The sequence below is a fragment of the Achromobacter sp. Marseille-Q4954 genome, assembly GCF_943737025.1.
GTDB lineage: Bacteria > Pseudomonadota > Gammaproteobacteria > Burkholderiales > Burkholderiaceae_B > Achromobacter > Achromobacter bronchisepticus_A.
Genome location: NZ_CALSFQ010000005.1, coordinates 1 through 55,821 on the forward strand (window position 1 = coordinate 1; position 55,821 = coordinate 55,821).

52 protein-coding genes (1 of these 52 only partly in view) are annotated in these 55,821 nt (G+C 67.1%); 19 read left to right on the forward strand and 33 right to left on the reverse strand.

The features are described 5' to 3' along the window. Positions 1-149: 149 nt before the first annotated feature. The 7 genes from NGK62_RS30960 to NGK62_RS30990 form a co-directional block, all read right to left on the reverse strand. On the reverse strand, positions 150-1,343 hold the full coding sequence (locus NGK62_RS30960; protein ID WP_059371947.1) for a ribosomal protein uL16 3-hydroxylase: 1,194 nt from the start codon (positions 1,341-1,343) through the stop codon (positions 150-152). Then, positions 1,340-4,009: a DNA mismatch repair protein MutS gene (mutS, locus tag NGK62_RS30965; protein WP_353506933.1), complete on the reverse strand. Its 2,670-nt coding sequence runs from the start codon at positions 4,007-4,009 to the stop codon at positions 1,340-1,342. The genes NGK62_RS30960 and mutS overlap by 4 nt, the downstream gene beginning before the upstream one ends. Positions 4,010-4,171: 162 nt before the next feature. Continuing rightward, complete coding sequence (locus tag NGK62_RS30970; RefSeq protein ID WP_353506936.1) at positions 4,172-5,086, reverse strand: autotransporter family protein; 915 nt, start codon at positions 5,084-5,086, stop codon at positions 4,172-4,174. After that, complete coding sequence (locus NGK62_RS32410) at positions 4,969-8,106, reverse strand: autotransporter outer membrane beta-barrel domain-containing protein (RefSeq protein WP_353506934.1); 3,138 nt, start codon at positions 8,104-8,106, stop codon at positions 4,969-4,971. Before NGK62_RS32410 ends, NGK62_RS30970 begins: the two co-directional genes overlap by 118 nt. Before the next feature lie 214 nt (positions 8,107-8,320). Beyond that, the gene (locus tag NGK62_RS30980; protein ID WP_251881940.1) at positions 8,321-9,280 is read right to left on the reverse strand and encodes a Bug family tripartite tricarboxylate transporter substrate binding protein; all 960 of its coding nucleotides are present in this window, start codon (positions 9,278-9,280) and stop codon (positions 8,321-8,323) included. A gap of 71 nt (positions 9,281-9,351) precedes the next feature. Further along, positions 9,352-10,662, reverse strand: a complete 1,311-nt coding sequence (fahA, locus tag NGK62_RS30985) for a fumarylacetoacetase (protein ID WP_251881942.1) — start codon at positions 10,660-10,662, stop codon at positions 9,352-9,354. Between the two features lie 84 nt (positions 10,663-10,746). Beyond that, positions 10,747-11,535: a 3-hydroxybutyrate dehydrogenase gene (locus NGK62_RS30990; protein WP_118934123.1), complete on the reverse strand. Its 789-nt coding sequence runs from the start codon at positions 11,533-11,535 to the stop codon at positions 10,747-10,749. A 130-nt stretch (positions 11,536-11,665) separates the two neighbouring features. On the opposite strand from NGK62_RS30990, the gene NGK62_RS30995 reads away from it, so the two are divergent. The 3 genes from NGK62_RS30995 (at position 11,666) to NGK62_RS31005 (ending at position 13,984) form a co-directional block, all read left to right on the forward strand. Next, positions 11,666-12,556: a LysR family transcriptional regulator gene (locus tag NGK62_RS30995; protein WP_059371955.1), complete on the forward strand. Its 891-nt coding sequence runs from the start codon at positions 11,666-11,668 to the stop codon at positions 12,554-12,556. Between the two features lie 87 nt (positions 12,557-12,643). Next, positions 12,644-13,552, forward strand: a complete 909-nt coding sequence (locus NGK62_RS31000; RefSeq protein ID WP_251881944.1) for an aldose epimerase family protein — start codon at positions 12,644-12,646, stop codon at positions 13,550-13,552. 75 nt (positions 13,553-13,627) lie between these two features. Beyond that, a complete protein-coding gene (locus tag NGK62_RS31005; RefSeq protein WP_054453246.1) occupies positions 13,628-13,984 on the forward strand; it encodes a hypothetical protein in 357 nt (118 codons plus the stop codon). Between the two features lie 60 nt (positions 13,985-14,044). Here NGK62_RS31005 and NGK62_RS31010 read toward each other — a convergent pair whose 3' ends face one another. From NGK62_RS31010 to NGK62_RS31020, 3 genes are all read right to left on the reverse strand, one after another. Continuing rightward, a complete protein-coding gene (locus tag NGK62_RS31010) occupies positions 14,045-14,290 on the reverse strand; it encodes a hypothetical protein (protein WP_502803550.1) in 246 nt (81 codons plus the stop codon). A gap of 152 nt (positions 14,291-14,442) precedes the next feature. After that, positions 14,443-15,456 carry a zinc-binding alcohol dehydrogenase family protein gene (locus tag NGK62_RS31015; protein WP_251881946.1) on the reverse strand — a complete coding sequence of 338 codons (1,014 nt, stop codon included), beginning with the start codon at positions 15,454-15,456 and terminating at the stop codon, positions 14,443-14,445. A gap of 15 nt (positions 15,457-15,471) precedes the next feature. Further along, positions 15,472-16,266, reverse strand: coding sequence for an SDR family NAD(P)-dependent oxidoreductase (locus NGK62_RS31020; protein WP_059371964.1), 795 nt, complete (start codon positions 16,264-16,266; stop codon positions 15,472-15,474). Positions 16,267-16,378: 112 nt separating this feature from the next. Between NGK62_RS31020 and NGK62_RS31025 the strand changes: the two genes are divergently transcribed. Further along, the gene (locus tag NGK62_RS31025) at positions 16,379-17,281 is read left to right on the forward strand and encodes a LysR family transcriptional regulator (RefSeq protein ID WP_251881948.1); all 903 of its coding nucleotides are present in this window, start codon (positions 16,379-16,381) and stop codon (positions 17,279-17,281) included. Positions 17,282-17,297: 16 nt separating this feature from the next. Here NGK62_RS31025 and NGK62_RS31030 read toward each other — a convergent pair whose 3' ends face one another. After that, a complete protein-coding gene (locus NGK62_RS31030) occupies positions 17,298-17,804 on the reverse strand; it encodes a DUF6496 domain-containing protein (RefSeq protein ID WP_059371970.1) in 507 nt (168 codons plus the stop codon). A 188-nt stretch (positions 17,805-17,992) separates the two neighbouring features. On the opposite strand from NGK62_RS31030, the gene NGK62_RS31035 reads away from it, so the two are divergent. After that, a complete protein-coding gene (locus NGK62_RS31035; protein ID WP_042794506.1) occupies positions 17,993-18,208 on the forward strand; it encodes a dodecin in 216 nt (71 codons plus the stop codon). An 858-nt stretch (positions 18,209-19,066) separates the two neighbouring features. Here the strand turns inward: NGK62_RS31035 and NGK62_RS31040 are convergent. Both NGK62_RS31040 and hpxZ read right to left on the reverse strand, forming a co-directional pair. After that, positions 19,067-19,621 (reverse strand): NADPH-dependent FMN reductase, encoded by a 555-nt coding sequence (locus tag NGK62_RS31040; RefSeq protein WP_059371972.1) that lies wholly within the window; start codon positions 19,619-19,621, stop codon positions 19,067-19,069. Between the two features lie 129 nt (positions 19,622-19,750). Then, the gene (gene hpxZ / locus NGK62_RS31045; RefSeq protein ID WP_059371974.1) at positions 19,751-20,125 is read right to left on the reverse strand and encodes an oxalurate catabolism protein HpxZ; all 375 of its coding nucleotides are present in this window, start codon (positions 20,123-20,125) and stop codon (positions 19,751-19,753) included. A 213-nt stretch (positions 20,126-20,338) separates the two neighbouring features. Between hpxZ and NGK62_RS31050 the strand changes: the two genes are divergently transcribed. Next, the gene (locus tag NGK62_RS31050; protein WP_251881949.1) at positions 20,339-20,878 is read left to right on the forward strand and encodes an antibiotic biosynthesis monooxygenase; all 540 of its coding nucleotides are present in this window, start codon (positions 20,339-20,341) and stop codon (positions 20,876-20,878) included. Positions 20,879-20,898: 20 nt separating this feature from the next. On the opposite strand, the gene NGK62_RS31055 is transcribed toward NGK62_RS31050, so the two are convergent. Genes NGK62_RS31055 through NGK62_RS31080 form a run of 6 tightly spaced genes read right to left on the reverse strand, consistent with a single transcriptional unit; the run spans position 20,899 to position 25,868 of the window. Then, positions 20,899-21,606: a GntR family transcriptional regulator gene (locus NGK62_RS31055; protein ID WP_118934130.1), complete on the reverse strand. Its 708-nt coding sequence runs from the start codon at positions 21,604-21,606 to the stop codon at positions 20,899-20,901. 22 nt (positions 21,607-21,628) lie between these two features. After that, complete coding sequence (locus NGK62_RS31060; RefSeq protein WP_251881951.1) at positions 21,629-23,017, reverse strand: AtzE family amidohydrolase; 1,389 nt, start codon at positions 23,015-23,017, stop codon at positions 21,629-21,631. Beyond that, a complete protein-coding gene (locus NGK62_RS31065; protein WP_059371982.1) occupies positions 23,014-23,196 on the reverse strand; it encodes a DUF4089 domain-containing protein in 183 nt (60 codons plus the stop codon). The genes NGK62_RS31060 and NGK62_RS31065 overlap by 4 nt, the downstream gene beginning before the upstream one ends. Before the next feature lie 24 nt (positions 23,197-23,220). Then, positions 23,221-24,042, reverse strand: coding sequence for an ABC transporter ATP-binding protein (locus NGK62_RS31070; RefSeq protein WP_059371984.1), 822 nt, complete (start codon positions 24,040-24,042; stop codon positions 23,221-23,223). Next, the gene (locus NGK62_RS31075; RefSeq protein ID WP_059371988.1) at positions 24,042-24,857 is read right to left on the reverse strand and encodes an ABC transporter permease; all 816 of its coding nucleotides are present in this window, start codon (positions 24,855-24,857) and stop codon (positions 24,042-24,044) included. Before NGK62_RS31075 ends, NGK62_RS31070 begins: the two co-directional genes overlap by 1 nt. A gap of 3 nt (positions 24,858-24,860) precedes the next feature. Continuing rightward, the gene (locus tag NGK62_RS31080) at positions 24,861-25,868 is read right to left on the reverse strand and encodes an ABC transporter substrate-binding protein (RefSeq protein ID WP_059371990.1); all 1,008 of its coding nucleotides are present in this window, start codon (positions 25,866-25,868) and stop codon (positions 24,861-24,863) included. Between the two features lie 293 nt (positions 25,869-26,161). Between NGK62_RS31080 and NGK62_RS31085 the strand changes: the two genes are divergently transcribed. The 3 genes from NGK62_RS31085 to NGK62_RS31095 all read left to right on the forward strand — a co-directional run bounded on the left by NGK62_RS31085 (position 26,162) and on the right by NGK62_RS31095 (position 29,236). Further along, the gene (locus tag NGK62_RS31085) at positions 26,162-27,073 is read left to right on the forward strand and encodes a LysR family transcriptional regulator (protein ID WP_059372806.1); all 912 of its coding nucleotides are present in this window, start codon (positions 26,162-26,164) and stop codon (positions 27,071-27,073) included. Between the two features lie 126 nt (positions 27,074-27,199). Then, positions 27,200-27,871, forward strand: a complete 672-nt coding sequence (locus NGK62_RS31090; RefSeq protein ID WP_251881953.1) for a DUF4286 family protein — start codon at positions 27,200-27,202, stop codon at positions 27,869-27,871. A gap of 45 nt (positions 27,872-27,916) precedes the next feature. After that, positions 27,917-29,236 carry an MFS transporter gene (locus NGK62_RS31095; protein ID WP_118934136.1) on the forward strand — a complete coding sequence of 440 codons (1,320 nt, stop codon included), beginning with the start codon at positions 27,917-27,919 and terminating at the stop codon, positions 29,234-29,236. A 55-nt stretch (positions 29,237-29,291) separates the two neighbouring features. Here NGK62_RS31095 and NGK62_RS31100 read toward each other — a convergent pair whose 3' ends face one another. The 4 genes from NGK62_RS31100 to NGK62_RS31115 all read right to left on the reverse strand — a co-directional run bounded on the left by NGK62_RS31100 (position 29,292) and on the right by NGK62_RS31115 (position 33,173). Continuing rightward, positions 29,292-30,287 (reverse strand): NAD(P)-dependent oxidoreductase, encoded by a 996-nt coding sequence (locus NGK62_RS31100; protein ID WP_251881955.1) that lies wholly within the window; start codon positions 30,285-30,287, stop codon positions 29,292-29,294. Positions 30,288-30,297: 10 nt separating this feature from the next. Further along, a complete protein-coding gene (locus NGK62_RS31105) occupies positions 30,298-31,257 on the reverse strand; it encodes a Bug family tripartite tricarboxylate transporter substrate binding protein (protein ID WP_059371999.1) in 960 nt (319 codons plus the stop codon). Between the two features lie 81 nt (positions 31,258-31,338). Next, entirely contained in the window at positions 31,339-32,139 is an 801-nt protein-coding gene (locus tag NGK62_RS31110) for a class II aldolase/adducin family protein (protein ID WP_223283329.1), read from the reverse strand. A gap of 107 nt (positions 32,140-32,246) precedes the next feature. Further along, positions 32,247-33,173 (reverse strand): LysR family transcriptional regulator, encoded by a 927-nt coding sequence (locus NGK62_RS31115; RefSeq protein WP_118934140.1) that lies wholly within the window; start codon positions 33,171-33,173, stop codon positions 32,247-32,249. A 219-nt stretch (positions 33,174-33,392) separates the two neighbouring features. Here NGK62_RS31115 and NGK62_RS31120 point away from each other — a divergent pair, with 219 nt between their 5' ends. From NGK62_RS31120 to NGK62_RS31140, 5 genes are all read left to right on the forward strand, one after another. Next, positions 33,393-34,691, forward strand: a complete 1,299-nt coding sequence (locus tag NGK62_RS31120) for an imelysin family protein (protein WP_059372005.1) — start codon at positions 33,393-33,395, stop codon at positions 34,689-34,691. Then, entirely contained in the window at positions 34,688-36,196 is a 1,509-nt protein-coding gene (locus tag NGK62_RS31125; RefSeq protein ID WP_251881957.1) for a di-heme oxidoreductase family protein, read from the forward strand. The genes NGK62_RS31120 and NGK62_RS31125 overlap by 4 nt, the downstream gene beginning before the upstream one ends. Next, the gene (locus NGK62_RS31130; RefSeq protein ID WP_251881959.1) at positions 36,196-37,284 is read left to right on the forward strand and encodes an imelysin family protein; all 1,089 of its coding nucleotides are present in this window, start codon (positions 36,196-36,198) and stop codon (positions 37,282-37,284) included. The genes NGK62_RS31125 and NGK62_RS31130 overlap by 1 nt, the downstream gene beginning before the upstream one ends. Continuing rightward, positions 37,274-38,389 carry a DUF1513 domain-containing protein gene (locus NGK62_RS31135; RefSeq protein ID WP_251882087.1) on the forward strand — a complete coding sequence of 372 codons (1,116 nt, stop codon included), beginning with the start codon at positions 37,274-37,276 and terminating at the stop codon, positions 38,387-38,389. Before NGK62_RS31130 ends, NGK62_RS31135 begins: the two co-directional genes overlap by 11 nt. Before the next feature lie 151 nt (positions 38,390-38,540). After that, positions 38,541-39,374, forward strand: a complete 834-nt coding sequence (locus NGK62_RS31140; RefSeq protein ID WP_054453202.1) for a mechanosensitive ion channel family protein — start codon at positions 38,541-38,543, stop codon at positions 39,372-39,374. A gap of 73 nt (positions 39,375-39,447) precedes the next feature. Here the strand turns inward: NGK62_RS31140 and NGK62_RS31145 are convergent, their stop codons facing one another. Further along, positions 39,448-40,209: an IclR family transcriptional regulator gene (locus NGK62_RS31145; protein WP_059372016.1), complete on the reverse strand. Its 762-nt coding sequence runs from the start codon at positions 40,207-40,209 to the stop codon at positions 39,448-39,450. Positions 40,210-40,368: 159 nt separating this feature from the next. On the opposite strand from NGK62_RS31145, the gene NGK62_RS31150 reads away from it, so the two are divergent. Next, positions 40,369-41,358 (forward strand): Bug family tripartite tricarboxylate transporter substrate binding protein, encoded by a 990-nt coding sequence (locus tag NGK62_RS31150; RefSeq protein WP_013395179.1) that lies wholly within the window; start codon positions 40,369-40,371, stop codon positions 41,356-41,358. 66 nt (positions 41,359-41,424) lie between these two features. Here the strand turns inward: NGK62_RS31150 and NGK62_RS31155 are convergent, their stop codons facing one another. Beyond that, positions 41,425-42,216 (reverse strand): RNA methyltransferase, encoded by a 792-nt coding sequence (locus tag NGK62_RS31155; protein ID WP_118934149.1) that lies wholly within the window; start codon positions 42,214-42,216, stop codon positions 41,425-41,427. 130 nt (positions 42,217-42,346) lie between these two features. Here NGK62_RS31155 and NGK62_RS31160 point away from each other — a divergent pair, with 130 nt between their 5' ends. Beyond that, complete coding sequence (locus NGK62_RS31160; protein WP_059372021.1) at positions 42,347-43,132, forward strand: inositol monophosphatase family protein; 786 nt, start codon at positions 42,347-42,349, stop codon at positions 43,130-43,132. A 67-nt stretch (positions 43,133-43,199) separates the two neighbouring features. On the opposite strand, the gene NGK62_RS31165 is transcribed toward NGK62_RS31160, so the two are convergent. Genes NGK62_RS31165 through NGK62_RS31195 form a run of 7 tightly spaced genes read right to left on the reverse strand, consistent with a single transcriptional unit; the run spans position 43,200 to position 51,929 of the window. Beyond that, positions 43,200-44,198 carry an FAD:protein FMN transferase gene (locus tag NGK62_RS31165; protein WP_251881964.1) on the reverse strand — a complete coding sequence of 333 codons (999 nt, stop codon included), beginning with the start codon at positions 44,196-44,198 and terminating at the stop codon, positions 43,200-43,202. A 25-nt stretch (positions 44,199-44,223) separates the two neighbouring features. Continuing rightward, positions 44,224-44,724, reverse strand: a complete 501-nt coding sequence (locus NGK62_RS31170; protein WP_251881966.1) for a nitrous oxide reductase accessory protein NosL — start codon at positions 44,722-44,724, stop codon at positions 44,224-44,226. Next, positions 44,721-45,551: an ABC transporter permease gene (locus tag NGK62_RS31175; protein ID WP_059372027.1), complete on the reverse strand. Its 831-nt coding sequence runs from the start codon at positions 45,549-45,551 to the stop codon at positions 44,721-44,723. Before NGK62_RS31175 ends, NGK62_RS31170 begins: the two co-directional genes overlap by 4 nt. Continuing rightward, entirely contained in the window at positions 45,548-46,450 is a 903-nt protein-coding gene (locus NGK62_RS31180; RefSeq protein WP_251881969.1) for an ABC transporter ATP-binding protein, read from the reverse strand. Before NGK62_RS31180 ends, NGK62_RS31175 begins: the two co-directional genes overlap by 4 nt. Continuing rightward, positions 46,447-47,718 carry a nitrous oxide reductase family maturation protein NosD gene (locus NGK62_RS31185; RefSeq protein ID WP_251881971.1) on the reverse strand — a complete coding sequence of 424 codons (1,272 nt, stop codon included), beginning with the start codon at positions 47,716-47,718 and terminating at the stop codon, positions 46,447-46,449. Before NGK62_RS31185 ends, NGK62_RS31180 begins: the two co-directional genes overlap by 4 nt. 29 nt (positions 47,719-47,747) lie before the next feature. Continuing rightward, positions 47,748-49,664 carry a TAT-dependent nitrous-oxide reductase gene (gene nosZ, locus NGK62_RS31190; protein ID WP_059372033.1) on the reverse strand — a complete coding sequence of 639 codons (1,917 nt, stop codon included), beginning with the start codon at positions 49,662-49,664 and terminating at the stop codon, positions 47,748-47,750. Positions 49,665-49,718: 54 nt separating this feature from the next. Continuing rightward, positions 49,719-51,929: a NosR/NirI family protein gene (locus tag NGK62_RS31195; protein ID WP_251881973.1), complete on the reverse strand. Its 2,211-nt coding sequence runs from the start codon at positions 51,927-51,929 to the stop codon at positions 49,719-49,721. A gap of 333 nt (positions 51,930-52,262) precedes the next feature. Here NGK62_RS31195 and azu point away from each other — a divergent pair, with 333 nt between their 5' ends. The 3 genes from azu to NGK62_RS31210 all read left to right on the forward strand — a co-directional run bounded on the left by azu (position 52,263) and on the right by NGK62_RS31210 (position 55,373). Further along, a complete protein-coding gene (azu, locus tag NGK62_RS31200; RefSeq protein ID WP_059372035.1) occupies positions 52,263-52,712 on the forward strand; it encodes an azurin in 450 nt (149 codons plus the stop codon). Positions 52,713-52,907: 195 nt separating this feature from the next. Next, complete coding sequence (locus NGK62_RS31205; RefSeq protein WP_059372036.1) at positions 52,908-54,491, forward strand: TerC family protein; 1,584 nt, start codon at positions 52,908-52,910, stop codon at positions 54,489-54,491. Between the two features lie 18 nt (positions 54,492-54,509). Further along, complete coding sequence (locus NGK62_RS31210; protein WP_059372038.1) at positions 54,510-55,373, forward strand: undecaprenyl-diphosphate phosphatase; 864 nt, start codon at positions 54,510-54,512, stop codon at positions 55,371-55,373. An 87-nt stretch (positions 55,374-55,460) separates the two neighbouring features. Here NGK62_RS31210 and NGK62_RS31215 read toward each other — a convergent pair whose 3' ends face one another. Next, positions 55,461-55,821: the 3' end of a UDP-2,3-diacylglucosamine diphosphatase gene (locus NGK62_RS31215; protein ID WP_059372039.1), read on the reverse strand. 413 nt of this gene lie beyond the right edge of the window; 361 of the gene's 774 nt are visible here — the last part of the coding sequence; the start codon falls outside the window, past its right edge; the stop codon is at positions 55,461-55,463.

The following is a 55,821-nucleotide window of genomic DNA, read 5'->3' on the forward strand; positions in this document are numbered from 1 at the left end:
CACGCGGGCGCAACGCGTATGAAATTTAAAAAGGTCGCATCCCAACGGCAACAAACCTTTCAGCTTCGTGTTATCTCTTTCTTGATGTGTCCCGCGTATCAGACCTGATTTCCTTCTGTACAGGACTGATACGGGGCCGTGTCGGGATGCTACGCCGCGACGTAGCGGATCCAGCCGGAATCCAGCCAATCCGCCAGGCAGGAGCGTGCTTCGTCGGTCAGGCGGGCGCAGGACGGATCCGAACAATCCAGGCTGCGCGCGTCCGCCAGCGTGCGCAGGGCGGCGTCCGCGGGCACCATGGCAGTCTCGCCATTGATGAAGAGCTGCTTGCCGCGATAGAGCATGCGGCTGCGCCGGTCCAGCACCAGCCGGCCCGCGGCAGGCCAGTCTTCTTCCAGGTCCACGTCCATGCCTTCGGGAGCGTCGAACACGCTGAGATTGCTGGGCTCGGTCAGCCAGCAGCCCAGGAAGCGCGAGGCGAGCGCGTCGTCGAAGCGCAGCTTTTCCACGGTTTCCAGCGTGGCGGCCACCAGCGCGTCCGGCAGCGCGGCGGGTGTGTCGACCGCGGGCTGGCCGGGGTCGCGATAGACCGCCGACAGTTTCGGACCGGGCAGGGCGGGCTCGCCATAGGGGCCGCCCAGGAGGCCGACGCGAGCCATGACCTGGTCCGCGGCCGCTTCGAGCAGCCCGCGCGCCAGCGTTGCCTGCGTGGGCGCGCGAAAACCGATGGAGATGGTCATGCAGCCGTCGCCTACCGCGACGCCGTCGTGGGCCGCCTGCGGGGGCAGGTAGAGCATGTCGCCGGGCGCCAGCACGGCCGTTTCTTCGGGCTCGAAACGGCTCAGGATCTTCAGCGGCAGGCCCGGCTCCAGCGACAGGTCCTTCTGGCGGCCATAGCGCCATTCGCGCTCGCCGGCGGCCTGCAGCAGGAACACGTCGTAGCTGTCGAAGTGCGGACCCACGCCGCCGCCATGGCTGGCGATGCTGATCATCACGTCGTCCAGACGCGCGTCGGGGATGAAGCGGAACAGCTGCATCAGTTCGGATGCGGCGTCGCTGTGCAGGTCCACGCTTTGCACCAGCAAGGTCCAATCGCCTTCGTTGTCCTTGGGCAGGCGCGCGAAGGGGCCGTTCTCCATCTGCCATTCGCCGTTCTCGCGCCAGATCAGGCGCGACTCCACGTCGTCGCGGCGCGCCAGTTTCTTGATGGCGGCGATCGTGACCGGCGGCTTGAAGCCGGGGATGGCCTGGCGGATCAAGAGGGGCTTGCGCTGCCAGTAGCGGCGCATGAAGTCGTTAGGGCTCTGGTTGCCCAGCAGGGCCAAGGGATGGTCGAGGTTCATTGCAGGTGCTTCTTCAGGCGGTAGAGGGCGTCCAGCGCTTCGCGCGGGGTCAGGCTGTCGGGGTCGATGGCGGCGAGTTCCTCGCGCAGGGCGTCCAGGGCGTCGAGGTCGTCGGAACGGTCGGCTTCGGCATAGGCCTGGGCGTCGGCGTCAGCCGCGGCCGCGAACAGGCCAAGCTGCGGCGTGGGTGCGCCTTGGGCCTCCAGGCGCTCCAGCTCGCGCGAGGCCTGGCGGATCACGGCGGCGGGCACGCCCGCGCGCTGCGCCACCTGGATCCCGTAGCTGCGGCTGGCCGGGCCTTCGCGCACTTCGTGCAGGAACACGATGCCGCCGGCCGATTCGGCCGCGGCCAGATGCACGTTGGCCGAGGCCGGCTGTTCCGCCGGCAGGCGGGTCAGCTCGAAATAGTGGGTGGCGAACAGCGTCAGCGCACGGTTGTGGGCCAGCAGGCGGCAGGCGATGGCCCAGGCCAGCGCCAGGCCGTCATAGGTGGACGTGCCGCGGCCGATTTCGTCCATCAGCACCAGGCTGTTGGGCGTGCTGGCCGACAGAATGGCGGCCGCCTCGGTCATTTCCATCATGAAGGTCGAGCGGCCGCCCGCCAGGTCGTCGGCCGCGCCGATGCGGGTGAAGATGCGGTCGATCTTGCCGATGCGGGCGCGCGACGCGGGCACGAAGCTGCCGATGCGCGCCAGCAGCACGATCAGCGCCACCTGCCGCATGTAGGTCGATTTACCGCCCATGTTCGGGCCGGTGATCAGCAGCATGCGGCGCGCCGGCTCCAGACGGCAGCCGTTGGGGGTAAAGCGCTCGATGGCGTGTTCCACCACCGGGTGGCGGCCGGCATCGATGTCGATGTCGGCCTGTTCGGACAGTTCGGGCGCGATCCAGTCGTGGCGGCGCGCGTGATCGGCCAGGGCGGCCAGCGCGTCCAGTTCGGCCAAGGCGGCCGCGCAATCCGACAGCGGCCGCACGTGCTCGGCCAGCACGTCCAGCAATTGCTCGAACAGCCATTTCTCGCGGGCCAGCGAACGGTCCTGGGCGGACAGCACTTTGTCTTCCCAGGTTTTGAGTTCAGGGGTGATGTAGCGTTCGGCGTTCTTCAGCGTCTGGCGGCGGCGGTAGTCCTCCGGCACCTTGGCGGTCTGGCCCTTGGTGACTTCGATGTAGAAGCCATGCACGCGGTTGAACTCCACGCGCAGGTTGCTGATGCCGGTGCGTTCGCGCTCGCGGGCTTCCAGCTGCACCAGGAAGTCGCCGCCGTCGGCCGCGAGGCCGCGCAGCTCGTCCAGTTCGGCGTCGAAGCCCGCCGCCAGCACGCCGCCGTCGCGGATGGCGATAGCAGGTTCGGCGGCAATGGCGCGCACCAGCAGGGCGGCCAGGGCCGGGTCCACCGACAGGTGCGAGACCAGTTCGCCCAGCCGCGGCGAATCCGCCATCGGCTCGACCTGGTCGCGCAGCGCCGGCAGGGCTTGCAGCGCGTCGCGCAGGCTGGCCAGCTCGCGCGGGCGCACCGAACGCAGCGCCAGGCGGGCGGCGATGCGCTCGATGTCCGGGAAGGCGTTCAATGCGCTGCGCAAGGACTCCAGCAGGCCGGCCGAACCAAAGCCGGCCGCGCCAAAGGTTTGCTCCATGTCCATGCGGCCCGCCAGCAGCGCCGAGATGGCTTGCTGGCGCGCCAGCGCCTGTTCGTTCTCGCGCAGCGGATGGTGCAGCCAGCGGCGCAGCAGCCGGCTGCCCATGGGCGTGCGGCAGCCGTCCAGCAACGAGAACAGCGTCGGCGAATCTTCGCCCGACAGCGTCTGCGTCAGTTCCAGGTTGCGGCGCGTGACCGGGTCCAGCAGCACGTACTGGCCGGGGCGTTCCGCCGACAGGCTCTGCACGTGGGCCAGGGCCTGCGACTGGGTGCGGGCGGCGTAGCGCAGCAGCGCGCCCGCGGCGCAGATGCCGGCCGGCATGTCTTCGATGTCGAAGCCCGCCAGCGTATCGGTCTTGAAATGCGCCAGCAGGTGCGCGCGCGCGCTGTCCGCTTCGAAGTGCCAATCGGGCACGCGGGCCCGCGCGCCTTCGAACGGGAAATCGAATTCGGCGCTGTCGGCGCAGACGATCTCGGCCGGCGCGATGCGGTGCAGCTCGGATTCCAGCTGCGCCGGCGCACATTCGGTCACGCGGAATTCGCCACTGGCCAGGTTCAGCCAGGCCAGCCCCGCGCGGGGCGCGCGCGCGGTGCCGCCCACGAACACGGCGGCCAGCGCGCGGTCCGCCTTGGCCGGCAGCAGCGCATCGTCCGTCAGCGTGCCGGGTGTGACGATGCGCACGATGCGGCGCTCGACCGGACCCTTGGACGTCGCCGGGTCGCCGATCTGCTCGCAGATGGCGATGGACTCGCCCATGGCGACCAGCCGCGCCAGGTATTGCTCCATGGCATGCACCGGCAGCCCGGCCATCGGGATCGGCGTGCCGTTGGACGAACCGCGCTTGGTCAGCGTCAGGTTCAGCAGACGCGCGCCGCGCTCCGCGTCTTCGTAGAACATTTCATAGAAGTCCCCCATGCGGTAGAACAGCAGCAAGGGACCAGCCTCCGCTTTCAGGCGGAGGTATTGCTGCATCATGGGGGTGTGGCCCGGGTGGGCGTCGGCGGCGGTGTTTTGCGTTGCGGAATTCATGCCCGTGATTGTATCGGGCGGGCACCAGGTGGGGGATGGGTGCGATCAAATTGTCCGTACTGCCGCGTTCGGCCGGTCCGTTTCCTCTACGATTGTGCGACATGCCGCGGCATGTCCGCCTAGCTGTTCCGCAAGGTTGGAAAAATCTGGGGCCGGGCCGCATCACCATGTGTATTTGACCCCGACCCTGGCGGCATATTGGCGGTAATCCTGGGCGCCCCAGGAAGCCGCAACGTTTGTCCACCCCGTCCATCCCTTGGTGAAATCCGCGTGCACGCCGAGCTTCAGCTCATACCGATCACGGGGATACAGGCTGCTGACGGGCAATTGATTGAATGACACCGAACTGTCCGTGTCCGTATGCCACCAGTTCAACGTAACGAAGGGCTGGATCTTCCGGCCATTCTTCATTTCGTAGGTGCGGTGGGCGCGCACTCCCAAACGGCCGATCGTACCGTTGGAGTCGGCCCTGCCGACGCTGGTGCCGTTGGATTCGGCAACGTTGTCCTGGTCGTAGCGTACGTAGATCAACTGCGCTTGCGGTTCCAGAACCCAGTCGTTGCGCAGTTTGAAGGCGTAGCCGACCTCTCCCGACACCGCCCAGCCTCGGGAGTCGTACTTCACGTCTGGCAAACTATCCCCTTCGACCTTGTTCTTGAACCAGCCGTACTGGAACCAGGTGTCGACGTAGGTTCCCAATTTGGTCTCGTTGTTTTCAAACCAGGTTCCATAAAGCCCGACGCTGTAACCTTCGACACTGCCTCGGGCTTTGTAGGGGTTGCCGTCAGCCCGGGCGGTGCTGCGGCTGTTGCCGAATCCGGCCATCGCGCCCAGGTGCAGGCGGTCCGTTTCCGAACCGAGCTTCCATTGGGCGAGATCGCCGCCGCCTTGCAGGAGAAACATGTCGCTGCTGACATCGAATTCCCCGTTCTTGCTATGCGTCCGGTCCCACTTTCCGGTCATGCGCAGCCACAGCGCTCGCCGTTTGTCATCTTCGTCGTCGAACTGCTGGGTTTCGATGTACTGCGGTTCGCCCAGCCGGTCGTGCATGCTGTGCACGAACATCTGCGCGGCCAGCCGTTGGTTGGCGAGATACGCCGCCACTTCCGGACGGTACAAAGGCTTTGGGGGGGCTGGCGGTTCGGGGGGGGCCGGGGTACAGGACCCGGAGGACCAGGGTCGGGAGGAACTGGGGGAGGAGGCTCGGGATCTTTTTCAGAGCGCAGATACCAGTTATTGGCCTCTCCCGCCGTCACGCCACCGCGGAAGAGCCGGTACTCATAGGGACCCGCGACGGCCCGGCCGGCAAGCGTGAATGCGGAGGGTGCCGTAGTCCCACCGCCCACCGCGTCGACCACCTTGATGCCGCTGGCCTGGGTAACGGCGCCCGAGCCTCCCGTGTTGCTGATGCGCAGGGCGCTCTGTCCGGTTGCCGTGCCTGAAATGACGATCAGGTCGGATGGCGCGCCGTCGCCCGCAAGAAAGGTATTCAGCGCGACGACGCTGCCCGCGCCGCCCACGTAGTTCGATACCGTCAGCGTCTTGTAGACGTTGGCGGTCGGAGGTGAGTAGACGATCTGGCTTGCCGTGTTGGTCAGGTTGGTAATGTTGGAATTGCCAGTCATCGTCCATAGTGTGTTCGACTGAAGCTCCACGTTCGATACGCTGCCCGCAGCGGTGGTTGCGGCCCCGGTCAGGGTTGAACCCACGACAGTGATGTTTGCCTGACCCGGGGTTGAGGCGGCCGGAATTGGCGGCGGTGCCGCAACCGGATTGCCCAGCAGCGTGTCTGGGTCGGGTATTCCGCCCAATGGCGCGTCCGGGCCCGCCAGCAAGGGAAAATCGTCGATGGTGGCGACGCGCAGCCAGTTGCCGTTGCCGGATACCACCGTATCGGTAAGCATGATATTGGCCAGACCGGCAACGCCTATCGCCGGCCCGGCGGCGCTGGCGACGCTGGACCGCGTCAGTTCGATTTCCGCTGCCGGCCCCGGATCTCCCAGTGCGAACAGGCCCATGCCAGCGGCGCCGCTCACGCGAATCACCGCGCCGTCGCCGACGATCCGGCCGCCGTTCTGCGCAACGGCCCCATGAGCCTCTGGCCCCGTTGCCGTCACGGGGGTTTGCCCAAGCGTGATGAGGCTACCGGTGTCACGGGCAAGAGCGCCGTGCGCGGCAGCGCCTGTTGTGGCGACGCTACTGGCGCTGGAGGTTATGACCCCGCCGCTGATCGCGCGCAGGCCAACGGCGCCTGCGCCCTCAGTGGCGACGGTGGTGTTGAGCAGGCTGATCGTTGCCGGCGCTTCCAGGAAACTGCGCTGAGCCATCGCGCCGTAGGCGTTCGCGCCCAAGGTCTTGATAGCGGAGCCTTGCGCGGAAATGGCGGCGGGAAACTGAGCGCCGGCCTGTTCAACGACAGCATAGGCGCCGAGCGCCAGCGGGCCGGCGGTAGTGACCGACACATTTTCCAGGCTGACCGAACCGCCGTCGTCGGCGACGACTCCCATGGCCTCGTCACCCGAGGTCTGCGCCGAGCTGTCTCGCACCGTGAGCTGTGCGCCCGGATTGCGCGCTGCCAGCGCGTGCGGGCGTCGGTCGCCGGCTGAGACGGTTCCTTGCGTGGTGATGGATGAGTTCGTTACGGTTATGGCGCTGCCCAGGTCGGCCAGGACGCCCATCGCATTGCCGTCGCCCGTAGTAAGCACCCCGGTGTTATTTACGGCGACCGTCGAGTTTGCTCCGAAGATCCCGTTGGCATTTATCCCATGGCTCGTGACCGACCCTTGCGACAGATTGACCGTGGCGCCCGCGCTGGCGCGTAGGGCGTGCGCCGTTGCGTTCGATGCGGATATCGTTGTGTTCGTCGCATTCAGCGTGGAGCCCGCCCCGTCGACCTGCGCGCCAATCGAAGCGCCGCTACCGGCCGCGATGCTGGCGGAATCCACGGTCACCGTGCCGCCAGCCGTGACATCCAGCGCAACGGACCGTGTGCCATTGACCTGGAACGAGCCGCCGTTGACGATCGCCGTGGATCCGGCGCCTTGCACCGACAGGCCATGTCCGAATTGTCCCGCCGCGGTGATGACGTTGTTTCCTTGCATGCGCACGCTGCTGCCCGACATGACAAGAACGCCGGCAGCCGGATTGATGGTGGTGCCGGAGCCGCGCGTGCTGATCGACACGTCGGTCAACGACACGGCCGCGCCATTTTCGATGCGGACCCCTGCGGCACTGGTGCCGCTGGCAGTGCCGACGGCGGGATCGCCGGTGACGATGGAGACGCCAGTCGCGTCTATACGGCTCGGCACGACCGTGCCGCCGTTGACGGCCGTGCCGCTTGCCCACAGCCCATGGCTGCCGATGGCTGAGCCGCCGGAGGTGATGGTGCCGGTGGTTGTGATCGATGTGCCAGGCCCGATCGTTACGCTGGCACCCGCGTCGGCGCGGACCCCGAATGAGCCGCGTCCCGCGGTGCTGACGGTTCCGCCCGTAAACGAAATCGAGCTTCCCAGGCCGGAGGCATAGAGCGCATGGTTGCCCGCGCCGCCCGCACCTTGCGTAGCTACGCTGGACGCGATCATCTGCACCGTGCCTCCACCTGTCGCAAGCACGGCAATGTTGTCGTTGACCGTGGTGGCCAGGCCCAACGTGATGCTTGAACCCGTGGCTGTGGCGATGCTGCCGCTACCCGACGCGACCAGGCCTTGCTGCCCCGTCGCCGCTTGCACCGTGACGATGTTGCCGCCGTCGAAAATGATGCGGCCGCCATTGCCTGCGATGGCGCCGACATAGTTGCGAGGCGTGGTTGACCCTGTGCCGCCGAGATTCAGGCGTACGCCGCTGGCCGTAATCGCGCCACCGGGATTCTCGGCATCCAGGCCGGGCTGGGTTGCGCTAAGCACATTGATCGTGCTACCCGGCGTCACCGTGCATGCGCTTCCTGAGCGGGTGACGGGGCCCGCTGGACATGTCGTTTGCGCCGCGACATCCGCGCCCAGTGACAGCGACCCCAGCAGCAGCCAGCGAGCCGTCATCCATGTTGCCGCAGGGTACGGCGCCGCGCCGCTACTGCGCTCTTCCATCTGCCTGTTACGCATTGACGCCTCCATCGGAGTACTTGCGGAACAACTGGGTAGGAATCAGGCAACCGACATCGGAGATTCGATGCACGAATCTCCCGTGTAATGCTGCGGCTCAACGTAGCATGGGGGGACTCATGGGGAAAGCAACTATTTGAAACTCTGTTGCTTATCGTGGACAAACATTGCGGGCAGGCAGGCAGCAGGCGGACGGGCGGGCGCGGCTGGCACCTCACTTGTTCATGATATTCCCCAACTTCTTGATCACCTCACGCTCGGTTTCCGCGCTGGCGTGGGCGGCCTTGGTGTAGCTCGCCGTATCCATGTACTGCGGCGATACGCCGGACTGGCGCAGCAGGGCCAGGAAGGCTTCGTCCTTGAGCGTGTCGCGGAAGGCGCCGTCGAGCTTGGCGATGACGGCCGGGTCCATGTCCTTGGGACCGGCGATGCCGAAGGGCGAGGTGTGCACCACGGGATAGCCGGCTTCCTTCAGGGTGGGGACGTCCGGCAGGTCGGGGGAACGCTTGTCGCCCAGCGACGCGAGGATGCGGACCTTGCCCGAGGCGACGTAGGGCAGGATCGTGCTGGCGCCGACCAGCACCTGGATGTGGCCGCCCAGCATGGCGGTCAGCGCGTCGGCGTCGCCCTTGTAGGGCACGTGGGTCCATTTGGCCTGGGCGGCTTCGCCCAGCTGCACCATGGCGATGTGCTGGCTGCTGTAGGCGCCCGGCGTGCCGTAGGAAATCGTGTCGGGCTTGGACTTGGCGTAGGCGACCAGGTCGTCCAGCGTCTTCCAGGGCGAGTCCGAGGCGACGGCGACGTAGTAGTTGTAGCCGGCGATCATCGAGATGTAGGTCAGGTCCTTGACCGGGTCGTAGCGCGTGCCGGTGATGTGCGGCATGCGGAAGATGCCGATGGGCACCATGGTGACGGTATAGCCGTCGGGCGCGGTGTTGAGCATCTGGGTCGCGCCCAGCGTGCCGTTGGCGCCAGTCTTGTTCTCGACCACCACGGTCTGGCCGAGGCGCTTGCCGGACTGCTCGGCCAGGGCGCGGCCGACCACGTCGGTGACGCCGCCGGCGGAGTACGGGATGATCAGGCGGATCGGATGGTTGGGAAAGTCCTGCGCCACCGCGGGGGCGCTGCCTGCGCTTGCCAGGACCATCATGCTTGCTGCCAGGATCTTCTTCATGTCATTCCTCCTTTGTGTGCCGCCGGCTTGCCGGCCGTCTCCAGGTCTAGCGGGATGCCTGGTATTGAACGTCAATCGATGATGCGCGCGCGGCTTGCGCCGAAGCCGATGCGCTGGAAACCCTCGCGGCTGCAATGGGCCGTCAGGGTGACTTCGTCTCCGGCCTCCAGGAACAGCCGGGTTTCGCCCGAGGGCAGGGTAATGGGTTGCGTGCCGCCGTGCGTCAGTTCGAGCAGGCTGCCGTGGCCGCTGTCGTCGGGCGTGGAGATGGTGCCCGAGCCCAGCAGGTCGCCGGGGCGCAGGTTGCAGCCGCCCAGCGTGTGCTGCGCCACCATCTGCGCGGGCGTCCAGTACAGGTGGCGGGCGTCGGATGCCGACAGCTGGCGTGGCGCCTGCGCGCGTTCGCGCATGAGCGGCGTGGATAGCCACGCCTGCAGCGCGATCTCCAGTCCGCCGCTGGCGGCATCCCTGGCGTCGCGCAGGTAGGGCAGCAGTTCGGGATCGGCGTCGCCGCGCGCCATCGCGGCGCGGCGGAACGGGGCCAGCGCCTCGCTGGTCACGATCCAGGGCGAAACCGTGGACGCGAAGTTCTTGCCCTGGAAGGGCCCCAGCGGCTGGTATTCCCAGGCCTGGATGTCGCGTGCGGACCAGTCGTTCAGCAGGCCGTAGCCGGCGATGTGGCCGGCGGCGAGCTCCAGCGGCACCGGCTCCCCGAGGGCATTGCCGGGGCCGATCCAGATGGCCAGTTCCAGTTCGAAGTCCAATTGCGCCGAGGGCCGGAAGGCCGGCGTATCGACGCCGGCCGCGATCCTGACCTGGCCGCGGGGCCGCCGCACGGGCGTGTCGGACGAGCAGATGGAGGACGCGCGGCCATGGTAGGCAATGGGCACGTGCTTGTAGTTCGGCATCAGCGGGTTGTTGGGGCGGAACAGCTTGCCCACGTGGTTTGCGTGATGGATGCCCGCATAGAAATCGGTGTAGTCGCCCACGTCCGCGGGCAGCAGCAGTTCGCACTGCGCTTGCGGGTGCAGCAGGCGCGCGGCATGGGCCTCATGCCGCGCGCGGCCGGGGTGTGCGGCGTCCAGCAGGGCGAACAGCGCGTGCCGCACAGCCTTGCGGGTGGGGCCGGGCAAAGCCATCCAGTCGTTGAGCCTGCGCGCCGACAGCGCTTGGCGTGCGACCGGGTCCAGTCCGTCCAGCAGGCCCAGTTCCACGGCGGCCTGGACATCCAGCACCTGTTCGCCGATGGCGACGCCGATTCGTGGTGCGCCGCCATCGTGGCGGAACACGCCCATCGGCAGGTTCTGCACCGGGAAATCCGGATGGCCGTCGGCGCCGTTGACCCAGCTCTGGGCAGTGGGCGCGTGGGTGTGGTCCAGCATCGTGTACTCCTCGCGGGCATTATCGGTATGGCTGCGCGCCGCTGCCCGGCCTGCGCGCATGTTCGTGAGGTCGTCGTCGCCGCTTCAGGCCGCGGTCGTGCCGCCGTCCATGGCCCAGGCCACGCCGCGGACTTCGTCGGCGTCGGGCGAGCAGAAGAACTCGCACAGCCCGGCGATTTGCTCCAGGGTGACGAACTTGCCCGAGGGCTGGCGCAGGCCCAACAGTTTGTTGGTGGCTGCGGCATTGTCCAGGCCGTCACGTTCGGCCAGTGCGTCGATCTGCTTCTGCACCAGCGGCGTGTGTACCCAGCCGGGGCAGATGGCGTTGCAGGTGATGGCGGTCTGCGCGGTTTCCAGCGCCACCGATTTGGTGAGGCCGATCAAGCCGTGCTTGGTGGCGTTGTAGCCGGTCTTGCCGGCGCGGCCGCGCAAGCCGCTGATGGATGCCATGTTGACGATGCGGCCCCAGTTGCGTGCGCGCATGGCAGGCAGTGCGGTGCGTATGGTGTGGAAGCTGGCGGACAGGTTGACCGCGATCATGTCGTCCCACTTGTCGACCGGAAAGGCTTCGATCTGGCTGACGTGCTGGATGCCGGCGTTGTTGACCAGGATGTCCAGCGCGCCGTAGGCCTGGTTCAACTCGGCCATCATGGCCTCGATCTCGGCCGGCTTGCGCAGGTCGCAGGGCTGGAAACGGACCGGCACGCCATAGGTATCGCGGAATTCGGCGCAGAGCGCGTCGGCCGCCGAAGCGTCGGCCAGGCCGTTGAGCACCAGGGTCGCGCCGGAGCGCGCCAGGCGCCGCGCTACCGCCAGGCCGATGCCGCTGGTCGAACCGGTTACCAGGGCCACCCGCCCCGAAAGATCAGCCATGCTTGTCTCCACGCTGTGTCGTTATGGAATGCGTGGCAGGTTAGGGCGTGGGGATTGAGTCGTCCAATTTATTATCGATGCATGATTTATATTCATAGAATATTAATAACCGGCACCCTCAGAACCGCTCATGGAATTGCGCCATCTGCAGAGCTTCATGGTCCTCGCCACGGAGCTGAACTTCACACGGGCCGCCTTGCGCCTGCACATCGCCCAACCGCCCTTGAGCCAGCGCATCCGCGAACTCGAAGACGAGCTGGGCGTGAAGCTGTTCGACCGCAGCACGCGCAAGGTGACGCTGACGGTGGCGGGCCGCGTGTTCCTGGACAGCATCCAGCCCATGTTCCGGCAGCTCGACGGCGCCGTGGAGGCTTGCCGCAAGGCTGGCCGGGGCGAGACCGGCAGCCTGCGGCTGGGCTATACCGGACGCGCCAGCCATGTGCGCCTGCCGGGGCTGGTGCGCGATTGCCGGCGCCATTACAGCGATATCGCGCTGGACATCCAGGGGCCGCTGCCTACGGGCGAGTTGCGCCTGAAGCTGCTGGACGGCACGCTGGATGCTGCGCTGTGTTTTCTGCCCCTGGAGGGCAAGCACATCGCGTCGCACGAGTTCATGCTCAGCGAGTTTTCCATTGCGCTGGCAGACGCGCATCCATTGGCCGCCAAGGCCGAATTGCGTGTCGCGGATCTGGCGCAAGAACCGTTCATCGCCTATCCCTCGGGCAAGGGCTTCCACTTGCGCGACGCCATGGATGCGATCTGCCTGGAGGCGGGTTTCCTGCCGCGCGTGCTGCGTGAAACGGAGGCGTCCCAAACCCTGCTGTGCCTGGTCGCGGCTGGCACCGGCGTGGCCATCATTCCGCGCGACATCGAATCCTTCAACATGGAGGGCGTGATGTTCCGCCCGTTGCCGGCGGACGCCCCTAAGCTGCAGCACGGTATTGCTTGGCTGGAGACCAACCAGAATCCGGCGTTGGGGCGTCTGTTGGCGTTGTGCGGCGTCGGGGGCGTGGCGGGATAGGGGGCCTGTCCGCGCTTGCTCCCGGCCGTCCGCAAACGGCACAATCGCAGCGCGCGGCCCTGTTTCCGCCGCCGGAGTCTCTTATCCATGCAGGTTCTATCCGTCCCGGCCACGCTGGAGGCCAGCGAGCGCATCACCATCACCAGCGGTCCGCACCAGGCCGAATTCGCGCCGGGCGGCGGCGGCCGCCTGACCCGGTTGTCCACCGGCGCGCATGACTGGATCGTGCCCCTGACCGACACGCAGTGGCCCGCCGGACGCTGGCCGCGGGCGGGCTCCTATCCGCTGGCGCCTTACTCCAACCGCATCCGCGACGGCGTGTTCACCTTCAACGGCGCCAGGCACGCATTGCAGTCCGCACCCGGCCGGCCCCATGCGATCCATGGCGCAGGACTGTATCAGCCGTGGCGCGTGCGCAGCCACAGTCCGGACAGCGTCGACCTGGTGCTGGAGCAGCCCGCCGGCGTGCTGGGCTGGCCCTGGCCCTTCGAATGCGTGCAGCGCTATCAGCTGGACGCGCGCGGCCTGAGCGTGGCGCTTGCCATCGTCAATCTCGGCGACACGCCCATGCCTTGCGGCCTGGGCCTGCATCCCTATTTCACGGCCGAGCGGGTCACGCTGCATGCGCGCCGCGAGTGGGCGGCGGACGCCGACGGCCTGCCCACCGGCAGCAAGGCCGTTCATGTGCGCGAACTGCGGCGTTCGGCCAGCGGCTGCGATACCTATCTGTCGCAGTGGGAAGGGCGAGCCACCCTGCATTGGCCCGATGGGCATCAGCTGTCGCTGCACGCCGACCCGGCGTTTGCGCATCTGGTGGTCTACACGGCGGGCGGTTCGGATTTTCTGTGCGTCGAGCCGGTCACCAACGTAGCCGATGCGTTCAACCTTGCGGCGGCCGGCGAAGCCCGTACCGGCATGCGGGCGCTCGAGCCCGGCGCGCGCTTTGCCGCGACCGCGCTGTTCGGCCTGGAGCCGCCTCGGGCTGCGCGTTCCTGATGCTTGCAAGCGGCGCTTTGAAAGCGCCGCCGCCTGCGGCGATAATCCGGGCAAACCAAGTCCAGGAGTCCTTCGATGAAAAAGCTCAGCACCGAACAATTGCAGGCTGCGGCCGAGACGCTGCGCCGCGTGCAGGCGAGGCTGGCGCGCGCCGGCAACTTGCCGCTTGAGCCCACCCTCTATGCCTGCGCGCAAGGATTCCGCCGCAACGTGCCCGACTATCTGTGGTCGTGGCTGTCAGGCCTGCTGGCGCCGCACAAAAGCCTGGGCGCGTGGATGGATGCGCACCAGCCTGGCTGGCGCACGGGCAAGACGCCCGCCGCGGTGGTCTACGCGCGCAGCGAAAACGGCTGGCTGGAATGGCTGATCGCCGAGCTGGAAGCCGAGATCAATGATCCCCACGCCCGCGCCAAGCGGGAAGGGCGCGCCTAGAACGGACGCATAGCCGGCGCATCATGTGTCGCAGTTCGGACCGGATGCCGGCCCCACGCCTCAGGCCCGCTCGGCTCGCGAGCGGCGCACCAGAAGGAATAGCGCTTCCAAGACGGCGGCCGCCAGCAGGGCGGCCAGCACCGAACCCAGTACCTGCAAGTCCCATAGGCGCGGCGGACCCACGCGGAACTGCACGGTGTCGAAGACCAGTCCGGCCGTGATGCCGGCGACGATGGCGGCCTTCCATCCTTGCAAGGGAGCCAGCCGCAGCATCAGCAGGGTGAAGGCCATCATCCCCCAGAGCACGGGTTCAAGCGCCTGATTGAGAATGTGGTCGAGCAGAAGAGACTCCCGATGGTGTCGCGCATGCGTTTGCGCGCAGTCGAGTTTGTACTGCTTTCTGCCTGCAATTGCGAGACGCCCCGCCGCCGCGAGCGGCGAGGCATGGCCTACGCGCCTTAGAACCCTTCCAGCACGATCTTGCCCTGCGCCTTGCCGCTTTCAATGAAGGCGTGCGCCCGGCGCAGGTTTTCGGCGTTGATCTTGCCGTAGTGCGCGCCCAGGGTGGTGCGCAGCGCGCCTTCGTCGATCAGGCGGGCGGCCTGGTTCAGCAGTTCATGCTGCGCGATCATGTCGGGCGTGCCGTGCAGCGGACGCGCGAACATGAACTCCCAATGCAGCGAGGCCGACTTGGACTTGAGCAGGCGCACGTCGATGGCTGCGGGATCGTCGATCAGGGCGATCTTGCCTTGCGGCGCAATCGCTTCGGCCATCTGCGCGAAATGCTGGTCGGTCTGTGTTAGGCCGGCGATGTGGCTGACGTGTCCGAAGCCGATGCGCTTGAGTTCGGCGGCCAGCGGCTGGCTGTGGTCGATCACGTGATGCGCGCCCAGTTCCCGCACCCAGGCCTGGGTTTGCGGGCGCGAGGCGGTGCCGATCACCGTGAGTCCGGTCAACTGGCGCGCCAACTGCACCAGAATGGATCCCACGCCGCCCGCGGCGCCGATGACCAGCAGGCTGCCTTGGCTGGGGGCGGCGTTGTCCAGCACGCGCAGGCGGTCGAACAGCAGCTCCCAGGCGGTGATGGTGGTCAGCGGCAGCGCCGCGGCCTGGGCGTAGTCCAGGCTGGCCGGCATGGGGCCGACGATGCGCTCGTCCACCACGTGCAGCTCGCTGTTGGCGCCAGGGCGGTTCAGCGCGCCCGCATACCAGACGCGGTCGCCCGGCTTGAACAGGCTGGTCTTTGCACCCGCTGCGCGCACCACGCCGGCGGCGTCCCAGCCTATGACTTCGGGCTGGCCGTCCTTGGGCTTGCGATTGGCGCGGATCTTCACATCCACCGGGTTGACCGAAATGGCGCGGACCTCGACCAGCAGGTCGTGGTCGCCGGGCACCGGGTCGGCGACGTCGATGTCCTGCAGCGCCTCCGGGTGATCGGCGGGCAGGTTCTTGAAATAGGCGATGGCTTTCATGGTTGCTTGCCGGGATCAGATGATGGAACGCACCACGCCGCCGTCCACGCGCAGCGCCGCGCCGTTGGTGGCGGCGGCTTGCGTCGAGCTCGCGTAGACGACCATGTTGGCCACTTCTTCCACGGTGGCCAGGCGGCGCAGCAGCGAAGTGGGACGGTGCTGGGCGATGAAGTCGCGCTCCATCTGGTCCTGCGTGACGCCTTGTTCCTTGGCCATTTCGGCAAAGAAGTCCGACACGCCTTCCGAGCGCGTGGGGCCGGGCAGCACCGCGTTGACGGTGACGCCGGTGCCGGCGGTCAGCTCGGCCAATCCGCGCGACACGCCCAGCAGGGCCGTCTTGCTGACGCCGTAGTGGATCATCTCCGCGGGGATCTGGACCCCGGATTCGCTGGATATGAATACGATGCGGCCCCAGCCGGCGGCCAGCATGCGCGGCAGGTAGTAGCGCGACAGGCGCACGCCGCTCATGACGTTGATGTCCAGCATGTACTGCCAGTCGTCGTCCGTGATTTCAGTGAAGGACTTGGGGGCGAAGTAGCCGGCGTTGTTGATCAGGATGTCGACGTCGGGATGGGCGGCCGAGATCGACGCCGCGCCGTCGGCGGTGGCGAGATCGGCCTGCACGGTGCTCACGCGCGCGGCGGGAAACTGCTGGGCAAGCGACGCGGCCGCCTGCGCCAGCTTGTCGGCGTTGCGGCCGTGCAGCACGACTTCGGCGCCGGCCTCGGCCAGGCCCGCGGCTATGGCCAGGCCGATGCCGCCGGACGATCCGGTGACCAGGGCCTTCTTGCCGTTCAGTTCGATTTTCATGGGGAGACTCCTTGCGTGTCGGGGAATGGAGCCATGATTACCTAGTCCAAACCAGCGAAAAAGCGGCTAGCATCGCAGTCAGTTTCAATAATTTTTTGAAAATGAGGCCGGCATGGTGCGGTTCGAGGATCTGAGGATATTCATGGCGGCGGCGGACCAGGGCAGCTTTTCCGCCGCCGCGCGCGAGCTGGACCTGACGCCAGCGGCCGCCAGCGCCGCGCTCAAGCGGCTCGAGCAGGTCCTGGACGCGCGCCTCTTCGTGCGCACGACGCGCAGCCTCAGGCTGACGAGCGACGGCGCACGCTATCTGGAACATGCCCGCGCTGCGCTGTCGGCGCTGGACGCGGGCAGGAACGCCGTGGCGCGCAACAAGACGGAGATCTCCGGCACGCTGTCCTTGTCGATCCCGTCCGACCTGGGCCGCCACGTGCTGCTGCCATGGCTGGATGAGTTCCAGGAACGGCATCCACGCGTCAACTTCCAGGTGCGCATCAGCGACCGCCTGGCCGACCTGTACCGGCAGCCGGTGGATCTTGCGGTGCGTTATGGCACTCCGAACGACTCTGGACTGGTGGCCCTGCCGCTATCCGAGCACAACCGCCGCGTGGTGTGCGCCTCGCCCGCATACCTTGCGCGCCATGGCGTGCCGCAGGTGCCCGATGACCTGCGCCGCCACAACTGCCTGTCCTTCGTGCTGGGCGAAACCCTGCACGACCGCTGGGCCTTCCGGCACGAAGGCGCCGCGCTCACCATACCGGTCAAGGGCGACCGCGTCGGCGATGACGGCGAACTCGTGCGCCGTTGGGCCCTGGCTGGCCATGGCCTGGCCTACAAGTCGCGCTTTGACGTCCTGGCCGACCTGCGGGCGGGCAGGCTCATCGAAGTCCTGGCCGACTACACCAGCGAACCGTCGCCGCTATACCTGCTGTGCGTGCACCGCATGCTGCTGTCGCCGGCGGTAAAGCGGCTGCGCGAGTTCCTGCACGAACGCTTCAAGGCGTTCGAGGCGGGCTAGCCGGCCTTTGTGCGCTTCAATGCGCGTGGCTGGCCCGTTGGTTTGCCGCGCGCGTGCGGGCGGCTTTCTTCGCGGCTGCGGAACGGCCTGCGGCGCCCTTGGTGGCGGCAGCCTTCTTGGCCGCGGCCGAGCGGGCGGCGGCGCTGCGCTTGGAGGCCGATGCGCTGGCCTGCCGCGACAACGCGGTGCGTGTAGCGGGCTTGGCGCTTTCCTTCTTCAGGGCGGTGGTGGTGGCCTTGGCGCGTGTGGCGGACTTGGCATGCCCATCATGGGCTGCGTCGCTGTCCTGCTTTGCGCGGCGCTTGGTCGCCGCGCTGGCCTTCTTCGGCGCGGGCAGGGCCACGCCGGCGCGGCGCGCCTTGGACAGTCCGATCGCGATGGCCTGCTTGGTGGATCGCACGCCATGCTTGCCTTCGCGCACGTGTTCGATTTCCTCGCGCACGAATTCTCCGGCCTGCGTGGATGCGGATTTTCCTTGCCGTTTGTCGCGCGCCGCTCGTTCCAGGGTTTTTCGTTCAGGCATGACGACACCTCCTTGCTTGCGTTGCGAAAACGCGCTCCGCCGCGCCGAGGCCGGTGCGACGGAACTCGTAACACCACTCTAGCGCCGTGGGCGTATGCTGTGTGTTCGAATGGATTGCCGGTCGTAAGCGCCGGAACACCGCCGCCAGACCGACGATGCACGACTCACCCCCTTAGCGGAGACGAGCTATGTCGAATCATGTCTACAAGCAAATCGAACTGGTGGGTTCATCCACCAAGTCCACCGACGACGCCATCAGCCAGGCCATCGCGCGCGCTTCCGAGACGCTGCGCAACCTCGATTGGTTCGAAGTGACCGAAGTGCGCGGCCACATCAAGGACGGCAAGGTGGCGTACTGGCAGGTCGGCTTGAAGATAGGCATGCGGCTGGAAGGGAACGAGTGAGTCCGCTTGCTGCTTCTTTATTGAGCACCCCTTCCAAGTGATTGTCGGATAAGGATTTTTCCCGCTTGTTATCCGACTGTTCAGAGGCTTGTCCACATTCGGTGGGGACAAGCTTGCTTGCCTTGCGCCTGCCGTCATCGCGATCCGCGGAGGCATCGTGAACCCGCCGGCATTGAGCGTTTCTTGAGCGGCAGCTTCAAGTGCTTGGTGCATAAGGCTTTTTGCATGCTGCCCTCATACTGTCCTCAGGCTTATCCACATTTGGCGGGGACAACCTGGGCGCTTCGATACGGCATTTGAGCCATTCTTGACCACCCCTTGCAGGCGATTGATATGCAAGGGAATTTTCGACCTGCCCTCATACTGTCCTCATGCTTCTCCACAGAACGCGGGGACAAATCCACATTTCGGCGCAGCCGCCGCGCAAGTCCGCGCGGTCATCCTGGTTTCAGTGGATAAGTGCGTCAAAAATCATCCAAAAGGATGATTGCGCAATTTTTGACCGGCCCTCGCAAGTGCTTGGCGGGACAGGGGAATTTCACTATGCCCCAAGGCTGTCCTCAACCTTCTCCACAGTTGGCGGGGATAAGTGAATGCCCCCACGCCGCGCACGCTGCGCGTGCTTGCCGGCCCCCGAGGGGGCTGGCCCGCCTTGGGGCGGCCCGGCGGCGGGCCGCCGCTCGAGCTGCGCTGGCTGCGCACAATGGCCGCCGCATTCTCCGGTCGAGGAAGGATGCGGGATTCATGGGAGGTCGCACGCAAAAAAAAGCCCCCCGACGTATCGGGGGGCTGGATCGCCCGGAGGTAGACGGGCGATCTCTGCCGGCCGGGAGGAGCCCGCGCCGGCAGCGGCGGCGATCAGGGGTTGAACTTCTTGATCCAGTCCACGTAGCGGTCCACCCAGCCTTGCAGGAACTTGCGGGTGCCTTCGTTGGTGATGTTGTACTGGTCGTCGACCAGGCCTTCGGTGTATTGCAGGAAGACTTCCGGCGTGGTCAGGGCGTTGGCGCCCTCGGCGGCCAGGATGTTGCGCAGGTGCTGCTGCATCAACGCGGTGCCGGCGGCGCTGGGCGAAGTGCCGACGATGCCGACGGCCTTGCCGGTCCAGGAGTTCTGGCCCCAGGGACGCGAACCCCAGTCGATGGCGTTCTTGATGGCGGCGGGCACGGAGCGGTTGTGCTCGGGCGACACGAACAGGATGCCCTGGGCGTCGGCGATCTGCTGCTTGAGCTTGGCGGCGGGGGCGGGCAGGTTGTTCTCGTTGTCCTGGTTGTAGAGCGGCACGTCGCCCAGGCTCACGTATTCGAACTTGAAGTCCGCGGGCACCAGCTTTTCCAGCGCGCGGGCCAGCCGCAGGTTGAACGAGGCAGCGCGCAGGCTTCCGACGAAAACGGCAATCTTGTAGGTGCTCATGGGGCGCAGGCTCCAAGGGGGGACGGGATTGTCAGTGTAGACCTGTACGCAAGCCCGCTCAATCACGATCGCGGATATGTTTATTCATGATCATGACGCGCTGATGTCGGCGGCGCGCGGGTTGGCGCGTCAGCTCATCAGGCTGACATGGGCAGCGACCACGCGCCATCCTTCAGGCGTGCGCATCCAGGTTTGGCTTTGCCGGCCGATGCGGTCGCTGCCGTCGCGCTGGAATTCCAGATTGGCCGTTGCGAAATCCTGGCCATAGGTGGTGACGACCGCGCGCAACACGCGTCGGGCCAGGCCTTGCGGTGAACGCGCCGCGCGGAAGGCGCGGATGGCATCGTAGCCGTAGAGATTTTCGCCCGCGCCATAGCGCAGCGTGTGAGGGCTGTTCCAGAACAGCGCATCCAGAACCTCCACCTGGTTGTTCACCAGGGCGGTTTCGTAGCGGTCCAGGGCGGCGGTGACTTCCGCCACGACGTCGGGCAGATTGATATCCATGCGTGCTGCTCCAGTTGGCACCGTTGTGGTGCGAAATGTAGGGGTAATCACCAATATGGTGTGTCCTGCGGTGCGGCGGCTCCGTCCCGTGAGCGGCGGTTTCTCGACCTCGTCGGGAGGAGCGCGGCGTGCCGATCCTGGCATGCCGCTTGCTAGGGTAAATACTGCATAGATGCTGCATAACAAGCTGCGCGCCGTCCCAGGAGTTCCGCCATGTCCAGTTCCGCCGTTTCCGCCCCGGTCACCATGTTGGTCACCCGGCATATCACCCCCGAACGCTATGGCGATTTCCTGTCCTGGATGCGCCAGGGGGAAATCCTCGCGGCAGGTTTCCCGGGCTTTCTCGGGTCTGGCGTGCTGCAACCCGCGGAAGGCGGCGACCAGTACCAGATCGTCCTGCGTTTTGCCGACGCGGCCAGCCTCGCCCGCTGGGAAAACTCCCTGCCGCGGCGCATGTGGCTGGAACGCGGCGCGTCGCTGGTGCGCGCCAGCCACGAGCGCCGCGTCAGCGGCACGGACGACTGGTTCGCGCCCAGGACCAGCGCGCCGCCGCGCTGGAAGCAGGCCGTCAGCATCTGGCTGGCCTACTTTCCGGTGCTGCTCGTTTTCTCCGTGTTGGCTAGCGAACCGCTGAGCCTCTTGCCGGTTTTCTGGCGTGTGCTGATCACCAGCGTAGCGCTCACTCCGGTGATGGTGTTCATCTGCATGCCCCTGGTGGCGCGCATGCTGCATCGCTGGCTGCGGGTGGGCTGAAGCAGGCAGGCGCGGCCGGTTCAGGCCGCGCGCGCGCCACGGGAGGAGTACAGCCGGTGCAGCGTGATCTTGCGCACCGCGGCCTGGCTGCCCTGGATATGCGCGTGCAGCAGCGCCACCGAGCGCGCCGCATCGCCGGCCAGCGCGGCTTCGAGTATGGCCGCGTGCTCTTCGTAGGTCTTGCCGATGCGCTCGGGCAGTGTGAAGTCCAGCCGCCGCACGATGCGGATGCGTTCGGTGGCTGCGCGGTGTACGCGGGCGATCTCCGGATTGCCAGCGGCGGTCACCAGATCGATGTGAAAGCGCTCGTCCAGATTCGCCAGCCGCTCGCAGTCGCCCGAACGTTCGCTTGGGTCCACCAGCCAGATATCGGCCAGCGGGCGCAGCGCGCGCTGCCGCTCGGCGGCGCTGGCCGATGCGCACAGCGATTGCACCGCGGCCGCTTCCAGCACGCTGCGCAGCTCGTAGAAGTGGTCCAGCGTGTTGAAGTCCAGCGGCTTGACCAGCCAGCCATTGCGTTGCCGCACCTCCAGATAGCCTTCCCGCTCCAGGCGGAACAGGGCCTCGCGCACGGGCGTGCGGCTGACCTGCAGGCGGTCGGCGATCTCGGTTTCGGTGAAGCGGTCGCCCGGCGCCAGCCGGAAGTCCAGGATGTCGCGCTTCAGCGTGCCGTAGGCGGTGTCGGCGAGCGTGCGCGGTATGTCGATGACGGCGAAGGCGGTTTCCATGTGGTGGCCTCGGAGCGGTGGTTCAAAGGGGGCGCAGGCGGGCAATGCCGGCCTGCTGCAGCGCGTGCGCGGCGCGCAGGCAATCGGCTTCGCGCCATGGCGCGCCGATCAACTGCACGCCCAGCGGCAGGTGATCGTCCTGTCCGGTTTCGGGCCAGACCGGCGCGGCGCAGACGGGCAGGCCGATGCATGACACCGGCTGCGTCAGGAGCCCCATGCTGGCGCGCGCCGGCAGCCGCTGGCCGGCCAACGTCAGCCAGTCCGAACCGATGGGCGTGGCCGGCACTGGCGTGGCAGGGGCGATCAGCACGTCGTAGTGTTCGAACAGCGTCAGCGCTTCGCGATAGACGCGGTGGCGGATGCGCTGCGCCTGCTGCGCCCACGCCGCGGGCACGAGGCTGCCTGCGACCAGCCGGTCGCGCGACAGCGGTTCGTAGTAGTCGTAGTGCGTGACGAGCCTGCGGCGATGCAGGGCGCCGCCTTCCGCCGCCGTGATGACGAAGGCCGCGGCGCGAGCTTGGGCGGCTCCCGCCAGTTCGACCACGGCCGTGGCGTCCAGCGCACGCGCCGCGATCTCGACGGCGCGGCGGGCCTGCGGTCCGGCCCATTCCGAAAAGTAGCCGCCCAGCACCGCCACCCGCAGTCCGCGCATGCCCGCGTTCAGCGCCGGCAACGCGGCTTCGGCGGGACGTCCGGCGCAGGCCACGTCCTCGGCGTCCGCGCCCTGCAGCGCGTCGTAGGCGGCGGCAAGGTCGCTGGCGCTGGCCGCGAACGGTCCCAGGTGGTCGAGGCTGCCGACGAACGGAAATGAGCCGGCGCGCGACAAGCGGCCGAAGGTAGGTTTCAGGCCGAACACGCCGCACAGCGATGCCGGCACGCGGATCGAACCGTTGGTGTCCGAGCCCAGCGTCAGCGGCACCAGGCCGCCCGCGACCGCGGCGGCGCTGCCGCCGGAAGAGCCGCCCGCGATGCGGGTGGTGTCGTGCGGGTTGCGGCAGGCGCCGTAGTGGCTGTTTTCCGTGGTGAAGCCGTAGGCGTGTTCGTCCATGTTCAGTGCGCCGACCAGCACCGCGCCGGCCTCGCGCATGCGCTCGACCAGCCTGGCGTCGCGCCGCGCGGGCGGGTTGGAGGCGTTGACCCGCGCGCCGGCCAGGGTGACTTCGTCGGCGATGTCGAACAGGTTCTTGACCGCATAAGGCACGCCCGCCAGCGGCGGCAGCGGCTCGCCGCGGGCGCGGCGCGCGTCGATGGCCGCCGCTTCCTGCCGCGCCCGGCTTTCGGTGACGGCGGTAAAGCAGTTGTAGCGCGCGTCGCGTTCGCGCACGCGCGCCAGCGTGGCGTCCAGCACGGCCATGGCGCTGCGTTCGCCGGCGCGGACCTGGCGCGCGATATCCTGCGCGGGGCCGCTCACGGACGGAACACCGCGGCCGATTCCAGCTCCACGGCCAGCGGCTCGTCGACGAAGCCGGCCGCGATGTCCTGGATGCGCGCGAATTGCTGCGCGACGTCGGCCACCGTCTGCTCGCGCAAGGCATAGCCGGCCAGCGCCAGGGCGCTGCGTACGTATTGGTCGATGGTTTCCTGGGTCATGGCGGACTCTCCGGTACGGGTGATTTACTTGCGCACTTCGCGCTGGAAGATTTCCAGGCTGAGTTTCTTCATTTCGATGAAGCTGGGCTCCGATAGCGTCGCCACCGTGCGCGGACGCGCGTCGCGGTAATCCAGGATCTCGGCGACCCGGGTGGGCCGCTTGGTCAGCAGCAGCACCTGGTCGGCCAGGTACACGGCTTCCTCCAGGTCATGCGACACCAGCAGCATGGTGGTGCCGGTCTGCATGAAGACCTCCTGCAGCTTTTCGCGGATGAACAGCGTCATCTCGAAGTCCAGGGCGGAGAAGGGTTCGTCCAGGAACAGCACCTCGGGGCCAGGCGCCAGCGCGCGCATGATCGATGCGGTCTGCTGCTGTCCGCCGGACAGTTCGTAGGGGTAGCGGTTCAGGTCGAACTTGACGTCGAACGAGGCCACCAGCTCTGCGACCCGCGCATCCACCTCGGCCTTGCTGCGGCCTTCCAGGCGCAGCGGATAGGCGATGTTGTCGATGGTGCGCAGCCACGGGAACATGGCTTCGCGGTAGTTCTGGAAGACGTAGCCGATCTTGGTCTGCGCCAGCGACTTGCCGTCGAACAGGATCTCACCCGAGTCGATGGGAATCAGGCCCGCGATCATGTTGATCAGCGTGGACTTGCCGCAGCCGTTGGGGCCGAAGACCGAGACGATCTTGCCCTTGGGAATGTCCAGGTTGAAGTCCTCGTACAACGGCCAGCCGGCGAAGTACTTGGTCAGCCCGCGTATGGTGATGTGGGTGCCCAGCGGACCGGGCTCGAACGGGGCGGCGGCGGGGCCGGGGGCGATGATGGGATTGAGGACGGTGGACATCAGCGGCCGCTCCAGTGGACCACGCGCTTTTCCAGCACGAGAAAAAGTATGTTCAACACATAGCCGAGCGCGCCGGCGGCAAGAATGGCCGCGTACATGTCGCGCACGTTCAGCACCTGCTGCGCGTTGATGATGCGATTGCCCAGGCCGCTGTCCGAACCGATGAACATCTCGGCCACGATCACGATGACCAGCGCCATCGACACGCCGCTGCGCAGGCCCACGAAGGTGGGCTGCAGGCTTTCCCAGATCAGCACGTCCTTGAAGATGCGCCAGCGCGACGCGCCCATCACGCGCGCCGCCATGACCCGCTGCTTGCGGGCGTTGATGACGCCATAGGCGCTGTTGAACAGGATCACCAGCACCGCCGCGAAGGCAGCAATGGCGATCTTGTTCATGTCGGTAACGCCGAAGATCATCAGGAACAGCGGGATCAGCGCGGAAGAGGGCGTGGAGCGGAAGAAGTCGATCAGAAACTCCACGCTGCGATACGCCTTTTCGTTGCTGCCCAGCAGCACGCCCAGCGGCACGCCGATCACGCCCGCGATGAGGAAGGCCTGCAGTGTGCGGTTCAGCGACGCCAGGAAGTCCGCCAGCAGCGGGCCGCCCGCCATGCCCTTGACCAGCGCCGCAAGCGCCGCGCTGGGCGTGGGCAGCAGCACGGGGCTGACCAGTTGCAGGCGCACCACCAGGTCCCACACCACGAAGAGCGCCAGCGGGCCGATCAGCGGCAGCAGGCGGCTTGTGTCGAATTTGCGTGGGGGCCGCGCTGTCGCGGCCGGGCCGGCCGTGGTTGTTGCAGTGGTTGCGGTCATGGCTCAGCCCTTGTAGAGCATGGTCGAGACGTCGACCTTCTGGGCGAAGACGCCCTTGTCGGCGAACAGGTCGAAGAACTTCTGGAAGTGCTGGATATCGCCGGGCGTGAACTCGTTGTAGAGGGTGTAGGCGGCCAGCGGCACTTCCTCGGTCATCGGACCTTCGATGGCGGTGTAGCCCTTCAGGTAGGGACGCGCCTCTTCCGGCTTGCTGCGGATCAGTTCGATGCCGCGCGCATAGGCGGCGATGAATTTCCTGCTTTCCTCGGGATGCTTCTTCAGGAAGGCGGTGGTCAGCGATGCCGACCCGCCGAACCACGGCGCCATCGGATCGCCCAGCACGTACTTGGAGATGACGCCGGACTCCAGCACGCGGGTGGTGCCATTCAGCCTGCCTACCGTGCCCGTGGGCTCCAGCGTGTAGCAGGCGTCCAACTGGCCGGCGGCGACCGCGGCGACGTGCTGGCTTATCGCCAGCTCGACCACGGTCGCCCCGGTTGCGCCGGCGCGCTCCAGCACTGCTTTGGCCAGCGTGGCGTTCTGGATGCCGGGTCCAGATCCGACCTTTTTCCCCTTGAGGTCTGCGATGGATTTGATGGGACTGTCTTTCGCGACGATGAACTCGTCCAGCACGTGCTTGGCGTTGCTGGGATTGGACGCAAAAATCTTGAACAGGCCGGGCGAAGCGATCTCGCCGATGGCCAGATTGGCCGAGCCGGTGCCGTTGGCGCTGCCGTCCGCGCGGCCGGCCAGCATGGCTTCCATGACCTGCTGCGCGCCCGCGAATTTCAGCGGCTCGACGTTCAGCCCGGCCTCCTTGAAATAGCCTTTTTCCAGCGCCGCGTAGAACGGCAGGCCGGCCGCCACGGGCCAGAAGCCGATGCGGATCACGGGTCCCGCTTGCGCCCGAACCAGCGCCGGCGCGGCCAGCGTCGCGGCGCCCAGCGCGGCGCCCTGGATCAGCCGGCGGCGGGTGGCGTTGAAGGCATGGGGCGCGTTGCGGTAGATCATGGAGGAACTCCTGGTGTGCAAGGAAAGAGGCGCTTGTAGACAAGCTGGCATACCAGGCATCAAGCAAGAGCCGTGCCAACTTCTTCCGGGGCGGCATGCGCCCAGTGCGCCTGGCGGGCCGGCCTCGCGCTGGTGCCTCGCCTGAACCACATTGGTGCACGGCGCACCAATGAAGGGGACGTAACCGGCCCCCGTGTCGCGCTGCGCGCGATGGCGGTAGCATGTGGGCGGATCGGAGCGTGCCGCTCCGGACTTGTGAACCCTTGCGCGACGCCTGGCCGCGTCATACCGAGATGAATACGCGTTTTGTCGAAGCCTTTCTGTGGTCGGCGCGCCTGGGCAGTTTCCGGGCGGCGAGCGACCGCCTGCACATCACCCAGGCCGCCGTGGCCAATCGCATCGCCTCGCTGGAAGAGGACATAGGCGCGCGCCTGTTCGAGCGCGACGCCAAGGAGCTCAGGCTGACGGCCACCGGCACCCGGCTGCTGGACTATGGCGAACGGCTGCTGGAGATCCGCCAGCAGATCCTGTCGCTGGGCAAGGGCGGCGACGAGGTCTTTGGCCTGGTGCGTATCGGCGCCATCGAAACCGTGGTGCACACCTGGCTGATCGGCTTCCTGACCAATCTGCGCTCCACCTATCCGGGCATCGAGGTCCAGCTCACCTCCGAGACCACGCGCGCGCTGCACCGCGGCCTGCGCGAAGGCGCGCTGGACATCGCGCTGCAGACGGACCTGCTGAACGATAGCGGCATCATCAGCAACGCCTGCCTGCCCATGGAGATGGGCTGGGTCGGGCCGGCCGGCGACGAGGAGGCGCTGAGCGCGCAGCAACTGCTGAGCGAACCGGTGCTGACCATGAGCCCGGGATCGCAGCCTCACGAAGCGCTCAAGGCCCTGTACCGCGAAGTCGGCATGCCGCAAGGCAAGGTGCACTGCGTCAGCTCGATCTCCGCGCTGGCGCGGCTGGTGCGCAGCGGCTTCGGCCGGGCGCTGGTGCCGCTGCCGCCCATCTACGAATACGTGGCGCGCGGCGAGGTACAGATCATCCGCTGCGACATTCCGGTGCCGCCCCAGCTGCTGGTGGTGAGCTATCTGGAAAGCGCCGGCTCGGACGCGATCCGGCTGGTGGCCGAACTTGCCAGCCGCGCGTCGGACCAGTTCACGTCCTCGGTCGCTGCGCCGCGATTGGGTTCGGCGCAATAGTGTTATCCCTAGGGCGTCTTTCAGTAATTTTATTGCCGCGCAGAAGAATTACTCGTTTGTCCCGGGGCAACCGGCCGGCTGAAGATGGAGCCTTCCGTAATCGAAGGAATTTCCTGTCTTCCGCCCATGAGCACGCACACCGAATCCTCCCTCCCGCCGCACGGCCTGCTGTTCGTCGCCACTGACGCCGACCCCGCCCACGAAGTCGATTTCAACCGCTGGTACGACCGCGAGCACGTGGAAGAGCGCGTGCGCATTCCCGGCTTCCTGTCGGGCGCGCGCTACCTGTCGCGGGAAGGTGGCCGCAAGTATCTGGGCCTGTACCGCACCGAATCGCTGGCCGCCTTCACCACGGCGGACTATCGCAAGGCGTTCGAGCGCCAGACCGTATGGTCGGTGACCAACCTGGACCGCATGCGCGACCCGATGCGCCGCGTGTGCGCCGTGCGGGCCGTGACGGGCTTTGGCTCCGGCAGCGAGATCGCGGTCCTGCCTCTGCCGGCGACGAATGACAGCGAAGCGCTGGCGGCCCGGGCGCAGGCGCTGGGCGCTGAACTGGCGCAGGCGGACGGCTTCGTGCAGTCCTATCTGCTGGTGCCGGACGCGGGGCTCAGCACGCCGCTGCCGCGCGAGTCCGCCGACAACCGCGTGCTGGCGCCGCTGTTCGTGGTGGAAGCGAGTTCCGCGGCCGCCGCGCGCGTCCTGCGCGATCGGGCTTGCAGCGCATTCGATACCGATCCGTCACAGGCCTGGCTGCTGGAACTGGGCTGGAAACTGACGGCAGCCGACCTGCGCTGAGCCCATCGCGGCCAGTCACCAAACATCCAATTCAAGGGGAATCCCATGGCTGAAGAAACGCTATATGGCGCCGCGCCGGTGAAGACCGCGGCCGCGCCCAACAAGATGCGCAGGCTGGCCCTGGCCAGCTCGGTCGGCACCACGCTGGAGTGGTACGACTTCACCATCTACAACCTGATGGCGGCGTTGGTCTTCAATTCCATCTTCTTTCCGTCCTTCGACCCGCTGACGGGCACCATCCTGGCCTTCTCCACCTATGCCGTGGGCTATGTGTCGCGGCCGCTGGGCGGCTTCGTCTTCGGCCATCTGGGCGACCGGCTGGGGCGCAAGTTCGTCCTGGTCGCCACCCTGGTCATCATGGGCGTGTCCACCGGCCTGATGGGGCTGTTGCCGACCTACGCGTCCTGGGGGGTATGGGCGCCCGTGGCGCTGGTGGCCTTGCGCTTCGTGCAGGGCGTGGCCCTGGGCGGCGAATGGGCCGGCGCGGTGCTGCTGTCGATGGAGCACGGCAAGCCCGACCAGCGCGGGCGCAACGCCTCGTTCACGCAGATCGGTCCGTCCTGCGGCACGCTGATAGGCACGGGCTTCATCGCCGTGGTCTCGGCCTTTCTGAGTCCCGAGGACTTCCAGGCCTGGGGCTGGCGCGTGCCCTTCGTCTCCAGCGTGGCGCTGGTGCTGTTCGGCCTGTGGCTGCGCCGCGGCGTGGAGGAGACGCCCGTGTTCCTGGAAATGGAACAGAAGCGTGAAACCGCCGCCACGCCCATCAAGGAAGTGCTGGGCCAGTACTGGCGGCAGTTGCTGGTCGCGGGCGGCTCGCGCATCGGCTCCGACGTGCTCTATGCGCTGGTGGTCGTGTTCACGCTGACCTACGTCACCACGGTGCTGCACCTGTCGCGGCCCATGGCGCTCACCGCAACCATGCTGGGCGCCGCGCTGAATGCGATTGCGGTGCCGTTGTGCGGGCATCTGTCGGACAAGATCGGCCGCCGTCCGGTGTACCTGGCGGGCGCGGTGTTGGGCATGATCTGGGCCTTCGTTTTCTTCGTGCTGATGGACACCGCGCATCCCATCGCCATCTGCGCGGCCGTCGTGGTGGGCCTGCTGATCCACGCGCTGATGTACGGCCCGCAGGCCGCCTTCATCACCGAGCAGTTCCCGGGCCGCGTGCGCTATGCGGGTTCCTCGCTGGCCTACACGCTGGCCGGCATCGTCGGCGGCGGCTTCGCGCCGTTGATCATCGCCAGCCTGTTCAAGTCCTGGAATTCGACCTTCGCCATATCGCTGTACGTGGCGGCGGCGCTGGTCGTGACGGCGGTGGCGGTGCTGGCCGCCAGGGAAACGGCCAAGTCTCCGTTGCAGCGCTGAGGCGCGGCGCATGCCTGTCGCCGTCCGGCCTCGCGGCCGGGCGGCGACAGGCCATTCAGGCGATGCTGCGATTGGCCAGCGGCTCGCCGGCCAGCCAGCGGTTGAGGTTGTCGACGAACAGGGCCCGCACGCGCGCGGCATTGCCGTCCGAGAACCCGGCGCTGTGCGGCGTGACGATGACGTTGGGCAGGTCCCACAGCGCGGAATCCGGCGGTAGCGGCTCGTGCTGGAACACGTCCAGGAAGGCGCCGCCCAGGCGGCCGGCACGCAGCGCCGCGATCAGTTCGGGCTCATCGATCACGTGGCCGCGGGCCACGTTGACCACCATCGCATGCGCGGGCAGCGCGGCGAGCGCAGCGCGGCCGATCAGGTTGCGCGTGGCGGACGTGAGCGGGCAGGCCAATACCAGCCAGTCGGCCGCAGGCAGCAGGGACGGCAGTTCGCCGTAACCCACGGTGTGACGGGCCTGCGGCACGGGCGCGCCGCTATGGCGCGCGACCGATATCTTCAGGCCGAGCGCGGCCAGCAGCGCGCCAATACGCTGTCCTATCCCGCCCCATCCCACCACCACGGCATGCTGGCCGGCCAGGTCCCTGGGCGTGCGCTCGTCCAGCAGCGGCCGCCAGGCGCGGTCGCGCTGATCGGCGGCCAGCAGCGGCAGGCGGCGCGCCAGCGCCAGCACGCCGGCGACGGCGCTCTGTGCCACCACCGGGTCGCTGGCGCCTTGCGAGGTCGTGACCGCGACGCCACGCGCGTGCAGGCGCTGGTAGATCTCGCGGTCGGCGCCGGCCGAGTGCACATGCATCCAGCGCAGCGCCGGCGCGTTCCGCATGGCCTCGTAGTACAGGGCGGTCGATGGCTGGATCTCGAACTTGGTCGAATGCCCCGTGATGTCGCGCGAGACGAACGCAGTCTCGGCCATCATGGGCTGGCCCGCAACGGGGTGGACCAGCGCATAGCGGCCCGCTGCCGGGCTGCGGTCCAGCGCCAGGCGCAGCGGCGCGGCTTCGGCGGGCGAGCACAGGATGCGGATGTCGGAGCCTTGCGTCATGGCGGCGGGTTCAATGGGCTTCGGGGGCGAACTTGCGCACCAGCAGCGCCCACTTGTCATGTTCGCGCTTGATGAAGGCGCCGAATTGCGCGGGCGTGCCGCCTACCGGTTCGGCGCCTTCGCGCAGCATCTGTTCATTGAGCCCCGGCAGTGCCGCGTTGACCTCGCGGTTGACGACGTCCACCACCTGCTGCGGCGTGCCCTTGGGCGCGAAGAAGCCGAACCAGGAACCCGCGTCAAACCCGGGGTAGCCGGATTCGGCGATGGTGGGCAGCTCGGGCAGGGTGGCGGAACGCTGCGACGTGCTGACCGCCAGCGCGCGCAGCTTGCCGGAACGGATGTGCCCGATCACGGAAGGGATGGTGGCGAACATGAAGTCGATGCGCCCGGCCAGCAGGTCGTTGACCGCGTCCGCGCCCTTGTACGGCACGTGCGTGGCGTTGACGCCCAGCTCGTCCATCAGCATGTAGCTGGACAGGTGGGAGGACGTGCCGACTCCAGTGGAACTGTAGTTGAGCTGGCGCGCGGTCTTGACGTACTTCAGGAATCCCTGGATGTCCTTGGCGGGCGAAGCCGGCGGCACTACCAGCACGTTGGGCACCGTGGCGATCTGCACCATGGGCACCAGATCGGTCAGCGGGCTATAGGGCAGCTTGTTCAGCGAGGGGTTGACGGCGATGGGCCCCACGGAGTTGACGATGAGCGTGTGGCCGTCGGCCGCCGCGCGCACGACGTACTCCGTGCCGATGTTGCCGCCCGCGCCCGGTTTGTTCTCGACCACGAAAGGCTGGCCCAGCTTTTGGGTCAGGGTATTGGTGACGCTGCGGGTGAGGGTGTCGGTGGTGCCGCCGGGCGAGAACGCCACGATGACCTTCACCGGCCGGTCGGGATAGTCCGCGGCCGCGGGCGGCGCCAGCGTACAGGCGCCAGCCAGCGCTGCGGAAGCGAGCAGGGCTCGTGCAGTGTTCATGATGTCTCCTCGCGTGGGCATAGTGGTGTTTTCGATGGCGCCGTGCCGCCACGCCGGCCGGCGCCTGTTGAACCGAAAAACTCAGTCGCGGTAGCTCGGGTCCTGCCGGTCCAGCTTGCGCAGCAAGGCGGGCCACTCCATCACTCCATAGGGCCGGCGCGTGCCGGGCTGGTAGTTGTTCCAGGTTTCCTGCAAAACCGGCGCGGCCACGGCCTGCAGCGGCGATCCCGTCGCCATGGCCGCCAGCTGCGAACGGCAGGCCAGTTCCAGGCGGTGCATCCAGTTGAAGGCTTCGCCCACGCTGCGTCCCACGGTAAGGGCGCCGTGGTTGCGCAGGATGAGCGCTTCGCCCTGGCCCAGGTCGGCCAGCAGCGAGGCCTGTTCCTCGACGCCCAGCACAACGCCCTGGTAGTCGTGATAGCCGATCTTCAGGAAGCGCATGGCGGTCTGGGTCAGCGGCAGCAGCCCGCATTCCAGCGAGGACACGGCCATCGAGGCCCAGCTGTGGGTGTGGATCACGCAGTCCACTTCGTGGCGATGGGCGTGGACCGCGCTGTGGATGACATAGCCGGCCTTGTTGATGCCGTAGTCCAATTCGCCGAAGTCGGGCCGGGCCAGGATGGTGCCGTCCAGGTCCACCTTGATCAGGCTGGACGCCGTGATCTCCTCGTACATCATGCCGTAGGGGTTGATCAGGAAGGCGTTGTCTTCGCCGGGCACGCGCGCCGAGATGTGGTTGGCCATCATGTCGGCCATGCCGTAGATCTCGACCAGGCGGTAGCAGGCCGCCAGGTCGACGCGCGCTTTCCATTCCGCCTCGGTGCAATGCGGACGCATCGAGGCAATGCGCAGGCGTCCCCCGGCGTGAGTGTCAGTGGTCATCGGAATTCGTGAAGCTCCATTGCCGCCGCACCATGCCGCGGCATCCATGCCTGGCAATTTATCGGCGGGATGGGGGCGGGCCTAGCCCCGGCCCAGGCATGGGGGCATCACGAATCGAGAAGGGTTGCCCCCGGCCAGCCGCCGTTGCGCACCAGGGCGCGCATCACGTCCAGCAGCACCACCCGCGCGGCCAATGCCGCCGGCGAAAGTTCCTCGTCGTTGATGCAATACACCAGGTTGCGGCGGAACAGGAAGGGATCGTCGATGGGGTGCATGCTCAGCAGTCCGGACTCCACCCGGGCCACCGCCGCGCCGGGCTGGATGGTGGCCAGCGCGTTGGCCTGCACCAGATCCATCAGCGTGGTCAGGCCGTCGACCTCGACGCCGATCCAGGGTTCGACGCCGGCCCGTTCGAAGGCGGCCTCGACCCAGGCCCGCAGGCCGTGGGCCTTGCTGGTTACGGCTTGCGGCAGGCTGCCCAGTTGCGCCATGGTGATGGGCTCGCCGTCGGGCAGGGCGACCATGCCGCGGCGCGCCAGCAGGAACAGCCGTTCGTCCAGCACCGGGATGGCGCTGCGGCCCTGGCTGCTGTCGTTCTGGAACAGCACGGCCAGGTCGAGGCGCCGCCCCGTCAGCAGTTCGCCCAGGTTGCCCGACAAGCCCTCGACCAGATGCAGCCGCACGTTCGGATAGCGTTCGGCCATGGCCGCGTAGAAGGGCCTGGCCAGCACCGATGCGGTGGTCGGTGCGAAGCCGACGCTGACCATGCCGGCCAGCCGCGCCTCGCGCGCGGCCGTCACTGCGTTTTCCGCGTGCCGCAAGGTCAGTTGCGCCTGCCGCAGGAATGCCGTGCCCGCCGGCGTCGGCACCACGCCAGTGGGCGTGCGCACCAGCAGCCGCGTGGCCAGCTCGCTTTCCAGACGGCTGATCTGCTGGCTGAGCGCCGAGGCGACCACCTCCAGCTCGCGCGCGGCGCGGCCGATGCTGCCCAGTTCAGCGACGCGGACGAAGTAGCGGAGTTGGCGGAGTTCCATGGCGCATGACGGGAGGGGAGTAGGGGATAGTAGTCGCAGCGGCGTGCGCATGCGGCCTTGCCGCCTCCGGGAAAACGGGGCTGGCGGTTCAAAGAAATGTCAGGTATCTGACTTTATTCTGAATGACAAACGAAAATTGTTTACACTCTCATCCTCAAAATTCGAGGTTGAGCGGACCGCCGTGGGGGCGGGTGCCGTTCGAGTTACGGGAGAAAGTCGATGCGCAAGTTGCTGTTGGGAGCGGTTTTGGCCGCTGCGGTGTTCGGGGGGACGGCCCAGGCTGCGGCCGAGCCCAAGGCCGTGGTCGCCACGTATTCGGATCTGGCGCTGGCTGGCTACGAAGACTCGCTGACTTCCGCCCGGGCCCTGCGCACCGCCATCGACGCCCTGATCGCCAAGCCCAGCGCCGACACGCTGAAGGCCGCGCGCGAGGCCTGGCTGGCGGCGCGCGTGCCTTACCAGCAGACCGAGGCCTACCGCTTCGGCAACCCCATCGTCGACGACTGGGAAGGCCGCGTGAACGCCTGGCCGCTGGACGAAGGCCTGATCGACTACGTCGACGCGTCCTATGGCACGGAAAACGACGAGAACGCCTACTACGCGGTCAACGTCATCGCCAATTCCAAGATCTCGGTGGGCGGCAAGACCGTCGACGTCAGCAAGATCACGCCCCAGCTGCTGTCTGAAGTGCTGCACGAAGCCGACGGCAACGAAGCCAACGTGGCCACGGGCTACCACGCCATCGAATTCCTGCTGTGGGGCCAGGACCTGAACGGCACCGGCCCCGCGCCCGCCGACCGCAAGGGCACGCCGCAGGAACGCCACGCCGGCAACCGTCCGCACACCGATTTCGATCCCAAGCAGTGCACGGGCGGCCATTGCGAGCGCCGCGTGCAGTTCCTGAAGGCCGTGACCGACCTGCTGGTGACGGACCTGGAAGAGATGGTCGGCAACTGGAAGAAGGACGGCGCCGCGCGCAAGGCCGTCGAAGAAGATCCCAAGGCGGGCCTGATCGCCATGCTGACCGGACTGGGCAGCCTGTCCTACGGCGAGCTGGCCGGCGAACGCATGAAGCTGGGCCTGATGCTGCATGATCCCGAAGAAGAGCATGACTGCTTCTCGGACAACACGCACAACTCGCACTATTACGACCAGATCGGCATCCGCAACGTCTACCTGGGCAGCTACACCCGTATCGACGGCAAGACCGTCTCGGGCGCCAGCCTGTCGGAACTGGTGAAGGCCCGCGATCCCAAGCTGGACGCCGAAGTGCGCGCCAAGCTGGACGCCACCGTGGCCGCCATGCAGGCGATGAAGACGCGCGCCGAAACGGTCGAAACCTACGACCAGATGATTTCGGACGGCAACAAGGAAGGCAATGCCGTGGTGCAGGCCGCCATCGACCGCCTGGTCGACCAGACCCGCAGCCTGGAGCGCGTGATCGCCTTGCTGGACCTGGGCAAGGTCGCCATCGAAGGTTCCGACAGCCTGGACAAACCTGACGCCGTATTCAAGTGAAACTCGTTTTAGCCGCCGTACTGGCGGCGTCGGCCCATGCCGGCGCCGCCGCCGCTCCGACCGGGCGTGACGACCTCACGCCCGAAGACCTGAAGCGCGTGACCGCCATCACCGCGCCCACGCGCGATTTCTCGAAGGTCGAGACCTTCGAGACCATGCAGGCGGGCGCCGCCACCACCAACAAGCTCATCAACGCCGACATTTTTTCGCAGCCGTCGGCCAACATGAGCTTTGAGGGGCGCCAGGAATTCCAGGTCGGCAACGGCCTGTTCCGCAAGGACTGGGTCTCGGCGCCGGCTTCCACGCAAGCCTCGGACGGCCTGGGGCCGCTGTTCAATGCGCGTTCCTGCCAGGCCTGTCATACCAAGGACGGACGCGGCACGGTGCCGGGCTTCGATCCTTTGGAACGTACCGACGCGGTGGCGCTGTTGCTGCGCCTGGCGGTGCCGCAGGGCGCCGATCGCGGTCACCCCAAGCTCGCGCCGGGCGAGATCGCGGCCTTGCCCGAACCCGTTTACGGCGTGCAGCTGCAGAACTTCGCGGTCGCGGGCCTGCCCGCCGAAGGCCGCATGGAGATCGAGTACCAGCCGGTCCCGGTCGCGCTCAACGGCGGTGAAACCGTCACGCTGATGAAGCCCGCCTACCGCATCGAGAATCTCGGCTATGGCCCGATGCGCGCGGACACGCAGATCTCGCCGCGCCTGGCGCCACCCATGATAGGCCTGGGTCTGCTGGAATCCATCCACGAGACCGACATCCTGGCCAACGTGGGCGCGGACAAGCGCGACGGCATCGTCGGCAAGGCCAACTGGGTCACCGACGTGCGCACCGGCGCGCGCGTGCTGGGGCGCTTCAACCTGAAGGCCGGCCAACCCACGGTCGAGCAGCAGAGCGCCGCGGCGTTCTCCAACGACATGGGGCTGTCCACGCCCTTGTTTCCCCAGCATTCCGGCGACTGCACGCCCTCGCAGAAGCAGTGCCTCGACATGCCGCACGGCGCGCAGCCGCGCTTCGGCCCCGAGGAAGTGCCGGCAAAGCTGATGGACTTCGTCACCATCTATTCCACCAACCTTGCCGTGCCGCAGCGCCGAGACGCCGACGATGCGCGGGTGTTGGCCGGCAAGAAGCTGTTTTACGAAGCCAATTGCGTCGCCTGCCACGTGCCCAAGTACGTCACCAGCCGCAACGCCAAGCAGCCCGAGCACCGCTTCCAGCTGATCTGGCCCTACACCGACATGCTGGTGCACGACATGGGCGACGATCTGGCCGACGGCGTGTCGGACGGCCTGGCCAACGGCCGCGAATGGCGCACGCCGCCGCTGTGGGGCATAGGCCTGACCAAGACCGTGAACCCCAATGCCACCTGGCTGCATGACGGACGCGCGCGCACCTTGCTGGAGGCCGTGCTGTGGCATGGCGGCGAGGCCAAGCCCGCGCGCGACCGCGTGGTGGCGATGACGCCGGAAGAACGCGCCGATCTCATCCGTTTCCTGGAGTCGCTGTGATGGCTGCAATAGCCCCGCGTGTATTGAAACTGGCCGCGGCTGCGGCGCTGGGCGGCATTACGTCCTGGGCCGCGCAGGCCGCGCCGCCCGCGGATCTTGGCGAGCGTCTGGCGCGCGATTACGCGCGGCCGGCGGTAGCGAAAATGGCGGACGCGGCCTCGGCGCTGGACGGCGCCTTGGGCGGCTGGTGCGCGCAGCCCGGCGCGGCCAACGCGGCGCGCGTCAAGCAGGCGTTCGAGGACCTGGCGCTGGCCTGGTCGGGCGTCGAGTTCCTGCGCTTTGGCCCTCTGGTGCAGGCCAACCGCTACGAGCGCCTGGCCTTCTGGCCCGATACGCGCGGCGTGATGCCGAAGCAGGTGCAGGCGCTGATCGCCGCGCAGGACGGCGCCTTGCTCGTGCCCGGCGCCCTGGCGGGACGCAGCGTGGCCGTGCAGGGGCTGCCCGCGTTGGAATACGTGCTGTACGGCGAGCCGGCCTTGCTGCGGCAGGATGGCGGGCAGGTCGACGCCTACGCCTGCGATTACGCCCGGGCGGTGGCCGCCAACGTCAGGCAGATCACGCGCGATGTAGCCCAGGCCTGGAGCGCCGAGGGCGATTTCGGCCGGCAGTTCGCGCAACCCAAGGCGGGCAACGACCTGTACCGCGATCAACAGGAAATCGCGGCCGAGGCCATGAAGTCCCTATCCACCGGGCTGCAGTTTGCGCGCGACGTGAAGATCCTGCCCGTGCTGGGCGATACGCCGGAAGCAGCGCGGCCCAAGCGCGCTGCATTCTGGCGCAGCCAACTGTCCACGCGCCTGCTGGCGGCCAATCTGGACGGGCTGCAGGCTTTCTATCAGGCGGGGGCCTATGCGCTGCCCAAGGGCGACGCCTGGATGGCCGAGTCCGTGCGCGGTGAACTGGCGAGCGCGGCGCGCGTGCTGCTGGACGTGCAGCAGCCGCTGGAGCAGGCGCTGGCGCAGGAAGAAGGGCGCCAACAACTGACTTTGGCGGCGTTGACCCTCAAGAACGCCAAGGCCATCGTTGACGAGAATCTGGCGCCGGCCCTGGGCGTCACGATCGGCTTCAATGCACTCGATGGTGATTGACCGGCGCCGCTTCCTGTCGCTCGCGGCCGCGCTGGGCCTGGCCCCGGCGGCTGCGTTGGCGGCTGCGCCCAAGGACGGCGATGTCCTGTACCTGAGCGCGCGCAAGCGCGGCGGGCGCGACGAAACCGCGCTGCTGGATGAAGCGGGACACGATCGGCTGGTGGTGCCGATGCCCGCGCGCGGCCACAGCTTCGCCATCGATGCCGCGGGGGAACGCGCGGTCGTCTTCGGCCGCCAGCCGGGCTTCTTCGCGCTGGCGTTTTCGCTGCGCGGGGGCGAGCCCCAGGCCTTGCCCATGCACGAAGAGCGCCACTTCTTCGGCCATGGCGCCTACGTGGACGGCGGCCGGCTGCTGGCCGCCACCGAGAACGATTTTGTAGCGGGCCGGGGCGTGCTGGGCCTGTACGATGCCTCGCCCGGCGGCGCGTACCGCCGCATCGGCGAATTCGACAGCGGCGGCATCGGTCCGCACGAGGTCGTGCTGATGCCCGACGGCAAGACGCTATGCGTCGCCAATGGCGGCATCCTCACGCATCCCGACTACGGCAAGCTGGAACTCAACCTGGACACGATGCGGCCCTCGCTGGCCTATATCGACGCGGCCAGCGGCGAGCTGCTGGAGAGAGTGGAGCTGGAGCCCGCTTTGCATCGCCTGTCCATCCGCCACCTCGCGCTGACTGCCGACGGCTGCGTCTGGTTCGGCTGCCAGTACATGGGTCCGGCCGCGGACCGGCCGGCGCTGGTGGGTCGGCACAGGCGCGGCGCGCAACTGGAACTGTTCGAAGGGCCGGCGCCAGCCTTGCGCCAGATGCGCAACTACGTCGGCTCGGTGGCCGTGGATACCGCGGGCGGCGTGGTCGCCACGTCCAGCCCGGTAGGCGGACAGGTGATCTACTGGGACGCGGCCAGCGGCCGTTGCCTGGGCACGACCGAACTGGCCGACGGCTGCGGCGTGGCGCCGGCCGCCGGAGACGGCTTCCTGCTGAGCAGCGGCCTGGGAGCGATGCTGCGCATCGACGCGTCCGGCAAGGAGCAGCCCGTGCTGGCGCCGTCGCGCGAGGTGTCCTGGGACAATCATTTCCGCAAGATCCCGGCGCGGGTCTGATCCCGTTTGCTTACAAAGCTTGACACAACGGGGCCGCGATGCGGCCCTTATCGCAAGCGCCATCTGATAAAGTTTTCGGCTGCTTTTTTCAGGCCGCCAGGCGCCCGTTGCCGGGACGCTGCGCGGCCTCAACTTTTCCGCAGGAGTATCCATGGAAGAAGCCTTGAAAGAATTTAACGCCTGGGCTCCCAAGCTGGTCGACCTGGGCCTCAATCTGGCGGTTGCGCTGCTGATCCTCATCATCGGCTGGTGGGTGTCGTCCCTGCTGGGCAGCTGGGTGCGCCGCGCCGCGACGCGTTCCAAGAAGATCGATCCCACCATCGTGCCCATGTTCTACAGCACGGTGGTCTGGACGGTGCGCATCTTCACCGTGATTGCGGTGCTGGCGCGTTTCGGGGTGCAGACGGCCAGCCTGATCGCGGTGCTGGGCGCCGCCGGCCTGGCCGTGGGTCTGGCCTTGCAAGGCACGCTGCAGAATATCGCCGCCGGCATCATGCTGCTGATCCTGCGCCCGATACGCGCGGGCGAATACGTGGCGCTGAGCACCGGCGTGGACGGCACGGTGGAAGAGGTCGGTCTCTTCCTGACGCGCCTGATCCAGGTCGACGGCATTCATCTGACCCTGCCCAACAGCACGGTGTGGAACGCCACCATCACCAACTACAGCCGCAACAAGACGCGTCGCCTGGATATCCCGGTGCCGGTGCGCTATGGCGACAACCTGGAAGTCGTGGTGGCCAAGCTGCGCGCGATCGTCGACGCGCGTCCGGAAACGCTGAAGGATCCTGAACCGCTGGTGAAGGTGGTCGACTACAAGGAAAACGGCGTCGTCGTGAACGTGCGGGTATGGACCGAGTCTGCCAAGTACTGGGACCTGCGCTGGGGCCTGTACCAGGACATCCGCAAGTCGCTGGAAGATGCGGGCTTCCAGCCGCCGATCCCCATGCGCGAGATCCAGAACGCCAAGCCGGGCGCCGCGGCCTGAAGCAGGCCGGTCTGCACTGGAATGACAATGGGCGCCCGATGGGCGCCCATTTTTTTGCTGGCGGCAGCAGACCTCAGGCCTGCATCGACAGGCGCGCGAGTTCGTTCTTGATCCAGCCGGCGATTTCGCGCTGGCGTTGCGCAGGCATGCGGTCGATGATGGCCGTGACGCTGACCGCCAGGATCGGCGCGCCCTGGGCATCCAGCAGCGCGCAGCCTACGCCCAGCGCGCCGCGCACCGCGTGGTTGCCCACCACGGAATAGCCGCGGGCGCGGGTGTTTTCGATCAGGCGGTACATCTCTTGCGGTGTCATGCCGCCATATTCGTCCAGCCGGCCCGAGTTGCGCTCGACGATGCCGCGCGCAACGTCGTCGGGCAGGGCGGCCAGCAGGGCCATGCCGCCCGACCCCACGCCCAGCGGCTGGCGCTTGCCGGCGTAGGTGGCCAGGATCTGCACCGGATAGCTGCCGATCTCGCGATGCAGGCTGATGGAATCGTCATCTTCGCGCACGACCAGGAAGACCGCGTCGCCGGTGCGGTCGGCCAGGCGCCGCAGCACGGGCAGCAACTGGCGCACGCGCGGATCGCGCGAGCGCGTGTCCGGGTCCACCGCCAGCTGGGCGCGGTATTTCTTGGTGCCGGTCACGGCCAGCACCAGTCCGGCGTCCAGCAAGGCGGCCAGCAGACGGTAGATGGTGGGGCGCTGTATGCCCGTGAGGCGGGCGATATCGGTCACGCTCAGGCCATCGGGACCCTGGTCGCGCAGGGCGGCCAGGACGGCCAGCCCGCGCCGCAATGTGCGTGGACCCGCGGCCGCGGCGTCGCTATCTTGCATGAAAATCTCTGAAAACTCGGGTTATTACGGAATATTCAAGGGAAAACCACTGTCCGTGCTGTGGACTCTACCTTGATGCAGTGCATGTGTATAGCTCAGAATGCTGCATCGAACAATTCAAATCGTCCACTTGATGGACAGTACCTGCACGGAGACTCTATGACTACAGGTCAAAAGCCTGGACTGCGGCGTATCGCCGCCACCCTTCTGGCTACCGCCGCAAGCGCATTCGCAATGGGCTCGGCCCATGCCGCCTACCCTGACAAGCCCGTCCGCATCGTGGTCGGTTTTTCCGCCGGCGGCACTACTGACGTGATCGCCCGCATCATGGCCAAGGAACTGACCGAAAGCCTCGGCCAGTCCTTCGTGGTCGAGAACAAGCCCGGCGCCGGCAGCAACATCGCTACCGACCAGGTAAAGCGCGCAGACCCCGACGGCTACACGCTGCTGTTCGTGGCCGTGACCAGCGCCATCAACCAGACGCTGTACAAGAACGTCAATTTCGACCTGACCAAGGATTTCACGCCGGTGGCGCTGGGCGCCAAGGTGCCGAACATCCTGGTGGTGAACCCGCAAGTGCCCGTGAAGTCGGTGCAGGAGCTGGTGGACTACGCCAAGAAGAATCCCGGCAAGCTGGCGTTCGCTTCGTCCGGTAGCGGCACGTCCATCCACATGGCGGGCGAGCTTTTCAAGATGCAGACCGGCATCGACGTGCTGCACGTGCCGTACAAGGGCAGCGCGCCTGCCGTGACCGACCTCATCGGCGGCCAGGTGCAGTTCATGTTCGACAACATGCCGTCGGCCTGGCCCCACGTGCAATCGGGCAAGCTGCGCGCCCTGGCCGTGACCACCACGGAACGCTCCAAGAGCGCGCCTGACGTGCCGACCATGAAGGAATCCGGTTTCGCCAACTTCGACGTGTCGTCGTGGTTCGGCCTGATCGCGCCCGCCGGCACGCCGCCGGAAGTCGTGAACAAGCTCAACGCGGCCATGGTCAAGGCGCTGGACAAGCCCGAAGTGCAGCTCAGCTTCGAGAAGCTGGGCGCCGTGGGCGTGAAGACGACGCCGGCCGAATTCGGCCAGTTCATCAAGTCGGAAGTGGAAGGCTGGGCCCCGGTGGTCAAGGCCTCGGGCGCCAAGGTGGACTGATTTTCGATTTCCGGGCGGCAAGCCGCCCGGCAAACCTTGCTGGGGGACAGGCGTAAGCCTGCGCCCCTATTTTTTTGCCCCGCCGTTGCGGCGCGCCGTGGCCAGCATGGCGGTGCATACGCCGCGCATCATGTCCACCTCGTCGCGGCTCAGCGCAAGGCGGGAGTACAGGTGCCGCATGCGCGGCATCAGCTTCTTGGGGTGGGCCGGGTCCAGGAACTGCACGCCGACCAGCGCTTCTTCCCAGTGCGCCAGGAAGGCCTGCACCGCCTCGCTGGAAGCCGGCGCCGCGCCGCGGGGCGCCTCTTGCGCGGTGGAGGCCGGCAGCAGCGCCGCGCCCTGGTCCACCAGCAGCGCGTAGCGCAGCTCCCAGGCGGCCAACTGCAGGGCCTGGGCCACGTTCAGCGAGCTGTACTCGGGGTTGGCGGGGATATGGCAGATGCGCTGGCACAGGGCGATCTGGGCGTTGGTGAGCCCCGCGCGTTCGGTGCCAAGCACCACGGCCGCGACGCCCTCGGCCGTCTCGCCCAGGTGGGCGCGGGCCAGTTCGGCCGCCTGGCGGATGTCGCAGGGCGGGGGGCCCAGGTCGCGCACCCTGGCGGTCAGCGCGAAAGCCATGGTGACCGGCGCCAGCGCTTCTTCCAGGGATGCGTAAATGCGGGCATTTTCCAGCACGTCCAGCGCGCCGCTGGCAAGCGCCACGGCCTCCGGCTGGCTTGTTACATCTGGAAATTTAGGCTCGACCAGGACCAGTTCGGAGAAGCCCATGGTCTTGATGGCGCGGGCCGCCGAACCCACGTTTCCGGGGTGGCTGGGGTTCACCATAACGAAGCGAACACGTGAAAATGCTTGAGTCATTTAAAATGGCACGTTTGGCTTAGTGCCTTCCTGGTTTTTTGGGTCGATTTCCCCCTGTCGGGGAACGGCGGACCGGGGGGCGGCAAGCGGCCTATCATCAAGCCAACTCATCGCATTCGTACGGAATTTTATGCACCCGATGCTCAACATCGCCATCAAGGCGGCCCGGCGTGCCGGCACCATTATCAACCGTGCCAGCATGGATTTGGAACGACTCAGCGTGGCTCGCAAGGGGCCGCGGGATTATGTCACGGAAGTCGATCGCGCCGCCGAGGAGTCCATCGTCGAGACGCTGCGCGCGGCTTACCCGGACCACGCCGTGCTGGGCGAGGAATTCGGCCTGCAAGGCCCCGACCAGGCCGAATTCCAGTGGATCATCGATCCCCTGGACGGCACCACGAACTTCATCCACGGCCTGCCCAACTACGCCGTGTCCATCGCCCTGACGCAACGCGGCCAGGTCACGCAGGCGGTCATCTATGACCCGAGCCGCAACGAACTGTTCACGGCCAGCCGTGGCAGCGGCACCTTCCTGAACGACCGCCGCGTGCGCGTCTCGGGCCGTACCCGCTACCACGAAGCCCTGCTGGGCGCGCACTGGCCCAACTCCGGCGATCCGGAACAAGGCTCCGCGCGTTTCCGCCAGATGGCCGAAGGCAGCACCGGCGTGCGCCGCCTGGGTTCCACCGTGCTGGACCTGGCCTACGTCGCCTGCGGCCGCCTGGATGGCTTCTGCGGCGTGGGCCTGAAGGCCTGGGACCTGGCCGCGGGCAGCCTGATGGTGCTGGAAGCCGGCGGCCTGGTCGCCGACTTCGACGGCGAACAAGGCTGGATGGACAGCGGCAACGTGCTGGCCGCCAGCCCCAAGATCTTCACGCAGATGCTGTCCTCGCTGAATCCGCCTTCGGCGGCTTGAAGCGGAACGCTGCCGCCAGAATGAAAAAACCGGCCATTGGCCGGTTTTTTCATGTGCGGGCGTAGGCTCAGCCAGCCTGCCCCTGCAATACCAACCGCCCATCCTCCATCACAAACCACGCGCGCAGCCCCAGTTCCCGCACCACCGCCTGCGTCGCTTCCTGCGGCATGTGCGAGAAAGCCGTCGACAGGGCATCGGCCATGGTGGCGGAAGGCGCCATGACGGACACGCTCTGGTAGCGCGGGCGCGCGCGGCCGGTGCGGGGATCGAACAGATGCGTGTACCGGCCCGCCGGGTCGATGGCGGTGCCATAGCCGCCGGAAGTCGCCAGGGCCTGGTTCGTCATGCTTGCGCTTGCCAGCAGGCGCGCCGGGTCGCGCGGATCGGCGATGCCGACCTTCCACGCTTGCGGGCTAGCGCGGCTGTCCAGCCCCTGTATTTCGCCCATGTCCACCAGCGCCCGCTCCAGCCCGCCGCGCCTGAGCAGGTCGGTGACGCGGTCGGTGATGTAGCCCTGGGCAATGCCGTTGAGCGTGATGCCCATGCCGGGCCGCAGCAGTTCGATGCGGCTGCCATCCAGCATCACGTCGGCATGGGACACGCGCGACAGCGCCTGCGCGATGGCCTGGGGCGGGGGACCGTCAGCAGCAGCGTCCGGCTGCGAGAAGTGTCCGGCATATAGCTGCCACAAGGGCTGCACGGTGGGATCGAACATGCCTGAGGTCAGTTCGCTGTAGCGCCGGCTTTCGCTCAGGAGCCGCAGCAGGTCGGCCGGCGGACTGTCCAGGAAGCCCTGGCGGTTCAAGACAGAGAGGGCGCTGTCGTCGCGATACAGGCTGAAGATGGCTTCCAGTCGCCGCAGTTCCTGCAAGGACTGGGCGATCAGGCGCTGGGCCGTGCCGGTGTCGGGATGGTAGAGGCGCAGCTCGGCGTCGGCGCCCAGCGCCGTGCCTTGCCAGGTGGCGGGTGCGATCGAGGCGGCGGCGCGGCGCGCGGCGACGGGCGTCAGCGCCAGCGCGCTGGCTGCGGCGGCGATGCCGATGAAACGGCGGCGGGTAGGGTTCATGGCGATAGGCCTGTAGAGGCGCGGACTATTGGGCGAAGACATAGCTTTCCGGCACGTCGGCAAAGGTGACGACGCGGCCGCCGTGGGTATCGGCGAAAGCCTGGGCATGGTCGCGCCGGGAGAAGGGGATGGCGTCTTCGGCGCCCATGCCGCCGATATAGCGGCCTTCGATGACGTAGTAAGCCTGCCGCGCGTCGATCCAGGCGGACGGGTCCGGCGCGCCGCCCGCGCCCGCGGTGGACATGTCGTTGACGTAGATGGCGCTGATGCCCTTGGGTTCTTCGGGCAGCAGGGTGTAGGCGAAGACCTGCTTGATCGAAGAGAACCAGACCGGCGCGGCCTGTCCCTTGACGAATATCTGCCCCTTGGGGCCGTTGTGCTCGTTGAGCGCCATGCCGCAGTAATGGCCGACGGACTCCGTCGTCACGGCCTGCGGCGGGGGCGCGGTTTCTGGCGCGGCGCCGCTGCCGCAGGCCGCGGTCAGCAGCAAGGTGGAGACAGCCAGGAGGAGTCGCAGGCGTTTCATAGCGGTTTGTTCCTGAAAGCCGCGGTTGCCAGCAGGAACGGCACGGCGATCCACAGCAACAGCGCGGCGACCAGCGCGGCGAGAGGCAGGCTGGCCTGGTCGCTCACGCCCGCCATGCCGGCATACAGCGAAATATTCTCGAAGCCCGTCAGGTTGAGCAGGCGGTATACGTCGGACGGGTTGAGCAGCAGCAGCGCGTTGAGCAGGCCGGGGCTGACGTGGCGGCCCTGGTCGGCCGCCAGCACGCCCAGCAGCGCCATGTCGTAGATCACCACGAAGAACAGCCAGACGCCGACGGCAATGCCGGCCGCGGTGGCGCGCTCGCGCACCAGGGAGCTGATCAGATAGCCCATGGCGAGAAAGCTCGCGCCCAGCAGCACGCTGGCGCCGATCAATAGGGCGAACGGCTGCCATGCGCTGGCGTCCAGGCCGCCGTAGGCCCATTGCAGTGCCAGGCCTGCCGAACCGTAGCCCGCGCCCGTGGCCAGCGCCAGGATGGCCAGGTGGCCGATGAATTTGCCGATCAGCACCTGCCCGCGCGACACCGGATAGCTCAGCAGCAGCGCCATCGTGCCACGGTCGACTTCGCCGACCACGGCGTCATAGGCCAGCAGCATGGCGATGAGCGGCACCAGGAAGATGGACAGGCTGGACAGGCTGACTACCGTGACGGTCAGCGGTTCGGCCTTGACCGTGCCCGTGGGCGAGCTGCCCAAAAGACCCAGCGCCAGCGCCAGCGCGGCCAGCAGCAGGGCGGTCGCCAGTACCCAGCGATTGCGCAGGCCGTCGCGGATTTCCTTGCCGATGATGGTGCATACCGCGTTCATACGTCTTCCCGTTCAAGCAGATGTGCATAGATGTCGTCCAGGCCCGGGACCTGGATGTCGAGGTCGGCGATGGCCGGCGACAGCGCGCCGATGCCGCGGATCGCTTCGACCTTGCCGCTCTCGGGGCAGGCGAGTTCAAAGCGTCCGGCATCAAGGCGGCGCCAATCGCCGCCGGGAGGCGGCGCGCTGGCATCGGCAAAGGTCAGGCGGATGCGGATGGGCAGCCCGGTGGAACGCCGCAGCGCCGACATGGCGCCGTCGGCGATCTTTTTTCCGGCCTTCATCACGACGATGCGGTCGGCATGTCCGGCCAGCTCGGACAGGGCGTGCGTGCTCAGCAGTATCGTGGCGCCGGCCGCGCGCAGTTCGTGGACGATGTCGTAGAACATCAGGCGCGAGGCGGGGTCCAGGCCCGTGGTGGGCTCGTCGAACAGCAGCACGCGGGGTTGGCCCAGCAGCGCCTGGGCCAGCGCCAGGCGCTGCCGCATGCCCTTGGAATAGCCGCCCACGCGGCGGTGCGCGGCGCCGGCGATGCCGACCTTCTCCAGCAGCGCGGCGTTGCCCGACAGCGGCTGGCGCTTGAGCCTGGCGTAGAACGCCAGGGTTTCCTCGCCGGTCATCGACGGATGCAGCGCCACGGTCTCGGGCAGGTAGCCGATCCGGCCGCGCAGGCGCGCCGCGGCGGGGCTGTGGGCGTCCTGGCCGAAGATCGCGACGCGGCCGCGGGTGGGGCGTATCAGGCCCAGAATGAGCTTGATCATCGTGCTCTTGCCGGCGCCATTGTGTCCGGCAAGCGCGACGCATTCGCCTTCGCGCAGCTGCAGGTCCAGGCCGTCGATGGCCCGCTGCGAGCCATAGTGCTTGCTGACGCCGGTAAGCGCCACCAGGTCGGTGCTCATGGGGATTCCTTGGTGCTTGCGGTGGCCGGGGGCTGCATCAACGGGGCGCTGTCGATCACGCCGCCGGGCAGGATGGCGGGAAACTGCGATTGCGCCCAGCGCACGATGGAAATCGACGGGCTGTTGAGCAGGATGCGGGCCGCCGGCGCGCGCCACAGCAGCTGGTCGACCACGTCGTTGGGCCGGTAGGCGGTGTCGGCGATGCCGTCGCCGTCCAGGTCGAAGGCGGTGTTGTCGCTCCAGTAATTGCCGCGTCCGTCCACCGACCAGTCCAGCGTCCGGGTGCCCACGTACTTCACCTGGTTGCGGTTGTTGATGAAGGCGTTGCCCGAGATCCGGTTGCCTTCGGACCCGGCGGTGAAATGCACGCCGATGTCGCAGTTGGAGAAACGGTTGTCCAGGAAGGTATTGCGGTTGGCGTTGTAGATGAACACGCATTTCCCGGCGCGGTCCACCGTGTTGTTGGCGATGGTGGAATGGTTGGCGTAGTTCAGCATCAGGCCCTGTTCGTGGCTGTCCAGCGCGACGTTGTCGCGCACCACCAGCCGGTGCGAATACATGATGGCGTAGGCGATGTCGGTGCCGGTCGAAACGTTGCCGCTGATCTCGCTGTCGTTGGTGTACATGTAGTGCACCGCATAGCGCAGGTCGTGGAAGCGGTTGCCGCTGAACGTGTTGAGCTTGCTGGTGTTGACGAAGATGCCGTCGCGGCCGGCGGATATGTCGTTGTCCAGCACGCGTGTGCCGGGGGTGTTCCAAAGCGTCACGCCGTTGCCTCTCTCGGCCACGCGCAGCTCCTTGTTGCCCACGATGCGGTTGCCGCGGACGGTGGCGTCGGCCGGCCCCCAGACGTGCACGCCCACGAGGTTGTCCAGGACGTCGTTGCGCTCCACCAGTGCGCGGTGCGCCTCGCGGTCCAGGAAGATGCCGGCGTCCATGTCGGACAGGCTCAGGCCGGAACGCGTGACTGTCAGGTTGCGCAGCGACACGTCCGCGGCCGTGACCCAGACGGTGCGCCCCTGGCGCGTGCCGGCGATGATGGCAGAGCGGTCGGGCGGACCCTCCAGCGTCAACGGCTTGTCGATGACGATGCCGCCGGCGTAGGAGCCGGGCGCCAGCCGCAGCAGGTCGCCGGCCGCGGCGGAAGCGATCGCCGCCGCCAGGTCGGCGCCCGCGGCGATCTCCAGGGTCGCCGCGGGCGCCGCGCCCGGCAGCGCCAGCCCGGCGGCCGCCAGCAGCGCGGCGCCGACGGCCCTGCTTGCGCTCATCCCAAGGATTGCGGCGAGCTTCATATGCGCTACGCGGTCTTCTTGGGATGGACGACCATCTGGCCGGACATCTCCATGTGCAGCGCGTGGCAGAACCACTGGCAGTAGTACCAGTACACACCCGGCCGGTCCGCCGTGAAGGTGACCGAGGAGGTGGCCTGCGGCCCGATCTCCATGGCGATGCCGTGGCCTTCGAGCGTGAAGCCGTGCGTCAGGTCTTCGATCACTTCCATGTTCGTGACAACCACCGTGACCTCGTCGCCCTGGTTGACCTCGAACTTCTTGAGGCTGAACATGGGCGCGACCGCCATCATGTACACGCGCACCTTGTTGCCGTCGCGCACGACCTTGGCCGCGTCGTCCAGCGAAACGCCGTCCTTCTTGGCCATCTGGCGGGCGTCTTCCCACATCGGGTCGTCGCGCTTCCAGACGCTCACGGGATGGACCTTGGAGCGGTGCACCAGGCACATGTCGTGCGGCTCGGCGAAGCTGGGGCCGTCATGCACCAGCTTCATCTCGTCGCCGGAGATGTCGATCAACTGGTCGTTCTCGGGCTTGAGCGGGCCGACGTTCAGGAAACGATCCTTCGAGAACTTGTTCAGCGACACCAGCCATTTGCCGTCGGCTTCGCGGGTCTCGCCCATGGTCGAGTGGTTGTGGCCGGGCTGGTAGTGCACGTCCAGCTTCTGGATGATGGGATCGACCTTTTCGCCCTTGTAGGCGCGCTTGGCCTTATCGATGTTCCACTTGACCATCTGGCTGTCGATGAACAGCGTGGTGTAGGCGTTGCCACGGCCGTCGAACGCCGTGTGCAGCGGTCCCAGGCCCAGCTGGGGTTCGGCCACCACGCAGTCGCGCGGCTTGATCTTGTCGTCGAACAGATCGTCCAGCGTGCGCACGTCCAGCACCGTGACGGTGGGCGACAGTTTGCCGTTGAGCACCAGGTGGATGCCGTCGGGCGCGGCGTTGCAGCCGTGCGGCGAGTTCGGCACCGGGATGTAGCGGGTGTACTTGGAGCCATGGCGTCCGTCGACCACCGGCACGCCGCCCATCATCTTGAAGTCGCCATTCTTGACGGCTTCCTCGATGCGCTTGATGTTGAACACCACGACCCAGTCCTGCTCGTTGGCCGAGGCTTCCTCCACGGTGACGCCTTTCTCCGAGTTGTAGCAGGTGGAGAACGAGTACTTGCCCTGGTAGTCGGCGTCACCGTTGTCCAGGTTGCCGTCGACCAGCACCTGCCAGGCGACCTTCATGGTGTCGCCGTCCAGGGCGGTGTAGATGGCGAAGAAGTTCTTCTTGGGATCGTCCGTCACCTTGCCGTCGTTGGGCAGCGGGATGATGTGCTCGCCATTGGCGAAGACGTAGCCCGTGCGCGGGTAGCGCTGCGGCCGCAGGCCGTGCACGCCGGAGACGTTGGGCAGTTCGGTGATCTTGTCGGTCTTCATCACATCCAGGCGGATGCGGGCGACGCGGTTGTTGGCCTTGTCGTTGATGTACAGGTAGCGGCCATCGTAGGTGCGGTCGGTGAAGGACAGATGGGGGTGATGCGCGTCGCCGTTGATGAAGACGCCGCCCTTGTCCTTCAGGTACTCGCGGGTTTCGGGCGTGAGGCCCTCGGTCAGGATCTTGCGGCTTTCGTTGGTGCGGCCCCAGCCGGTGGCGCTGCAATGGTTGAAGACGGGGATGCGCACCAGTTCGCGCATGGAGGGCAGCCCCAGCACGCGCACCTCGCCCGACTGGCCGCTGGAGTTGAAGGCATAGTATTCGTCCAGCTCCCCGGGCGCGACGTGGCCCAGCACGCCATTGGCGCCGCCCTTCGCATCCTTGCCGTGGGCGGTGGTGATCTGTGCGCCCGCCACCAGGCCGGCGGCGCCCGTGATGGCTGCGGTGCCGAGGAAGCTGCGGCGGGTGAGGCCGGCCTTGTCGGGATTCTTGTCTGACATGGATAACTCCTTGGTAGGAACGGCGCCCCGGGCGCCGCGGTGCGGAAAGCGGGATCAGGCGCCAGGTTCGCTATTCGGATTCGGCGCGCGGTGCATGACAATGACCTGCTCGGCGGGTTCGGCCGCGGGCGTGCGGCGGCGCTCCCGCTTGGCCTTCTTCTGGATCAGGTGCGGACATTTCTGCTCGTGGTGGTAGAGCATCTGGCAGTGCAGGCACTGGATGCACTCGTTCGGATTGATCTCGCCGGTGGGGTCGATCGCCTGCACCGGACATTCAAGGTTGCAGCGTTGACAGGGATTGCCGCAGTCGCGGTAGCGGCGCAGCCAGTTGAAGATGCGCAACCGCGCAGGGATCGCCAGCGCGGCCCCCAGCGGACAGAGATAGCGGCAGAAGAAGCGCTCCACGAACAGGCCGGCCGCCAGCAGCGCCACGGCGAACGCGACGAAGGGCCAGTAGCGCATGAAGCGCAGGATGATCGCGGTCTTGAAGGGTTCGACCTCGGACAGCTGCTCGGCCAGCGCCAGGTCGTACAGCGAAAATCCGAATAGCAGCAGGAAGATCACGTACTTCAGGGTCGACAGGCGCTGGTTCACGCCATGGCTGATCTTGAGCTGGCGCACACCCAGGCGGCGGGCGATGCGGTTGCTGAGTTCCTGCAGCGCGCCGAAGGGGCATAGCCAGCCGCAGAAGGCGCCCCGGTTCCAGAACACCATGGAGATGGCCGTGGCGCACCACAGGATGAACACCAGCGGGTCCATCAGGAAGTACTCCCAGCGGAAGTCGCTGCGCATTGCCGAAAAGAAGGTCAGCACGTTGACCACGGAAAGCTGGGCCTGGCCGTACCAGCCGATCCAGAACAGCGCGAACGCCAGGAACGCCAACCGCAGGCGGTCATGCAGCAGCGGACGGCTGGCAAGCTGGTCCTGGAAGAAGAAGACGCCGACCAGCACCAGCAGCGCCACCGTCAGCACGGCGACCTGGCCGGCCTTGCCGCGCCAGATCTGTTTCCATAGCGCGGGCGCGGCGTCTTCTTCCTGAGCGGCCTGGGCCGGGGCGGCTTGAGCGGCAGCCGGCGAGGGCGCGGCGGATGCCTGCGCGCTTGGCACCGGCCGGGTATAGGCCGCCGGCAGTTCATAGCTCAGATCGAAGGTCACGAAGGCCTTGTCGCTGACGCTGAGCACGCGCTGTACCATCAGCTGCAGGCGCCAGGGCGCGACCGGATCCAGCGTGGCGTCCTCGGGCACGACGAACAGGGCTACCTCGCGGAACGCGGGCGCGCCCTGCGCGGCCACGTCGGCCAGGCGCTGGTGGTTGCGGTCGCGGAAGCGGAAGCTGCTTTCGTCCTGGATGATCTCGATGCGGTCGAAGATGCCGCCGCGCACGTAGCCCGAACCCTTGAACGAGTAGGCGCCGTTGCCGGCCACCAGCACGGCCTGCTGGCCGGGCTTGAGCCTTTCCTTCAGGCGCTGCCATTCCGTGTCGCCCAGCAGGCTGCGGCCGATGGCAGGCACGCTGACCAGCGCGGCGTACAGGTCGATGAAGCCGTCTGCGTCGGCGCTGCCTTCCGTATTGGCCGCGGCGTCGTTCCTTCCCGATGCGCGGAATGCCTGGTTCACGTCCTCCGGGCTCAGCCGCAGGTTGCGCACCGCGCCTGCATCCAGCAGATCCTGCCAGGACTGGACGGCATCGCGCGCATCGTCCACGACGCGGGCGGCAACGGGCGCGGCCTGCGGCGCCGCTGCGGCGGTCTTGTCGATGCCGTGGGCGCGGGCCACGGCGATGGCCGAGCGCGTGATGCTGTCGCCGATCACCATCAGGGTGACGGTCGCGCCGCTGATGATGTCCACCGGCGGCGGGGCGCCATGGCGGGGAGGGGAGTCGACGAAGTTCAGCCCCACATAGCCGCTGATGAAATGGTCGACCTTGGATTGCGGAATGCCGATGAGCACGATGGGCTCGTGGTGTTCCACCAGCCGGGCGCCGACGATGCGTCCATCGTTCGCCAGGCCGACCAGCACGTCGATGGGCTTGCTGGAGTAGCCGCGGGTGTTGACGACGTCGGAAGTCAGATAGACCACGCCCAGTTGGCGCGTGCCCGCATAGACCTTGGCAACCATGGGCTTGCCGGCGGGAGGATCGGCGCGGTCGGCGCCGGGGAAGATCTGTCCGATGGGGATGCCGCCCAGGAAGTCCGGCAGGCGCTGGGCCTGGGCGGCGCTGAAGACCTGCGCGCACAGCAGCAAGACTAGAAAGACTGCATGCACGAACCACTGGTACCGACTGAACCCGCGCCCCGCCGCTTTACTGCCTCGCATTTTCGTACTCTGCTGATTGTGTTTGTTTGCAGGCATCCTAAGAATGCTCGGCATCGGTCGTATTGCGGTTTGTCAATCGGCGTTCGCGCGCGGACCGCTGGCGGGCAATACCCGCATGCGGCGTAGGGGATATCCCCGTTTTGGAGGGGTTGAACGAGGCGCTATTGATGCCGGTCAATAGCGCGCTTTGCGCTGCGCCATAGACTTGTGCGTGGCGGCAGCGACGCGAGGCATGTGCCTCACGCGTGTCGGAAGAGCCGCCAACGTTTACGGAGAATCTCCATGCTGGCAAAAGCCACCCTCGCCATCGCTCTGTCCGCAGCCAGCCTGCCCGCGTTGGCCGCTCAGTGCGAAGCAACCATAGAAAGCAACGACGCCATGCAGTACAACCTGAAGGAAATGGTCGTCGACAAAAGCTGCAAGCAATTCACCGTTCACCTCAAGCACGTCGGCAAAATGCCCAAGGTCGCCATGGGCCACAACTGGGTGCTGACCAAGGAGGCCGACAAGACGGCCGTGGCCACTGACGGCATGAACGCCGGCCTGCCGCAGGACTACGTCAAGGCGGGCGACACCCGCGTCATCGCCCACACCAAGGTCATCGGCGGCGGCGAGTCGGATTCGGTTACGTTTGACGTCTCCAAGCTCACCCCGGGCGAGGCTTATGCCTACTTCTGCTCTTTCCCGGGTCACTGGGCCATGATGAAGGGCACGCTCAAGCTCAGCGACTGATCGGCTGTCCCGGATGTGAAAACCGGCTGGGAGCCGGTTTTTTTTCGTCCGTTCCGACTGCGGCGCCAGACCTCGGATGTCCTGGTTCTACCGGCCTAAACCGCCTGCGTCTCAGGCATAAGGACGGGGTTCGTCACCGGCGTGTCACGGATTTTCCATGTACGATTACCGGTCGTGTAACTTCTGGAGCTCCTGATGGAGTGGCTGCTGGACCCTACTGCGTGGGTCGGCTTGCTTACCCTGGTCATCCTTGAGATCGTCCTGGGGATCGATAACCTGATTTTCATCGCCATCCTGGCGGACAAGCTGCCCCCTGCGCAACGCGACCGCGCGCGCATCATGGGCCTGAGCCTGGCGCTCATCATGCGTCTTGGCCTTTTGTCGGTCATGTCATGGCTGGTCACGCTGACCGCCCCTCTGTTTTCCATCGGCCCGCTGTCGTTCTCGGGCCGCGACCTGATCCTGATGATCGGCGGCCTGTTCCTGCTGTTCAAAGGCACCATGGAACTGCACGAGCGCCTGGAGGGCTCCCAGCACGGCGGCTCATCGGGGCCGCGCGTGTACGCCAGCTTCTGGGTGATCGTCACGCAGATCGTGGTGCTGGACGCGGTGTTCTCGCTGGACTCGGTCATCACCGCCGTCGGCATGGTGGACCATCTGGCCATCATGATGATCGCCGTGGTCATCGCCATCGGCATCATGCTGCTGGCGTCCAAGCCGCTGACGCGCTTCGTCAACGCCCACCCCACGGTGGTGGTGCTGTGCCTGGGCTTTCTGCTCATGATCGGCTTTTCGCTGCTGGCCGAAGCCTTCGGCTTCAAGGTGCCCAAGGGCTACCTGTACGCGGCCATCGGCTTCTCGGTCGCCATCGAGGCGCTCAACCAGGTGGCGCGCCGCAACCTGCTCAAGCTGGATGCGCGCCGGCCGATGCGCGAGCGTACCGCTTCCGCCGTGCTGCGCATGTTGGGCAAGCGCCCGCCCGCCGACGAACCCGACCTGCCCAGCGCGAACGGTCCGGCCATCCCGGCTTTCGGGGTCGAGGAGCGCAATATGGTCAGCGGCGTGCTGACGCTGGCCGAGCGGTCGATCCGTTCGATCATGACGCCGCGCACGGATGTGTCGTGGATCAATATCGACGACGACCCGGAAACCATCCGCCGCCAGCTGACCGAGGCGCCGCACAGCTTTTTCCCCGTTTGCCGGGGTTCCCTGGACGAGGTGCTGGGCATCGGCCGCGCCAAGGACCTGGTGGCCGACCTGATCACCGAGGGCAGGGTGCGCCGCAACCGTCTGCGCGACCCCATCATCGTGCACGAGTCCATCGGCATCCTGCGCCTGATGGACACGCTCAAGCGTTCGCGCGGCCAGCTGGTGCTGGTGGCCGACGAGTTCGGCGCCATCGAGGGTCTGGTGACGCCGATCGACGTCTTCGAGGCGATCGCCGGCGAGTTCCCCGACGAGGACGAACTGCCCGACATCGTCGCCGACGGCGAGAACACCTGGAAAATCGACGGCGCGGCCGACCTGCACCATGTCGAGCAAGTGCTGGAAACCGAGGGCCTGGTCGATGACGCCCAGGATTTTTCAACCCTGGCGGGGTACCTGCTGTCGCGCTTCGGGCACCTGCCCAAGCCGGGCGACGTCTGCGAGTACGAAATCCACCACGAGCATTTCCGCTTTGAAGTCCTGGAAATGGACGGCCGCCGCATCGCGCTGGTGCGCGTCGAAAAGCGGCCGCAGGAAATGCTTGCGGACGACGAATCCCTAGCCAACGACTAACTGGACCGACCTGCCATCGTGACCGAAAACACCCTATACCTGATCAAAGCTTTCGTCCTGGGCATCATCGAGGGCCTGACGGAATTCATTCCCGTGTCCAGCACCGGCCACCTCATCCTGGTGGGCGACTGGATCAATTTCGAATCCAGCCAGGGCAAGGTGTTCGAGGTGGTGATCCAGCTGGGTTCCATCCTGGCGGTGATGTGGGTGTTCCGCGCCCGCCTCCTGACGCTGATCCGCGGCACCCTGACCGGCGTGCCCAGCGAGGTGGCCTTCACCCGCAACCTGATCATCGCCTTCCTGCCGGCCGCCGTCATCGGGGCGATCTTCATCAAGGCCATCAAGAGCGTCTTCTACCACCCGGCCGTGGTGGTCGTGACCCTGGTGCTGGGCGGCCTGATCATGCTGTACGTGGAGCGCAAGACGCACCATACGCCGGGCGACATGCCGGGCGCGGCCGACGATACCGCCTCGGATGAGCGCGCCACGGCCCGCACGCTGGAGCAGATCTCCTGGAAGCAGGCGCTGGGCGTGGGCGTGGCGCAATGCCTGGCGATGATTCCGGGCACCTCGCGTTCGGGCGCCACCATCATCGGCGGCATGATCGCCGGGATCCAGCGCAAGACGGCCACCGAGTTCTCGTTCTTCCTGGCGATGCCCACGATGTTGGGCGCGGCGGTCTACGACATGTACAAGAACATGGATCTGCTCACGCAGCACGATCTGGCGGGCATTGCCGTGGGCTTCGTGGCCGCGTTCCTGAGCGCGATGGTGGTGGTGCGCGCCGTGCTGCGCTTCGTCGCCAACCATACCTACCGCGTGTTCGCCTGGTACCGGATCATCTTCGGCGGCGTCGTCGCGGCCTGGATCTTCACGCGCTGATGGCACGGCCGGCATGGCGCCGGCTGCAGCAACGACAAGGGCCGCTTGCGCGGCCCTTGCTGTTTTCCGTGGCGGCGCGCCCGAGGGCTACGCTTCCGTTTCCAGGTCGTAGAACTGCAGGCCGTCCTGGTCGATGACCAGCCAGCCGCCGCGGGCGGGCGAGACATGGTCGCAGTCCCAGTCGGGCAGGACCCAGCGCTCGCGCTTCTTGCCGTCCACTTCCAGCACGTGGCGGGCGGGGCGATGGGTATGGCCATGCACCAGCACGCGCACGCCGGTTTCGCGGAAGACGGATTCAATGGCGGCGGCGTTGACGTCCATGATCTCCATGGACTTCATCTGGTTGGCAGCCTGGCTTTCGCCGCGGGCCTGCTGCGCCATCGCCAGGCGTTCGGGGATCGTCTTGGCCAGGAATTCGGCCTGCCAGCGCGGATCGCGGACCATCTTG

Bases quoted from the DNA above. Each gene is read 5' to 3' on its own strand.
- NGK62_RS30960 (WP_059371947.1), bottom strand. From the start codon at position 1,343: ATGAACCTCGACCATCCCTTGGCCCTGCTGGGCAACCAGAGCCCTAAC.
- mutS (WP_353506933.1), bottom strand. From the start codon at position 4,009: ATGAATTCCGCAACGCAAAACACCGCCGCCGACGCCCACCCGGGCCAC.
- NGK62_RS32410 (WP_353506934.1), bottom strand. From the start codon at position 8,106: ATGCGTAACAGGCAGATGGAAGAGCGCAGTAGCGGCGCGGCGCCGTAC.
- NGK62_RS30980 (WP_251881940.1), bottom strand. From the start codon at position 9,280: ATGAAGAAGATCCTGGCAGCAAGCATGATGGTCCTGGCAAGCGCAGGC.
- fahA (WP_251881942.1), bottom strand. From the start codon at position 10,662: ATGCTGGACCACACCCACGCGCCCACTGCCCAGAGCTGGGTCAACGGC.
- NGK62_RS30990 (WP_118934123.1), bottom strand. From the start codon at position 11,535: ATGGCTGATCTTTCGGGGCGGGTGGCCCTGGTAACCGGTTCGACCAGC.
- NGK62_RS30995 (WP_059371955.1), top strand. From the start codon at position 11,666: ATGGAATTGCGCCATCTGCAGAGCTTCATGGTCCTCGCCACGGAGCTG.
- NGK62_RS31000 (WP_251881944.1), top strand. From the start codon at position 12,644: ATGCAGGTTCTATCCGTCCCGGCCACGCTGGAGGCCAGCGAGCGCATC.
- NGK62_RS31005 (WP_054453246.1), top strand. From the start codon at position 13,628: ATGAAAAAGCTCAGCACCGAACAATTGCAGGCTGCGGCCGAGACGCTG.
- NGK62_RS31015 (WP_251881946.1), bottom strand. From the start codon at position 15,456: ATGAAAGCCATCGCCTATTTCAAGAACCTGCCCGCCGATCACCCGGAG.
- NGK62_RS31020 (WP_059371964.1), bottom strand. From the start codon at position 16,266: ATGAAAATCGAACTGAACGGCAAGAAGGCCCTGGTCACCGGATCGTCC.
- NGK62_RS31025 (WP_251881948.1), top strand. From the start codon at position 16,379: ATGGTGCGGTTCGAGGATCTGAGGATATTCATGGCGGCGGCGGACCAG.
- NGK62_RS31030 (WP_059371970.1), bottom strand. From the start codon at position 17,804: ATGCCTGAACGAAAAACCCTGGAACGAGCGGCGCGCGACAAACGGCAA.
- NGK62_RS31035 (WP_042794506.1), top strand. From the start codon at position 17,993: ATGTCGAATCATGTCTACAAGCAAATCGAACTGGTGGGTTCATCCACC.
- NGK62_RS31040 (WP_059371972.1), bottom strand. From the start codon at position 19,621: ATGAGCACCTACAAGATTGCCGTTTTCGTCGGAAGCCTGCGCGCTGCC.
- hpxZ (WP_059371974.1), bottom strand. From the start codon at position 20,125: ATGGATATCAATCTGCCCGACGTCGTGGCGGAAGTCACCGCCGCCCTG.
- NGK62_RS31050 (WP_251881949.1), top strand. From the start codon at position 20,339: ATGTCCAGTTCCGCCGTTTCCGCCCCGGTCACCATGTTGGTCACCCGG.
- NGK62_RS31055 (WP_118934130.1), bottom strand. From the start codon at position 21,606: ATGGAAACCGCCTTCGCCGTCATCGACATACCGCGCACGCTCGCCGAC.
- NGK62_RS31065 (WP_059371982.1), bottom strand. From the start codon at position 23,196: ATGACCCAGGAAACCATCGACCAATACGTACGCAGCGCCCTGGCGCTG.
- NGK62_RS31070 (WP_059371984.1), bottom strand. From the start codon at position 24,042: ATGTCCACCGTCCTCAATCCCATCATCGCCCCCGGCCCCGCCGCCGCC.
- NGK62_RS31075 (WP_059371988.1), bottom strand. From the start codon at position 24,857: ATGACCGCAACCACTGCAACAACCACGGCCGGCCCGGCCGCGACAGCG.
- NGK62_RS31080 (WP_059371990.1), bottom strand. From the start codon at position 25,868: ATGATCTACCGCAACGCGCCCCATGCCTTCAACGCCACCCGCCGCCGG.
- NGK62_RS31085 (WP_059372806.1), top strand. From the start codon at position 26,162: ATGAATACGCGTTTTGTCGAAGCCTTTCTGTGGTCGGCGCGCCTGGGC.
- NGK62_RS31090 (WP_251881953.1), top strand. From the start codon at position 27,200: ATGAGCACGCACACCGAATCCTCCCTCCCGCCGCACGGCCTGCTGTTC.
- NGK62_RS31095 (WP_118934136.1), top strand. From the start codon at position 27,917: ATGGCTGAAGAAACGCTATATGGCGCCGCGCCGGTGAAGACCGCGGCC.
- NGK62_RS31100 (WP_251881955.1), bottom strand. From the start codon at position 30,287: ATGACGCAAGGCTCCGACATCCGCATCCTGTGCTCGCCCGCCGAAGCC.
- NGK62_RS31105 (WP_059371999.1), bottom strand. From the start codon at position 31,257: ATGAACACTGCACGAGCCCTGCTCGCTTCCGCAGCGCTGGCTGGCGCC.
- NGK62_RS31110 (WP_223283329.1), bottom strand. From the start codon at position 32,139: ATGACCACTGACACTCACGCCGGGGGACGCCTGCGCATTGCCTCGATG.
- NGK62_RS31115 (WP_118934140.1), bottom strand. From the start codon at position 33,173: ATGGAACTCCGCCAACTCCGCTACTTCGTCCGCGTCGCTGAACTGGGC.
- NGK62_RS31120 (WP_059372005.1), top strand. From the start codon at position 33,393: ATGCGCAAGTTGCTGTTGGGAGCGGTTTTGGCCGCTGCGGTGTTCGGG.
- NGK62_RS31130 (WP_251881959.1), top strand. From the start codon at position 36,196: ATGGCTGCAATAGCCCCGCGTGTATTGAAACTGGCCGCGGCTGCGGCG.
- NGK62_RS31135 (WP_251882087.1), top strand. From the start codon at position 37,274: ATGGTGATTGACCGGCGCCGCTTCCTGTCGCTCGCGGCCGCGCTGGGC.
- NGK62_RS31140 (WP_054453202.1), top strand. From the start codon at position 38,541: ATGGAAGAAGCCTTGAAAGAATTTAACGCCTGGGCTCCCAAGCTGGTC.
- NGK62_RS31145 (WP_059372016.1), bottom strand. From the start codon at position 40,209: ATGCAAGATAGCGACGCCGCGGCCGCGGGTCCACGCACATTGCGGCGC.
- NGK62_RS31150 (WP_013395179.1), top strand. From the start codon at position 40,369: ATGACTACAGGTCAAAAGCCTGGACTGCGGCGTATCGCCGCCACCCTT.
- NGK62_RS31155 (WP_118934149.1), bottom strand. From the start codon at position 42,216: ATGACTCAAGCATTTTCACGTGTTCGCTTCGTTATGGTGAACCCCAGC.
- NGK62_RS31160 (WP_059372021.1), top strand. From the start codon at position 42,347: ATGCACCCGATGCTCAACATCGCCATCAAGGCGGCCCGGCGTGCCGGC.
- NGK62_RS31165 (WP_251881964.1), bottom strand. From the start codon at position 44,198: ATGAACCCTACCCGCCGCCGTTTCATCGGCATCGCCGCCGCAGCCAGC.
- NGK62_RS31170 (WP_251881966.1), bottom strand. From the start codon at position 44,724: ATGAAACGCCTGCGACTCCTCCTGGCTGTCTCCACCTTGCTGCTGACC.
- NGK62_RS31175 (WP_059372027.1), bottom strand. From the start codon at position 45,551: ATGAACGCGGTATGCACCATCATCGGCAAGGAAATCCGCGACGGCCTG.
- NGK62_RS31180 (WP_251881969.1), bottom strand. From the start codon at position 46,450: ATGAGCACCGACCTGGTGGCGCTTACCGGCGTCAGCAAGCACTATGGC.
- NGK62_RS31185 (WP_251881971.1), bottom strand. From the start codon at position 47,718: ATGAGCGCAAGCAGGGCCGTCGGCGCCGCGCTGCTGGCGGCCGCCGGG.
- nosZ (WP_059372033.1), bottom strand. From the start codon at position 49,664: ATGTCAGACAAGAATCCCGACAAGGCCGGCCTCACCCGCCGCAGCTTC.
- azu (WP_059372035.1), top strand. From the start codon at position 52,263: ATGCTGGCAAAAGCCACCCTCGCCATCGCTCTGTCCGCAGCCAGCCTG.
- NGK62_RS31205 (WP_059372036.1), top strand. From the start codon at position 52,908: ATGGAGTGGCTGCTGGACCCTACTGCGTGGGTCGGCTTGCTTACCCTG.